The following is a 56,770-nucleotide window of genomic DNA, read 5'->3' as shown; positions in this document are numbered from 1 at the left end:
CTGCGGTCGGAGGTGGCGGCGGACGCGCGCTTCTTCGGGCTGGGCGGCCGGGCGGCGGGTCCGCGGCTGCGGGACGGCTCGTACCGGCTGTGGAACACCGATCCGGACGGCGCCTTCGTGCCGGGCGACGATCCGCTGTACATCACGATGCCGGTGCAGCTGGTGGTGGCGGACGCGGGCACGCACCTGGTGTTCCACGACGACTCGTGGGACGGGCGGGTGACGCTGGCGGAGGGCGAGGAGGGCGCGGGCTCGGGCCACGACCGGCCGGGCCGCTGCGAGGTGCGGATGGACGGGGGGCCGCTGCGCTACTGGGTGCTGGTGGGGACGCCGGCGCGGGTGCTGCACGGCTGGGCGTCCCTGACGGGAGCCGCTGCGCTGCCGCCCGCGTGGGCGCTCGGTCACCATCACGCGCGCTGGGGCTTCGGCAGCGAGCGCGAGGTGCGGCGGGTGGTGGAGGGGTACGCCGAGCGCGGGCTGCCGCTGTCGGCCCTGCACCTGGACATCGACCACTACCGGGGGCACCGCGTCTTCACGGTGGACCGGGAGCGGTTCCCCGATCTGCCGGGGCTGGCGGCGGAGCTGCGGGAGAGGGGGGTGCGGCTGGTGTCGATCGTGGACCCGGCGGTGAAGGCGGAGCCGGGCCAGTGGGTGTTCGACAGCGGGGCGGCGGCCGACGCGTTCGTGCGGGACGCGCGGGGGCGCCGGGTGCGGGGGGAGGTGTGGCCGGGCGAGTCGGTCTTCCCCGACTTCACCGATCCGCGGGTGCGCAAGTGGTGGGGCGGGCTGTACGGGGAGCGGCTGGCGCAGGGGTTCTCGGGTGTGTGGCACGACATGAACGAGCCGGTGTCGTTCGCGCCGTTCGGGGATCCGTCGCTGCCGCTGTCGGCGCGGCACTCGCTGGAGGGGCGCGGCGGCGACCACCGGGAGGCGCACAACGTGTACGGCCTGGCCATGGCCCGGGCCGGCTACGAGGCGCTGTGCGAGCTGCGGCCGGGCGAGCGCCCGTTCCTCTTCTCGCGCTCGGGCTGGGCGGGCATGCAGCGCTACGGCGGTACGTGGTCGGGCGACGTGGCCACGGGGTGGCCGGGGCTGCGGGCGTCGCTGTCGCTGGTGCTGGGCCTGGGGCTGTGCGGGGTCCCGTACTCGGGCCCGGACATCGGCGGTTTCTCCGGGTTCCCCTCGCCCGAGCTGTACGTGCGCTGGTTCCAGCTGGGCTCCTACCTGCCGCTGTTCCGCACGCATTCGGCGATCGACGCGGGGCCGCGGGAGCCGTGGGAGTTCGGCGGGGAGGCGCTGGAGCACGCGGGGGCGGCGCTGCGGGAGCGGATGCGGCTGCTGCCGTACTTCGTGACGCTCGCGCACCTGGCGCGGCGTACGGGGGCGCCCTACGTGCGTCCGGTGTGGTGGCGTTCGCCGGAGGACCGTGCGCTGCGGGACTGTGAGGACGCGTTCCTGCTGGGCGATTCGCTGCTGGTGGCGCCGGTGCTGGAGCAGGGGGCGGACCGGCGGGCGGTCCGGCTGCCGCGCGGGCTCTGGTACGACACGGCGACGGGCAAGGCCCACGAGGGGCCGGGGCAGGTGCTGCTGGACGCGCCGCTGTCGCGGATCCCGGTGCTGGCGCGGGCGGGTTCGGTGATTCCGGTGCAGAGGACCGCGGAGAGCGCTTCCGGGCCGGCCGGACCGTCGCCGGCCGGGCGGTCCGAACTCGCCGCACTCTCCGGGCCCTCCGGGCCTACCGCGTCTTCCGGGCCTTCCGGGCCTTCCGGGCCTTCCGGACCGGTGGAACTGGAGGTGTGGGCTCCGGCTCCGGGTCGCACCGGCGGCGGCGTGCTGGTCCCGGACGGCGGTGACGGATGGGAGCCGCAGGAGGCCGTGCGGTTCACCACGCGCCGGCGGGACGGTGCGGTGGTCGTGGAGCAGGAGGGTGCGGAGGAGGTGGGGTATCCGGTCCGCGTGCGGGGAGAGGGCGCGTGACGGAGCAGAGGGGAGCGCAGTGAAGTGAGAGGGCGGGCGCCCTTCCCCGGGAGCCCGTCCGGCTGCTATCCGGGTGGCATGAACAGACCCCGATTCCGGGCCGTCCTGCGGGCCTTCGTCCTGCCCGCCGCGGCCCTCCTGACGCTCCTGTCCCTCCCGGCCGCCGCGCCGCCGGCTCGGGCCGCCTCCGCGGAGCCGCGTCCGCCCCGCGGGTTCGTGGCCCTCGCCGACGTGGATCCGACGATCCTGCAGGAGATGCGGTACGTGACCGTGCACAACTTCACGGGCCACCGCGTGGACGGCTATCTGCGCCCCATGTGCGTCCTGACGCGGGAGGCCGCCGACGCCCTGCACCGGGCGCAGCGCTCGCTGCTGCGCCGGGGCTACGGGCTGAAGGTGTACGACTGCTACCGGCCGCAGCGGGCGGTGAACGACTTCGTGGAGTGGGCCAAAGACCTCGCGGACACCCGGATGAAGGCGGAGTTCTACCCGCGCGTGGAGAAGACCCGGCTGTTCGAGGACGGGTACATCGCGGCGAAGTCCGGGCACAGCCGCGGCAGCACGCTGGACGTGACGATAGTGAGGCTGCCGGCCTGGCCGACGCGGCCGTACGTGCCCGGGGAGCCGCTCGTGCCGTGCTACGCGCCGCGGGAGCAGCGCTTCCCCGACAACTCCGTGGACATGGGCACGGGCTTCGACTGCTTCGACACCCTCTCGCACACCCTGGACCCGCGGATCACGGGCGTGCAGCGGGCGAACCGGCTGCTGCTGAAGTCGGCGCTGGAGCGGGAGGGGTTCGTCAACCTGCCGGAGGAGTGGTGGCACTACACCTTCAAGCCGGAGCCGTTCCCCGACACGTACTTCGACTTCCCCGTGCTGCGCCGTCCCGCGCCGTGACGCTCCGAGTGCCTTGACGCTCCGTCACGGCGGGGGAACACTTCCCGTCCTGACAGGTCCGGACAGGTTCCGAGGTCAGGAGACGCCATGACGGGTCCGTACGTCGCCGCGATCGACCAGGGCACCACCTCCAGCCGCTGCATCGTCTTCGACCGGGACGGCCGGCCCGTCGGCGCGGACCAGCGCGAGCACCGGCAGATCTTCCCCAAGCCCGGCTGGGTGGAGCACGACGCCGCCGAGATCTGGGCGAAGGTGCAGGCGGTGGTGGCGGGTGCACTGGCCGCGGCGGGGCTGGAGGCCGGCGAGCTGAGCGGTCTGGGCATCACCAACCAGCGGGAGACGACGGTCCTGTGGGACCGCTCGACGGGCAAGCCGGTGCACAACGCGGTCGTCTGGCAGGACACGCGTACGGACGCGCTCTGCCGGGAGCTGGGCGGTGCGGACGGGCAGGACCGGTTCCGGGCGGCGACGGGGCTGCCGCTGGCGAGCTACTTCTCCGGGCCCAAGGTCGCCTGGCTGCTGGAGCACGTGCCCGGGCTGCGGCGGCGTGCCGAGAACGGCGAGATAGCGTTCGGCACGGTCGACTCCTGGCTCATCTGGAACCTGACGGGCGGCCCCGACGGCGGGGTGCACGTCACGGACGTGACGAACGCGTCGCGCACCCTGCTGATGGACCTCGGCACGCTCCAGTGGGACGCCGGGATCCTGTCCGCGATGGGCGTCCCCGAGGCGGTGCTGCCGGAGATCCGGTCCTCCTGCGAGGTGTACGGCAGGGCCGTGGGGCCGCTGGCCGGGGTGCCGGTGGCGGCGGCCCTCGGCGACCAGCAGGCGGCGGTGTTCGGGCAGACCTGCTACGGGGTGGGCGAGGCCAAGAACACCTACGGCACGGGCAGCTTCCTGCTGCTGAACACCGGGACGCGGCCCGTGCCGTCCAAGAGCGGCCTGCTGACGACGGTGGGCTACCGGCTGGGCGGCGAGCCGGCCGTCTACTGCCTGGAGGGGTCGATCGCCGTCACGGGCGCGCTCGTGCAGTGGTTCCGCGACCGGCTGGGGCTGATCCGCTCGGCCGACGAGATCGAGGCGCTGGCGGCGAGCGTCCCCGACAACGGCGGCGCGTACATCGTGCCCGCCTTCTCCGGCCTGTACGCGCCCTACTGGCGCTCGGACGCCCGGGGCGTGATCACCGGGCTGACCGGCTACGTCACGCGGGCGCACCTGGCGCGGGCGGTGCTGGAGGCCACGAGCTGGCAGACGCGGGAGGTGGTGGACGCGATGTTCCAGGACTCCGGCGTGCGGATCAGCTCGCTGAAGGTGGACGGCGGGATGACGGCCAACGGGCTGCTGATGCAGCACCAGGCCGACGTGCTGGGCGTGCCGGTGATCCGGCCGGTGGTCACCGAGACCACCAGCCTGGGCGCGGCCTACGCGGCGGGTCTCGCGACCGGCGTGTGGCGCGATCCGGACGAGCTGCGGGCGCACTGGCGGCGGGACGCGGAGTGGACGCCCCGGCGGGCGCCGGAGGCGCGGGAGGCCGAGTACCGGGTGTGGCGCCGGGCGGTGGAGCGCAGCTTCGGCTGGGTGCAGGCGCCCGAGCAGGGCGGGCCGGCCTGACCGGTCCGGCAGGCCCGGCCGGCCCGGCTGGCCCGGCTGGTCCGGCCGGACTAGCCGGCCTGCTGGGCGAGCGCGGTGAACCGCTGCTGCACCACGGACACCAGCACCCCCTTCACCGACTCCTTCTCCCGTGCGTCGCACAGGATCACCGGCACGCCCGGGTCGAGGTCGAGGGCGTCGCGGACGTCCTCCTCGGGGTAGCGCTCGGCGCCGTCGAAGCAGTTGACGGCGAGGGTGAAGGGGATGCCGCGGCGCTCGAAGTAGTCGACGGCGGCGAAGCAGTCCTGCAGCCGCCGGGTGTCGGCGAGGACGACGGCGCCGAGCGCGCCGCGGGCCAGCTCGTCCCACAGGAACCAGAAGCGGTCCTGGCCGGGGGTGCCGAAGAGGTAGAGGACCAGGTCGTCGCGGAGGGTGATGCGGCCGAAGTCCATGGCCACGGTGGTGGTGCGCTTGCCCTCCACGCCGGAGGTGTCGTCGACGGGCCTGCCCGCCTCGGTGAGCAGCTCCTCCGTGCGCAGCGGCCGGATCTCGCTGACCGCGCCGACGAGGGTGGTCTTGCCGGCCCCGAAGCCCCCGGCGACCAGGAGCTTGAGGGCCACCGGGGCCGTCGCCGGGCGCGTGCGGCCGCGGTCGGGGAGCAGGGACCTCATGGTTGTTCGTCCTCCGGTCGTGGGGGCGTTCGCGGTGTCCCGCTCCCCCGGTGGAAGGTGATCGTTCCGTAGAGACCGTGCTCACGACAAGTCTCTTCCGGTGTGCGGTGCGCGGGCTCCGGGCCCGGCGCCCGCGCACCGCGTCTCAGAGGGCCCGCAGCCCGTCGATCACCTCGCGCAGAATGCTTTCGTCGGGCAGTTCCGCCGGGGGCACCGGCCGGGTGACCCGGACGAGCCCGGCGTCGAGCAGGTCGCCGACGAGCACCCGCACCACGCCGACGGGCAGGTCGAGGCCCGCCGCCAGCTCCGCGACCGAGCGCGGCATGTCCCGGGTGAGCTCCGCTATGTCGAGGTGTTCCGGGGACAGCGTCTGGTCGGCGAGGGCGTGGGCGGCTCCGGGGTGGTCCGCCGGGTCCTCGGCGACGACGACCGCGATGAGGTCGAGGCCGGCCCCGTCCGCGCTGCGGGTGCGCCCGCGGGTCATGGCGTACGGGCGGACCACCGGACCCGCCGCGTCGTCGTACCAGCGCACGTCCCCGTCGCCGGAGCCGTCCCCGGTCAGGCCGGCGGTCACCCGTCGGCGGCTACGCCGGTGCGCGGAGCGGTGGCCAGGTGCGCGCCCACCCGCTTGACGAGCAGCGTCATCTCGTAGGCGACCTGGCCGATGTCGGAGTCGGCGTCGGCGAGCACGGCCAGACAGCTGCCGTCGCCGGCGGCCGTGACGAAGAGGAAGGCCTCGTCCAGCTCGACGACGGTCTGGCGGACCTTGCCCGCGTCGAAGTGGCGTCCTACGCCCTTGGCGAGGCTGTGGAAGCCGGAGGCCACGGCCGCCAGGTGCTCGCCGTCCTCGCGCGAGAGGTCCTTGGAGGTCCCGGTCGCCAGCCCGTCGCCGGAGAGCACGAGCGCCTTGCGGATGCTGCCGACGCGCTCGACGAGTTCGTCGAGGAGCCAGTTCAGTTCGCCCGTGCCGGCCGGTGCGCCGTTCGCTGCGGTGGTTGTCCCGTTGTCGGCCTTCGGTGCGGTCATCGACCGTCCCCCTCAGATGTGGTTCCTGGTGCGGTTTTTCTCGGTGGTCTGTTCGGTGCGTCCGCCTCATTGTGCTCCCGGCCGCGCTGCCAGCCGCGCTGGAGGGCGGCCATCCTGGCCCGCACCTCGTCGGCGTCGCGCTCGGGTTCCGGACCGGCGGAGTCCGGGCCGGCCGGCCCGCCGTGGGTGCGGGTGGCCGTCACGTCCTTCCCCAAGGACGGGTCCTTCTTCAGCTGGGGGGCGAGGCTCGCCTGGCGTACGCGCCGGGGCAGCCCGCCGGGGGGCGTCCGCTCGGCCCCGGGCCTCTCCGGGCGGTCCGCCGGGGAGGAGGCCGGCGCGGTCGCCGGGGCGGAGGGCCTGCGGCGCGGCAGCGGCAGCGGTCCGTCGCCCGCCTGGTGGTGCTCCTCGCCCTCGTCCGGGCGCGGTTCGAACGGGCAGAGCAGGTCATCGGCCGGCGCGGCGGCGGGCGCGGGGAGCCGGTCGCGGGAGCGCGCGGTCCGCGCCGGCGGCACCGGGGCCCGGCCCTTGGCGAGCGCCTGCTCGCCCGTGTCCTCGTCCCCGGACCGGGCGTCGGTCTCGGTGAGCAGGTCCAGGGGGATGAGGACGACGGCGGTGGTGCCGCCGTACGGGGAGGTCTGGAGCGAGACGCGCACGTCGTGGCGGCGGGCGAGCCGGCTGACGACGAACAGGCCGAGCCGGTCGGTGTCGGAGAGCTCGAACTCGGGGGTCTCGGCGAGCCGGAGGTTGGCCTCCAGCAGGGCGTCCGGGGACATGCCGAGGCCGCGGTCGTGGATCTCCAGGGTGAAGCCGTTGGCGACGCGCTGGCCGTGCACCTGCACGGCGGTGTGCGGCGGGGAGAAGACGGTGGCGTTCTCCAGGAGTTCGGCGACGAGGTGGGTGAGGTCGCCGACGGCGGGGCCGCGCACGGCCAGCCGGGGCAGGCGGCGCACCTCGATCCGCTCGTAGTCCTCGACCTCGGCGACGGCTCCGCGGACGACGTCCATGAGGCGGACGGGCTTGCGCCACTGCCGGGCGGGGGCGGCGCCGGAGAGGATCACCAGGCCCTCGGCGTGACGGCGCATGCGGGTGGTGAGGTGGTCGAGGCGGAAGAGGTCGGCGAGCTCCTCGGTGTCCTCGGTGCGGCGCTCCATGGCGTCGAGGAGGGTGAGCTGACGGTGCAGCAGGACCTGGCTGCGGCGGGCGAGGTTGACGAAGACGTCGGCGACGCCGCGGCGCATGTCGGCCTGTTTGACGGCGGCCTCGACGGCGGCCCGCTGCAGGGTGTCGAGGGCCTTGCCGACCTGGCCGATCTCGTCGGGCCCGAACTCCCGCGGCGGGGCCTCGGCGGCGAGGTCGATCCGCTGGCCCGCGGCCAGGCGGCGCATGACGGCGGGCAGCCGGATGCCGGAGGCCTCGTGGGCCTCCTTGCGCAGCCGGCGCAGGTCGCGCACCAGGCCGCGGCCGATGCGCAGGGAGATGACGAGGGAGCAGACGAGCGCGGCGGCGCCCAGGACGCCGGCGACGGCGGCCTTGGTCAGGACGCGGACGGCGATCGGCTCGACGCGGTCCGCGTAGCGGGCGGTGGCCTCGGTGTTCATCCGGGCGAGCTCGTCGAGCACGACGCCCGCGGCCCGCTCCCAGCGCATCGGGTCGATGGTCTGCGGGGCGCGGGAGGAGCCGGCGAGGATGGCGGTGTCCTCGGCGGCGCGCAGGGCGTGGGGGCCCGAGCCGCGCCAGTACTCCTCGAAGATCTTCTGGTCGCCGGCGGGCAGCACGGAGAGGCTGGTGCTGAAGAGGATCTGCCGCTCGGCGACGCGGTCGGAGACGGCCCGCAGGTCCTGGCGGCTCATGGTGCCGGTGGTGAGGGCGGCGGCGAGGAGGGCGTCCTCGCGGGAGAGCGCCTCGCGGGCGCGGGCCACGCCGATGAGGGCGCGGGCCTGCTTGTCCATCTCGGCGTCCTCGAAGGCGCCGAGGCTGCCGAGGAAGGCGTAGTAGGGCTCCACCAGGTCGTTGTAGGCCTGGAAGGCGCCGTAGCGGCTGATGGCGCCGGCCCCGACCTTGCCGCGCAGGCCCTCGAGGTCGCCCAGGGCCTTCTCGATGCGCCGGTAGCGGACGTCGGTGGCGGGGCTCATGTCGTCGCGGACCTTGCCGGCGCCGCGGCGGAAGCCGGCGGCCGTCTTGTCGGTGGCGTCCTGCTGCTCGCGCAGGACGGCGAGGTTGTCGGCGCGGCGCGGGTCGGCGAGGTGGACGAGGGTCTGGCGGCGCTCCTTCTGCAACGCGCGGACGAGCTCCTCGGCGGGCAGGCCCGCGGTGCGGATGGCCTCGGCGGCGGAGAGCAGCCGGGCGGCCTCCGTGCCGGTGATGACGGTGGCGAAGACCCACAGGCCCGTGAGGGACACCAGCGGCACCAGCAGCAGCGCCACGATCTTCCGGCGGATCGATTTCCCGCGAAAGCGCATGGCCTCCCCAACGTCAACCCCGCTCTGATGGGGTGGTGTTCCGACAACAATGCGGCGTGAGCCTACTACTGCGGGGTACGGGACTCGAAGGCCAGTACGGCGATCGGACCGTCGTGGCGGCCACCCGTATGGCGGTAATTCCCTGCCCATGGGAACTATCGGGCACCGTCCATCGCTCTTGTGGAGGGAGCCGGACCGGCCGCGGCCGGGCTCGGCACGGGAGGCGGCCGGGCCGCCGACGAGGGGGTGAGCCGTCGTGGAGCGGGATCATGACGAGCCGTCGCGCCGGGCGCGACCGCCGCTGTGGGTGGAGCAGCCCGCGCGCCGGCGCCGGATGCCGGATCCGGTGCGCACCGCCGCGGTGCGCGCGGTCCTCTTCGTCGCCGTGACGCTGGTGCAGGCGATGGTCGCGGCGCTGTTCGCGTTCGCCGGTTCGTGGCTGGCCCTGCCGGCGCTGCTGTGCACCCTGGCGAGCGTCGTGGCGACGACCTGGGCGGTGCTGGACGTGTGGGTCACGCGGCAGGTGTGGCGGCAGAGACACGGAGTGGTGTCCGTGCCCAGCAGTTCGGCGCGCGCCGGCAGACGGGCCCGGCGTCCCGGCTTCCCCTGATCGTCAAGGGCCGGGTAGGTTCGGCGGTTGACGGTGTCGTACACCGGGCACGGGCGGGCGGACGGGCCATGGGGGGATGTACGGATGGCTGAGCGGGATCAGGCGGTGCATCGCATTCCGGAAGTGCTCCGGGATGCCGGCTGGACGGTGTGTCTGGTCGGCGAGGAGCAGTCGGGCAAGCTGGCCCAGGTGACCGCGGGGTTACGGCGCGGCCCGGATCCCTCGGGCTCGGGAAAGCTGATCACCTCCGGCTTCTCCTACTGGGGCCTGGAGTCCACCGTGGCCTGGGCCCACGCCTGCAACGACCTGTACTACCCCGTGATGCGCGAGAGCATCGCCTCCTTCAGCCGCCGCTGGCGGGGCCTGAGCGAGAGACTCCCGGACGGGCCGCTGCACTACGTGAGCCTCGGCCCCGGCACTGGGCAGAAGGACCAGGCCCTGCTGCGCTCCCTGGACAGCCGCGGCCGCTGCGGCTGTTACATACCGGTGGACGTGAGCGCCGAGATGCTGCGCCTCGCGCAGCGCGAGGCCCTGCAGCACCTGCACGTGCCCGCGGCGGACGTGCTCCCCGTCCAGCTGGACTTCTCGATGCCCGCCAACCTCGACCGGTTGGGCACCCTCATCCGCCGCACGGTCGGCAGCGAGCCCGTCGTGTACTCCCTGCTGGGCAACACCCTCGCCAACTTCGACAGCGACACCCAGCTGCTGGCACTGCTGGCCGAGAAGCTGCTGCGGCCGCAGGACCGCTTCCTGCTGGAGGTGGCCGGTACGGCCGGACAGGACGAGGCGGCGGCCCGCGCCGCCGCGCAGGAGTACGAGAACAGCCCGCGCTTCCGGGAGTTCGTCACCAGCGCCCTGCTGCAGTACACGGACCTGCAGATCGACATGAACAGCCTCACCTGCGAGGGCCTGGTCGAGGACGACCGGGCCCTGAAGATCAAGGTGATCTACCGCAACCGCACGGGGTCCGAGCTGCAGCTCACCCTGCCCGACCGCAGCACCGTCCGCTTCCCCGACCAGGACACCATCCGCCTCCTCCTCAGCCGCAAGTACACCCGTACCGGGCTGGAGAAGATGCTGGTGGACGCGCGGGTCACCACGGTCGGCGAGACCCACGAAGCCGGGCACACGGCCTTCGACGGGCCCGCGTTCGGGATGACGCTGCTGCTCCTCGCCCCCGGCGACGGCACCCGGCCCGCCGGCCCCAACCCGTTCGACTGACGGCCCGGGCGCCGTGGGACTCCTCGGCCGGCTCAGCCGGCAGTTCTTCGCCGCCGCCACCGTCGCCTGCCTGCTGGCCGCCCTCGGCATCTGCGTGTGGTGGCTGACCGTCGCCCGGGGGCGCGACGAGCACTTCGAGCCCGCGGCCTCCGGGCTCGCGCTCGTCGCCGCCATCACCGGGGTCTACGCCGAGCGCCGGGCGGCGGCCCGCGAGCGGCGCGCCCAGGCGCTGTACGCCCTCGCCGACGAGCTGGTGAAGAACACCGAGCTCCTCGGCACGGGCTTCGCGCCCCTGGACCGGTTCGCGCCCCGGGCGCGCGTCTACCCCCGGCTCCTGCAGTCGGCGACGGACGCCGCGCTGGTGTCCGGGGTGTTCTCCGGACCCGGGCACGACGAGCTCGTCGCCCTGCTGCACCGCTGGCGCGACGCCGTGCACGACTTCAACCGGCGGCTGGACCTCACCGAGCTGCGCACGTACGTCTCGCGGGTGCCGCCGGAGGAGCTGCTGGCCATCGACGAGGCCATGCACCGGCCCGGCGGGCAGCTCGACGGGCTGCGGCGGCTGCGGAGCAGCGTGGAGGAGCTGCTGCGGGGGCGGTACGCCGAGCCGGGGGTCGTGGCGCGGCTGCAGCAGCTCGGTCCCTGAGGCCTACGAGCCCGCGCGCACCTGCTCTCCCGCTGCGATCTCCTCCTCCGGCGGGCGGCGGTACATCCGGGTGGCCGTGATCTGGCCGTGCACCTGCTCCTCGTCGGGATCCTGCTGCTGCGGCAGGCCCGGGCGCAGGTGCTCCTCCACGCTGATGTACTTCAGGCCCGCCCTCAGGTCGGCGTCGTTGCGCAGCCGGATGACCAGCGGGAACTCGGCCAGGGCCGTGGTGTCGAACAGGCCGGTGGTGTAGAGCAGCTGGACGCCGAGCGCGTCGGCGACGGCCCGCTGGAGCTCCAGCAGGTACGTGGCGTTGGCGCGGCCGATGGGGTTGTCGAGGAACAGGGTGCCCGCGTGGCGCTGCTTGTCGCGGCCGCGGTCGTTGCTGCGCAGCGCGGCCATGGTGCAGTACAGGGCGATGGCCGCGGTGAGCAGCTGGCCGCCGGAGAAGACGTCGCCCATCTGCCGGACCGGCACCCGCTCGGCGCGCAGCACCGCGTCGGGCTTGAGGATCTCGACGGCGACGCCGCGCGGCTGCAGGGCCGCCTGGACGCCGCGCAGGAGCAGGGACATGCCGTCGCGGCGCAGGTCGGAGTTCTTCTTGACCGCCGAGCGGGTCGCCTCGTCGATGACCTCGCCGAGGCGCTCGGTGAGGGTGCTCTGGTCGGGGTCGTCGAAGCGGATGCGCAGGAACTCCTGGCCCGACCACTCCCCCAGGCCCTCGGGCAGGCGCGAGAGGCGCTGGGCGGAGCGCAGGGTGGTCAGGGAGGACTCCACGAGGCCGCGCAGCCGGTCCACGATGCTGTCGCGGTTGCGCTCCAGCTGCTCCAGCTCGTCGGTCAGCACCCGCAGGCGGGGTGCGAACGCCTCGGCCCAGGCGGCGGCGTGCTCGGGCAGGGCCGCCGCGGGCAGCTCGCGGATCTGCTGGCGGGCGGGGGTGCGCACCTGCTCGTAGCGGGTGGAGTTGGCGTGCCGGACGAGGACGTCGCTCGCCTCGCGGACCGCGGCCTCGGCGGCCGACAGGTCGCCGGCGCAGCCGCGCAGGGAGCGGCGGGCCTCGGCCGCGGCCTGGCGGGCCTCCTCCAGGCCGCCGGTGTACGGCTCGGGCTGCTCGGCGTCGTCCTCGGGGGAGTTGTCGCGCAGGAGGTCGCGCAGGAGGGCCGCGGTGTCGTCGAAGCCGGTGGCGGCGTCCTCGGCGGAGCGGTGGGCGCGCAGCAGGTCGCTGTGGGCGGTGCGGGCGCGCTCCAGGGCGTCGGTGCGGGCGGCGAGTTCGCCGGTGGCGGTGCGCAGGAGCTCCTTGGCGCGGTCGGCGTCGCCGGGGACGAGCTCCTCGGGGAGCTCGGTGTGGGCGTCGCCGTCGGCGGGGGCGAGGCGCTCGGCCTCGCCGCGCAGCCGGCCCAGCTGCTCGCTGGCCGCGGAGGCGCGGCTCTCCAGCATCTGGACGAGCTCCTCGGCGCGGGCCGCGGCGGCCTGCCGGGAGGGGCCGTCGGCGCCTTCGGTGCCCTCCAGGAGCTGGGCGGCGCGGGTGCGCACCTTGTTGGTGAGACGGTCGAGCTCGTTGCGGGCGGAGCTCTCGTCGCTCTCGGCGCGGGCCTGCTCGGCGCGCAGGTCGGCGCCGACGCCGACCTTCTCGTAGACCTGGGAGGCGGTGCGGTAGGCCTCGCGCAGGGCGGGCAGGGAGGCGGTGGGGGGCTCGCTCGCCTCGGGGACCTCGTCGGGGGCGCCGGCGATCTCCGCGCGCTCGGCGCGCAGGGCGCGGGCGGTGCGGCGGGCGTCGTCGGCGCCGCGCTGGGCGGCGCGGCGGTCCTCGTCGGCGGCGCGGGCGCGGTCGACGCAGACGGCCGCCCGCTCCTCGGCCTCGGCGGCCTCCTCGGCGAGCTCGCGGGCGCGCGTCTGCCAGTTGGCGCGCTCGCGCAGGCGGTAGGCGAGCCCGGCGAGGGCGTCGGCGACGCGGCGGGCGCGCTGGGCGGTCTCCTGCCGCTCGTCGCGCACGCGGGCGGCCTCGGCGGCGGTCTCCTCCGCCTCGGCGCGGGCGGCGCGCAGGCCGGTCAGCTCCTCCTGGGCGGTGTCCGCGGCGGCGCGGGCGCGCGTGGCCTCGCCGGCCAGCTCGGCGAGGCGGCCGGCGGGGCAGCCGGCGCGCCAGGAGGCGAGGCGGGCGGCGAGGGTGCGGTCGCCGGCGAGGCGGGCCGCTATGGCGCGGATCTCCTCGTCGCGGGCGAGGGAGCGCTCGCGCAGGGTGTGCCGCTCCTCGTCGGCCGCGCGCTCGTCGTGCATGGCGGGGTTGGGGGCCACGAGGAAGACGCCGGTGTCCTGGCGGCCCGCCTCCGGTACGGGGGCGAGCAGGGCCTCGGACGTGCCGACGGCGAGGGCGGAGCGGGGCAGCAGGGAGGCCGCGTCCAGCACCTCGCGGGCCCGGGCGTGGGAGTCGGTGTCGGTGATGACGACGCCGTCGACGAGCTCGGGGCGGGCGGCGAGGACGGCGGCGTGCCGGGACGGGTCGACGGCCTGGGCGAGGTAGCGCCAGCCGGGCAGGGCGGGGATGCCGTGCTCGCCGAGGTACTCCACGGCCGCGAGGACGTCGGGGCGGGGCGGCAGCAGGCCGCCGTCGCCGAGGGCGCCGAGGATGCGGGAGTCGTCGGCGGCGGCGGTGCGCAGGTCGAACAGGTGCCGCTCGGAGGAGGCGACGCTGTCGTCGAGCAGCTCGCGCAGCGCGTCGGCGTTGCGGTCGAGCTCCTCGGCGGTCAGCGGGCCGGAGCCGGCGCGGCGGGGGGCGGGCGCCGGGTCGTCGGCGGCGCGGCGGGCGGCCGCCCGGACGGCCCCGGGGTAGTAGGGGGCGTCGCCGTCCGGCGCGTCCTCGGCGGAGCGGCGCGGGGCGGGCGGCCGGCCGTCGCCGTGGCCGGCCTCGGTGCGCGGGCCGGGCACCTGGCCGGAGGCCGGCTCGGGCAGGCCCAGCAGCTCGACGAGGCGCTGCTCGGCGCCGATGGACTCGGCGGCGCGGCTCTCGGCGTCGTAGGCGGCTTCGGCGGCGGTGGCGGCGTCCGCGGCGCGGGCGGCGGCCAGCTCGGCGCGGCTCTCGGCGGCGGCCGTCTCCTTGGCCCGGTCGGCGGCCTGACGGGCGGTCTCCCGCGCGGACTCGTACGCGGCGACGGCCGGCTTCTCGGCGTCGCTGGCGGCGAGGGCGGCGCGGGCCGGGTCGGCGTCGCCTGCCTCGTCGATCCAGCCGGCGCGGACGGCCTCGGCGGTCTCCTGCTCGACCTCGGCCAGGCGCTGGCGCAGGTGGCCGGATTCGCTGCGGGCGCGCTGGGCCTCGGTGGCGGCCGCGGTGGCGTCGCGGTGGGCGGCCTCGCTCGCCTCCTGGAGGGCGGCGGAGCGCTCCTCCTCCTCGTTGGCGCGCTGCTCGCCGGTCTCGGCGGCGGTGTTGAGGGCCCGTACGAGCTCGGTGGCGGCCTGGGCGCGGGCGGCCAGCGCCGGGGCGGCGTCGCGCTCGGCCTCGCGGATGGCGGCGGCGACGCGCGCGGAGCGGTCGGCGGCGGCGCGGTGGCGCAGGACGGTCTCGGCGGCCTGCCAGGCGGAGTGCAGGGTGCGGGCGTCGTTGAGCTCGCGGCGCTGGGCGGCGGCGGCCTTCTCGGCCGCGGCGAGGGCCAGGGAGGCGTGCCGGTAGGCGATCTCGGCGGCGACCAGGGAGCTGCGGCCGCGCCCGGTCTCGGCGTCGGTGACGGCGTGGGCCGCGGCGGCGACCTGTTCGGCCAGCTCGCCGGCCCGGCCGCGCTCCTCGAAGGCGCGGGCGGACAGGCGGCGGGCGAGGGCGCGGGTGCGGCGCTCGGAGCCGGCGTGCACGCCGCGGGCCTGCTCGCGCTTGACGGCCGCCTCGGCGATGCGGGAGAGCAGGTCGAGGGAGCCGGCGGTGAAGTCCCGCTCGGCGGTGAGCTCGGCGCGGCGGCCGAGCTTGTGGGCGAAGCCGTGCACGAGGTCGGCGAGGCCGTCGGTGTCGCGGGTGTCGGTGACCGCGCGCAGCAGCAGGTCGGTGAAGTCCGAGTCGTTCTTGACGGCGAAGAGGCCGGCGGCCTCGCCCTCGTCGGCGTTCATCTCTCGCTGGTAGCGGAAGAGTTCGGGGTCCAGGCCGAGCTCGCCCAGGTGCTCGTTCCAGCGCTCGTGGATCTCCTCCCAGACCACGTCCAGGTGGGGGTAGGCCTTGCCGGCCTCGGTGAGGGCGTCGCGGAAGCCCTTCATCGTGCGGCGCCGTCCCCGTGCGCCGGAGGCGCCGGACAGCACAGAGCCGGAGGCGCCGTCGGCGGTGGTGCGCATCGCGCTGGACTCGGCGACGGGCAGCGCGTCCAGGCTCAGGCCCGGGCCGGGGCGGAAGGAGTACCAGGCCTCGGCGAACTTGCGCGGGTCGTTGGAGACCTGGCGGCCGCGCCACTCGCTGACCTTGCCGACCACGATGGTCTCGCCCGTCAGGACGTGCTGCCACTCCAGGGCCACGTGCCCGCAGTCGTCCGCCAGCAGGAACTTGCGCAGCACGCCCGAGCTGGCGCCGCCCAGGGTGTTGCGGTGGCCGGGCAGCATGACCGAGAAGATGAGCTTGAGGAGGACGGACTTGCCGCCGCCGTTCTCCAGGAAGAGCACGCCGGCCGGCGCGGGGCGGCGCGGCGGGCCGACGGGCTCCTCCTCGAAGAACTCCGCCTGCGTCGGCGCGGGCGTGGGCACGGGCGCGCCCACGCCCCGGAGGTCCAGCACGGTGTCGGCGTAGCGCGCACCGGCGGGCCCGATGGAGTAGAGGCGGACCCGGGACAGCTCGTACATGGCGGACTCTCGTGTGTGGCGGGACGGTGGTCAGGCGGAGTGGCTGTGCTGGTTTTCGAAGAAGGGCAGGCCGGCGTCGGCGACCAGGTCGAGGGCGTCGGCCCCGTCCGGCGGGAGGAGGGTCGCGCTGCCGTCGCCCACGGTCACGACGCCGAGCTCCAGCAGCTCGGCCATGGCGGCGGTGCCGGCCATGTCGCGGACCTGGAGCTGGTAGCGGGCCGTGGTGCGGTAGGCGCCGCCGGCGTCGTCGCCGGTGCGCTGCAGGAAGCCGGAGTCGACGAGGAAGGCGACGGCCTTGGCGATGATGCCCGTGGTGGAGCCGGCCAGGCGGCGGGCGTCCTTGGTGGCGCCGGTCGCGCTGCGGCGCGCGTAGACCCGCCAGGCGGCCTCCAGGCCGGGGGCGTCCGTCGTCGGGTCGGTGTTCTCGCCCTGCTCGGCGGCGCGCTCCTCCAGGCGGCGGCACGCCTGCCGGACGAACGCGTCCACGCCGTTGACCGTGAGCCGGCCGATGTAGCCGTCGTCGGCCAGGTCCTCCGGGCGCGGGAAGGCCAGGGCGGCGACCGCGAGGTGGGCGAGGCCGTGCAGGAAGCGGTCGCCGGAGTCGACGGTGGCGCGGCGGGCGTAGTCGCCCATGCGGACGGCGAAGACGGAGTCCTCGGCGGCGGTCACCGCCATGCCGGCGCGCGTGGACACCTCCAGGACGATCAGGCCGAGACCGGCCGCGACGGCGTCGGCGAGGCGCGCGAACGCGGGGTCGTCGCGGTGGCGGCGGAGCAGCTCGGCGTACTCGGCGTCCCGTGCGGGCACGAGCTTGGGCTGCAGCCCGAACGCGACGAGGCGCGCGGCGTCCGCGGCGTCCGCCGGGGTCACGGTGCCGGTGCCGCCGGTGGCGGGTGCCTCACTGCTCTCGGGCGCGCCCGTGCCGGGCTCGTCGGCCGGGGCCTCGGCGTCGTACTCAGTCACGGTGTGCTTCTCCTGCGGAAGAGGTCGTGCGGTGGGTTCGGCACCGCCGGGACGCGCCGTCGCGGCCGGTCGCCGTCGCGGCGGAAGGGCGGGCCGGGCTTCCCGGGAACGCGTCGGCGGCCGTTGCGGCCGCGGGGTTCTCCGTGCCGGGACGTCTGCCGGCGCCTTCCTTCCCGCCGCAGCGGCGAGGAGACGTGCGGTGCAGGCCGGCGGTGCCGGGACGGCCGCAAGCCGTCGGCGTCGCCCGCGGGCGAGCCGCAATGCCGGGCCGGTCGCACCCGCGGACCGCACGCCACAGGCGCCCCGTCATGACGCCTCCGCGCGGTCCGCCGCCATTCCGGCCGCGTCCAGGAGGGCCGTGCCGACGATGAGGTCGGCGCCGCCGAATTCGGGGTCGTCGAGGACGGTGCCGTCGTCGACGGCGAAGAGCAGGGACTGCTCGCCCTGGCGGTAGGCCGTGCCGACCGCGGGGCTGGCGGCGTGGACGGCGAGGAGGGCGACGAGGTAGGGCAGTTCGGGGTCGCGGCGGCGGGCCTCGGCGAGGAGGCCGGAGAGGCGCCGCGGGGCGTCGGGCGGCAGGCTGAGCAGCTCCATGGCGCTCGCCAGCTGCTCCTCGCTGAAGCGGCTGTCGTCCGGCGTGGCGATGAGGTCCGGCTCGGGCATCTCCGCCCCGAGGTGCTCGCGCTCGGCGGGCGGGGTGAGCAGCATGTCGACGAGGTCGCCGACGCGGACGGAGACGGGCGTGCGCAGGCCGGTGCCGCGGGCGAAGAAGGCGTCGGTGACGCGCCCGGCCTGCTCCAGCGGCAGCGGCAGCACGGGGGCGAGGAGCTGCCCGTAGAGGTCGAGGCCGGCGCGGCCGGCGGAGGTGGCGAACGCCTGCCGGTCCTGCTCGGCGCGGAACAGCGGCCCGGCCTCCAGCAGGCGGGACTGCAGCTGGGTGTGGCGGCGGATGCAGTCCTTGACGATGTCGACGAGCTCGGCGGCGCGGCGCTTGTTCTCGGGCTCCTCGGCCTCGTCGCGCGCCTTGCGGATGTTGGTGAGGATCGCGTTCTCGTGGCGGTAGCGGTCGGCGACGTGGTCGAGCGCTTCGGCGATCATGTCGGGCACGGCGCGCAGCCAGTCGACGGCGCGGACGTTGCGCCGGGTGGCGTCGAGGGTCTTGCGGAGGGTCTCCGCATACTGCACGGTCCGGTAGCGGGCCTGCTCGGCGGCGAGCTGGGCGTCGGCGAGGCGGCCCCGGCTGATGAGGACCTCCAGCTTCACCTCGGCGGCGATCTGGGCGCTGGTGACGTCGGTGTCGAGGGCGCCGACCAGGACGTTGACGGCCTCGTCGGTGGTGCGGAGGAAGACGGTGCCCCCGGGCCCGGGGACCTCCTCGACGAGCTTGAAGTCGTAGTCGCGCCGGACGTAGACGCCGTCGGCCCCGAAGGTGCCGTAGACGGCGCGGAAGCCGCGGTCGACGCTGCCGACGTTGATGAGGTTCTCCAGCACCCAGCGGGCCACCCGCTCGTGCTCGGCCTGCGGACGCCCGGGCGCCTGTGCGGCGACGCGCGGCTGCAGGCGGGCCACTATCTGCTCGTGGTCGGCGCCGGTGTCGAAGTCCATGTTGAGCGTGACCAGGTCGATGGCGGCGAGCGCCACCTCCGCCATCGCGTAGACGCCGTACTCGCCCGCGAGGTTGGCCTTGCGCGCGTCCAGGTCGTGCAGCGGCGCGGTGCAGGCGAGCGCGCGCAGGCGGCGGGCCAGGCCCTCGTCGGCGGCCGGGCCCGGTGCCGGCCGCGACGGCCCGTTGAGCTGGGGCGGAGCGGCCGCCGGGGCTGGAGAAGTCACGTCGCACAGAGTAGGCGGTCGCACGGACAACGGACGAAACGGCACGGGCGGAATGTCCGCCGCGTCCCTAGTGTGTGGCTCCGCCTTCCGCACGGATGTCCGTGGTGCGCCCGGCGGCGGTGACGGCGATCACACAGAGTGCCTCCGCGGCGGCGGGGACGGGCAGGGAGGGCAGGGCCCGGTCGGTGACCTGTCCGGGGGCGTAGGGGACGTGGACGAATCCGCCCCGCAGCCCGGGGCGTTCGGTGGCGGCGAGGTGCATCAGGCCGTAGAAGACGTGGTTGCAGACGAAGGTGCCGGCGGTCTGGGAGACCGACGCGGGCAGGCCGGCGTCCCGGACGGCGGCGACGCACGCCTTGACGGGCAGGGTGGAGAAGTAGGCGGCGGGGCCGCCGGGGACGACGGGCTCGTCGACGGGCCGCGCGCCGGCGTTGTCGGGGATGCGGGCGTCGTCGATGTTGACGGCGATGCGCTCGACGGTGACGTCGGGGCGGCCGCCTGCCTGCCCCACGCACAGCACGACGTCGGGCGCGGTGCGCTCGACGGCCTCCCGCAGGGCGTCGAGGGAGGCGCCGAAGGCGCAGGGCAGCCGGGCGGTGGAGAGGACGAGCCCCTCGGGCGGGTGCGCCGCGGCCGCGCGCACGGCCTCCCAGGACGGGTTGAGGGCCTCTCCGTCGAAGGGCTCGAAGCCGGTGAGCAGGACGCGGGTCATGATGGTCGTTCCCTTCCCGGGGCCGTCAGACGGCGAAGAGGTACATGATGGCGATGTTGCAGCCGAGCAGGGCGACGGCCGTGGGAAGTTGCGCCTTGATGGGCCCGTACTGGTCCTTCAGTTCGAGCAGGGCCGCGGGGACGACGTTGAAGTTGGCGGCCATGGGCGTCACGAGCGTGCCGCAGAAGCCGGCGAGCATGCCGATGGCGAGGACGGCCGGGCCGTTGCCGTGCTCCTGGACGACGAGGACCGGCCAGCCGACGGCCGCGGTCATGACGGGGAAGGCGGCGAAGCCGTTGCCCATGACGACGGTGAACAGGAACATCCCGACGCAGTAGACGACGACGGCCAGGAAGAGGGAGCCGTCGGGCAGCACCGCGGTGGTCATCCTGCGGACCTGGTCGCCCACGCCGGCGACGGAGAAGATGGTGCCGAGGGTGGCGAGGAGCTGGGGCAGCAGCATGGCCCAGCCCATCGACTCCAGCATGGACCGCCCGGCGTGCACGGGCGTCGAGATCCGCTTCTCGCGCAGCATCACCATGCCCACCGCGAGGGCGACGACGGCGCCGATGCCGAGTCCGAGGATGGTCTCGCTGCCCTTCTGCAGGACGGGTTCGCCGCCCACGGAGAGCTTCTTGACGCCGACCGCGCAGACCAGGGCGACGACGGGGATGGTGAGCGCGGGGACGAAGAGGCGGCTGCCCCACTGCTCGGCCCGCGCCTCCCGCTGCGCGGGCGTCGCCGCGGTCCCCTTGCCGCGGCCGGTGAAGCCGAAGCCGGCGAGGCAGACCATGACGAGGACGGCCGCGCCCAGGGGCTCGGGCGGGGCCGACTTGTCGGCGACCCAGGTGCCGTAGACGAACCCGAGGCCGAGCAGGCCCCAGAAGGCGGCGGTGCCGACGCGCTTGGGGTTGGTGCGGTCGGTGAGCATCTGCGCGGCCATCACCAGGAAGATGCCGCCGACCAGCCAGTAGAACCATTCCGCCTTGATCACTTGACGTTCTCCCCGGGCTCGGCGTTGCGGCCGGGCCCGCCGGCCCCCGCGAGCAACTGGCGGTCGAGCCGCAGCAGCCGCCAGCCGTGGACGGCGAGGGCGCACAGGGCCGTGGGAATGGCCCACAGCGCGAGCTGCAGCGGTTCGAGGTGCGTGTGGTACGTGGTGTTGACGAAGCCGGTGATCAGCAGGATCGAGCCGACGGCCAGGAAGACGTCCTCGCCGAAGAAGAGCCCGACGTTGTCCGCGCTCGCGGCGAACGAGCGGACCTTCTCGCGGGCCTTCTCGCCCAGCGGCCCGTGGCGGCGCTCGGCGGCGCCCTCGGCCATGGGCGCGGCGAGCGGCCGCACGGTCTGGGCGTGCCCGAAGACGTTGTTGAGGCCGACGGCGGCCGCGATCTGGCGCAGCAGGAGGTAGAGCGCGAGGAAGCGGCCCGCGGTGAGCCCGGCGAAGCGGGTGATCAGGCGGCGGGCCTGTTCCTGGAGGCCGTGGTGTTCGAGCAGGCCGATGACGGGCAGCGTGATCACGAAGATCGTCACCGAGCGGCTGGAGGCGAACCCGGTGCCGAAGGCGGCCAGGACGCGCTGGGGGGAGAGGCCGCCGAGGAGGCCGGTGACGATGCCGGCGGCCCCGACCACCAGCAGGGGGTTGCGTCTCGTGGCGAAGCCGAGCACGACCACGAGGACGCCCAGGAGAACGATCATGCGCTCCGCCTTCCGGGATCCCGGACGGACCTCACTCGATCAGGTGAGGGGATTGGCGAGGAGGCTAAGATATTGTTCAACAATTCTCAATAGGTATTGGGGATGACGATGGCCCTGTCCACTGCGCAGCGCGTGGCCGACGCGCTCCGCGACCGCATCGAGGGCGGCGGCCTGCCGCCCGGCACCCGGCTCTCGGAAGAGGCCCTCGGCCGGGACCTCGGGGTCTCGCGCAACACGCTGCGCGAGGCGTTCCGCCTGCTCATCCACGAGAGCCTGGTCGTGCACCGGCTCAACCGCGGCGTCTTCGTCCGCGTCGTCGACGCCGCCGACGTCACCGACATCTACCGCGTGCGCGCCGCCCTGGAGCGCGCCGGCGTCCGGGCCGCCGCGGGGGCCGGGCGGCCGCTGCGCGAGGCCGTGACCGCGGCGGTGGACGAGGCCGAGCGCGCCGCCGCCGGGGGCGACTGGCAGGAGGTCGGCTCGGCCGACCTGCGCTTCCACCGCGCGCTGGCCGCCCTGTCCGGCAGCCCGCGCATCGACGCCGCGATGGACCGGCTGATGGCCGAACTACGCCTGGCCTTCCACGCGATGCCCTCGGCGCACCGCTTCCACGAGCCCTTCCTGGCGCGCAACCGCGCCCTCGCCACGCTCCTGGAGGACGGTGAGTACGGGCGCGCGGAGAGCGAGCTGACCACCTATCTGGACGACGCCCTGGAGCTCATCCTGGGCGCCCTGCGGGAGCGGGAAGGGGAGAACGCATGAACGCCCACGGCACCGCCGTGCTCGACCTCAACGCCGACCTCGGGGAGGGCTTCGGGCGCTGGCACCTGACCGACGACGAGGCCCTGCTGTCCGTGGTGACGAGCGCGAACGTCGCCTGCGGCTTCCACGCCGGCGACCCCTCCACGATGCGCCGGGTCTGCGAGCGGGCCGCCGAGCGGGACGTGCGCATCGGCGCGCAGGTCTCCTACCGCGACCTGGCCGGCTTCGGGCGCCGCGCCATGGACGTGCCCCCGGACGAGCTCGCCGACGAGATCACCTATCAGATCGGCGCCCTGCGCGCCTTCGCGCGCGCGGCCGGCTCGGACGTCGCCTACGTCAAGCCGCACGGGGCGCTCTACAACCGCACGGTCGCCGACGCCGAGCAGGCCGCGGCCGTCGTCGCCGGGGTGCTGCGCGCCGGCGGGGCCCTGCCCGTGCTGGGCCTGCCGGGCTCCCGGCTGCACGAGGCCGCCGCCGGGGCCGGCCTGCCGGTGGTCACCGAGGCGTTCGCCGACCGCGCCTACACGGCCGCCGGCACCCTGGTGCCGCGCCGGACCCCCGGCGCGGTCGTCCTCGACCCGGACGCCGTCGTCGCCCGCTCCGTGCGGATGGCCCGGGAGGCGGCCGTCACGTCGCTGACGGGCGAGGAGGTCACGGTCCGGGCCCGCTCCCTGTGCCTGCACGGCGACACTCCGGGCGCCGCGGACCTCGCCCGCCGGGTCCGCGCCGCGCTGGAGGCCGCGGACGTCCGTCTGGAGGCCTTCGCATGACCGCGCCCCGCGCGGACGCCCCGCCGCCCCGCCGCCCCCTGCGCGTCGGCCCGCACGCCCTGCTCGTCGAGGTGGCGGGCACCGAGGAGGCGCAGGCGCTGCACGCCGAGCTGCTGCGGCGCCGCGCCGGCGGGACCCTGCCGCCCGTGACCGAGATCGTGCCGGCCGCGCGGACCGTCCTCCTCGACGGACTGGCCGACCCGCAGGCCCTCGCCGCCGACATCGTGCACTGGGACGTGCCGCCGCTCGCGGCCGCCGGCAGCGAGCCCGTCGTCCTGCCGGTCCGCTACGACGGGGCCGACCTCGCGGAGGTCGCCGCCCTGTGGGGGGTCGCCGAGGACGAGGTCGCCCGCCTCCACTCAGGTCTCGAATTCCGCGTCGCGTTCTGCGGGTTCGCCCCCGGCTTCGGCTATCTGACCGGCCTGCCGGAGCGTCTGCACGTGCCCCGCCGGGCCACGCCCCGCACCTCCGTGCCCGCGGGCGCCGTCGGCCTGGCAGGCCCGTACACCGGCGTCTACCCCCGCTCCTCCCCCGGCGGATGGCAGCTCATCGGCCGTACGGACGCGGTTTTGTGGGACGCCGCGCGGGAACCGGCGGCGCTGCTGGCACCCGGCACCCGCGTACGGTTCGAGGTGACCATATGACCGGGACCGAAACGGACAGCCGAGTGCCCGGAACGGACGGAAGCACGCCCGGAACGGACAACCGCCCGGACGGCGGCGCGCCCGCCCTGACCGTCGTCCGGCCCGGCGCCCTGACGACCGTGCAGGACCTCGGCCGGCCCGGCCACGCGCACCTGGGCGTGGGCCGCTCCGGCGCCCTGGACCGGCCCGCGCACGCGCTCGCCAACCGCCTCGTCGGCAACCCGCCCGGCCGCGCCGCGCTGGAGACCACCGTCGACGGCTGCGCCGTGCGCACCGCGGCGGCGGTGACCGTCGCGGTGACCGGCGCCCCCTGCCCGGTGCGGGTCGACGGCCGCCCCGTGGCGTGGGGTGCCGCGGTGCGGGTCCCGGCGGGCGCGGTGCTCGACGTGGGCCGGGCCTCCTGGGGGCTGCGCAGCTACGTGGCGTTCGCGGGCGGCCTCGCCGTGCCGCCCGTCCTCGGCAGCCGCTCCCGCGACCTGCTGTCGGGGCTGGGGCCGGAGCCGTTGACCGCGGGCGCGCAGCTGCCGCTCGGCGCGCCCTGCGGGCCGTCCACGGGCGCCGACGCCGTCCCGTGGCCGGGCCCGCCGGTCGGTGCTCTGGTGCTGCCGGTCGTGCTCGGTCCGCGCGACGACTGGTTCACGCCCGCCGCGCTGCGCACCCTGGCCGGCGGCGGCTTCCGGGTGGCGGCCGCGAGCAACCGGATCGGCCTGCGCACGGAAGGCCCGGCCCTGGAGCGCGCCGCGGAGGGCGAGCTCCCGAGCGAGGGGATGGTCCTGGGCGCGGTCCAAGTGCCCCCGGACGGCCGCCCCGTCGTCTTCCTCGCCGACCACCCGACGACCGGCGGCTATCCCGTCGTCGGCGTGGTGCCCGAGGCGGAACTGGCCGCCGTGGCGCAGGCCGTGCCCGGCACGCCGGTGCGGTTCGTGCCCGTACGGGGCTGACGCCGCGGCGGCGGCCGCGCTCCCCGGGCCCGGCCGGTTCCGGTGCCCGGCAGTCCCGCCGCCCGGCCGCCGCCCGGGGCCCGCGCCCCGGGCCTGCGGCCCCCGCGTTCAGTCCAGGCCGCGGATGATGTGCGACTCCGCATCCGGGTCCTCGCCGGTGCGTTCCGGCGTCTCGCCCGGGACCGGACGGCGGGCCCGCGCGGTCTCCTCCCGGCTCTCGCCCCGGTGCTGCATCCGCTCGCCCTGTCCCTTGAGCTGCTCCACGGCCGCCTCCTCGCCTCGCCGAACCCCCGGAAACCGACTGGCCGGGTTCCCCCAGGGTGACGGCCCGAAACCGGCCCCCAACACAGGGGAAATCGCCAGATATGACGACCACCATTCAGGTGAAAATCCCTCCAATCAGGTTAAAATGCAGGCAGGTCCGACCTGACACGGAAAGAAGGTGGCTGACGTGACCGCTCCTACGTCGCCCCGGATAGAACAGCACCCGGACATCCTGGCGCTCCGCGCCCACTCCGAAGCGGCGACGAGCACGCCCGTCGCCCAGGCCGTCGAGGCACTCGCCCTTCTCTGCGGTGTCTATCTGGCCGCCTCTCCATGGATTGTGGGCTTCAGCGGCGCCTCCACTCTTGCCATCCATAACCTGATCGTGGGAGTCGCCTTTGCTTGCCTGGTCGGCGGTTTCGGCCCGGCCTACGAGCGCACGCACGCGATGAGCTGGGCCGCCCTGGGCCTCGGCGCCTGGACGATCATCTCCCCCTGGGTCGTCTCCGGGCACGCCTTCATCACGCACGCCGTCGTCAGCAACGTCATCACCGGCGCGGTGGCGTGCCTGCTGGCCCTCGCCCTGGCACGCATGGGGATGGCGAGGTCACGGCAGTAACCGCTGCACGGTCTGAAAAAGGCTGAATTTCGCCGTTCTCTCCGTTCGCGCCGTCACCTCTCGGCGGTCTTCCCCCTCCGGCCCCGCCGCCCGCACACCGGGCGGCGGGGCCGGAGCGCTTCCCGGGCGGCGAACGCCGGGCCGCAAACACCGGCCGCAAACACCGGGCGGCAACAACAACCGCCCGATTCACTCCGGGGGATGAAAACTCGGGTGATCTTCGTACCTGATGACTCCGCCGGACGGGAAGTGGCAATGCTCCCCCTCCCACTGATCACTCCAACCTCATGAGGTCCGACGCATGACGATCGAGGCGCTGCCCGAGGGGCCGCGCGACCGGGGGAAGGCCCAGGGATGAGTCACCTCTACAGCTACAGCGCGCCCGGGGTCGGCACGGGCCGGGGGACGGCACTGCCCGCCGCGTCCGCGGCGGAGAACCTCCGGCTCACCCTCGTCTACTTCCTCCCCAACTACCTCAAGGGCGTCTTCCGCTCCCGGCCCCGGATCGCCGCCCTCCTCGCCCGGGCGGACACCTCCCGGCACGGCCTGGAGGCCATGCGCCGCCTGCGCCGCCGGTACGGCCGCGGCCCGGTCATGGTGCGCGGCGCCGCCGGCCCCACGCTCCTCGTGCTGGACGCCGACGACGCCCGGCAGGTCCTCTCGGGGCCGGTGGGGGTGTACGCGGTCGACACCTGGGAGAAGGTGAGCGGGTTCGCGGCGGTCCAGCCCGAGACGCTGGTGGCCTCGCACGGCCGGCAGCGCATGGTGCGCCGGATGTTCAACGACGCGGTCCTGGACGCCGGCTGCCCGGTGCACCGGCTCGCCGACCGCTTCCTGCGGGTCGCCGGCGAGGAGGCCGCGGCCCTGCTGGGCCCCGAGGCGGTGGCCGGGCTGCGCCCGGAGACGCTGCGCGAGGGCTTCGAGCGCGTGGGGCGGCGCTGCTTCCTGGGCGAGGCCGCCGCCGACGACGAGGAGTTCTCCCGGCTCCTGGCCGGGCTGCTCGCCGAGGCCAACTGGATGGGTGCGCGCCGCTGGCGGGCCCGCCGCACCCGCCGGCTCCGCCGCAGGATGATGCAGCGTCAGGCCCGCTATCTGTACGAGGCCGATCCGCGCAGCCTGGCGGGGCTGTTCGCGGCGGCTCCCCGCGGCCCCGAGACCGCCCCGGAGTGCCAGGTCAGCCACTGGTTCATGGCGCTCGGCGCGCTGAGCGCCGTCGCCGCGCAGACGCTCGCCCTGCTCGCCACGCACCCGCGCCACCACGAGCGCGCGACGGAGGAGATCCGGGCGGCGGACCGCACCCACGGGCCGCGCACGGTCCCGGGCTTCCTCGGCATGCCCTACCTGCGCGCCTGTGTGCAGGAGGCGGCCCGGCTGTGGCCACCCGTGACCGGCCTCGCCCGCCGGACCACCGGCGAGACCCGCTGGCGGGACTCGGTCGCACCGGGCGGTGTCAACGTCCTCGTGCCCACCGCGTTCCACGCCCGCGACGGCGAACGGATCGGGTACGCGCACCGGTTCGCGCCCGAGAAGTGGCTGGACGGCACCGCCGAGCGCGACTGGGCGGTCAGCCCGTTCAGCCGGGGCGAGGCCCAGTGCAGCGGCATGGAGCTCGGACTGCAGCTGGCCACGGCGTTCGTCGCCGAGCTGCTGCGCGGCGGGGAGCTGGCCGTCGCCGGGGCCCGGCTCGGCCCCGGCCACCCGCTCCCGTACACCTTCGACACCTCGCGGCTGCGGATCGGGATCCGCGCCGCCCGTACACCGGAGGAGGGCGCATGACGGCCGAGGGCACGCCGGGTTCCCGGGACACGGGAGCCGGACCGAAGGACGCGGCGGCCGCCCGGCTCACCGCCGTGGCCCGCGAGCTGGGCGAGGCCGCGGAAGCCGTCCGGGCGGCCGGGCTCGCGGTCACGGCCGTCGCCGGCGACCCCGCGCTGCTCGCCTCGCTCGGCCGCTCGCCCCGCCGCGGGCTGCGGGCGGCGCAGGCCCTGGCCCACGTCCTCACCGACGCCGCGGGGCTCGGCTACGCCCCCGACGGGGGGCGGGCCGGCCGGATCGCCCGGCTGGCCGGCGCCGCCGCCGTCCGCAGGAGCCTCGCGGCCGATCTGGCGGCCACCGCGCTGCGGCTGCGGATCCGGCTGTGCGCGACGCGGCACGCGGAGTACGCCGCGCAGAGCCCGGTGCGGCGGCTGCTCGTCGCCGTCGAGGCCGGGCTGCCCGAGCTGGCCCTGCGCATCCTCCGCGAGCGCGTGCGCGTCCGGGGCGCCGGGCACACCCTGGCCGCGCTCGCCCCCGCGCTCGGCGACGTGAGCGCCTGGTGCGCGCTGACGGACGGCAATCCGTTCAACGACGCGGCGGCCTGGCACACGGTCACGGGCACCGCGGACGGGGCCGGTTCCGTGCCCGGCCCCCGCACCGGGGCCCGGCCCGGCCTCCTCCGGAGCCGGGAGAGGGCCGTCGCCGAGCCGCCGGACCCGGCGTTCCTCGACGGCCTGGACGACGACGGCGGCATCACCGCCCACCTGCGCAACCTGGCGGCCCTCGGGCCCGGCAGAATGCTCACCCGGCACGTCACCGGCCCGGACGGCGTCGCCCGCTGCCTGGTGCTGCTGCCCGGCCCGGGGTTCGTCCTGCCGCGCACGGCCTCCCCGCAGGAGCTGGTCGGAGCCGTCGCCGGGCTCAACCGCGGCGACTCCCCGTACACCCGGGCCGTCCGCGAGGCCCTGCTGCGCACGGTGCCCGAAGGGATGCCGGTCGCGCTCGTCGGGCACGGCCACGGCGGCGCGGCGGCCGGGCACCTGGCCCGTGCCCCGGAGGCGGGCACCCGCCTGCGGTTCACGCACGTCGTCGCCGTCGGCTCGCCGGCCGCACCCCGGCGCCCGTCCGACCCCCGCACCCGCCTCGTCGCCCTCGCCGAGGAGCACGACCTGACGCCCCGTCTCGGAGGCCACGGCCCCGTCCCGGCCCTCCCCCCGCCGCCCGGCCTGCTGGAGATCACCTGGGCGGACCCCTCGTACGACGTCCCGCAGTGCCACGGCGCGGAGGCCTACGCCCACAGCCTCGACAAGACCGCCCCCGAGACCCGCGACCGGGTGGACGAGCTGCTCGCCCCGTACCGGGGCCGGGCCGGGCGGTCCGTCGTCCACCGCCTCCCGGCCGGGTAGGCCGGCGCGCCCGAGTGTCCGAAGCACCTTCTGCAAACCTCACGGAGAACTGTCGATGACGCCGGTACCGCGACGCCGCGAGTGGCACTCCCTCCCCTTCCCCCTCGCGCTGCTGGAGCTCAGGAGACAGCGGCAAGCGCTGCGGGCGCACAACCTGCACGACACCTACGGGGCCGGCGGGGAGCGCCCCCGTACGCCCACCGCCGCGCTGCTGCCCCACCGCAGCTACGACGGCTCGGGGTACGACCCCGCCGATGCCGACATGGGCCGGGCGGGCACCCGGTTCGACCGCAACTGCGCCCTGCCGGAGACCTTCCCCGAGCCGGAGGACGACGGCCTGCTCTCGCCCAGCCCCCGGGAGGTCAGCCGGCAGCTGCTGCGCCGCTCCGGCTTCCGCCCGGCCACGGGGCTGAACCTGCTGGCGGCGGCCTGGATCCAGTTCCAGAACCACGGCTGGTTCAGCCACGGGGAGAACAAGACCGACGGCCCGCTGGACGTGCCGCTGGCCGCCGACGACGACTGGCCGCAGTGCCCGATGCTCGTCCGCCGCTCCCGCCCCGACCCGGCCCGACGTCCCGGCCCCACCGGCCCGGCGCACCCGCCCACGTACGAGAACACCGTCAGCCACTGGTGGGACGGCTCCCAGCTGTACGGTTCGAGCGAGGAGCGCTGCCGGGCCCTGCGCACGGGCGAGCGGGGCAAGCTCGCCCTGACGGACGGGCGGCTGCCCGACGAGACGGCGCCGGGGCTGTCCGGGATCGACCTCACGGGCTTCAACGACAACTACTGGGTCGGGCTGTCCCTGCTGCACACGCTCTTCGCCAAGGAGCACAACGCCATCTGCGACCGGATCGCCGCGGCCCACCCCACGTGGGGTGACGAGCGGCTCTTCCAGACGGCCCGGCTCGTCAACGCCGCCGTCATGGCGAAGATCCACACCGTGGAGTGGACCCCGGGGGTGGTCTCCCACCCCGTCACCCGGGCGGCCATGCACATGAACTGGTACGGCGTCCTGCCCGCCCGGGTGCGGCGCCGGGTCGGCCGGTTCGGCAGCGGGGAGTCGCTGTTCGGCATCCCCGGCTCCCCCACGGACCACCACACCGCGCCGTATTCGATGACCGAGGAGTTCGTCGCGGCCTACCGGATGCACCCCCTCATCCGCGACGAGTACGCGATCCACTCGCACCGCTCGGGCGCGCTGATCGAGCGCACGGGCTTCGACGAGCTGCAGGCTCTGGCCACCCGGCCGGCGGTGGACAGATACGGCCTCGCGGACCTGCTGTACTCCTTCGGCGTGATGAACCCCGGGGACATCACGCTGCACAACCACCCCGACTGCCTGCGCGACCTCGCGCGGATCTCCGGCGAGCACGTGGATGTCGGCGCGGTGGACATCCTGCGCGACCGGGAACGGGGCGTCCCGCGCTACACCGCGCTGCGGGCGGCGCTGCACCGCCCGCCGGTCTCCGGCTTCGAGGAGCTGACGGGGGGTGACGTGGGGCTCGCGGCCGAGCTGCGCGAGGTCTACGACGGACGGCTGGACCGCGTCGACACCATGGTCGGCATGTACGCCGAGCAGCGGCCGCGAGGGTTCGCGTTCAGCGACACGGCGTTCCGGGTGTTCGTCCTGATGGCGTCCCGGCGGCTGAAGAGCGACCGCTTCTTCACCCGGGACTACCGCCCGGAGGTCTACACCCCCGAGGGCATGGAGTGGATCGACCGCACCGGCATGACCGACGTGCTGATGCGCCATCACCCGGAGCTGGCCCCGGCGCTGCGGGGGGTGCGCAACGCGTTCGCGCCCTGGCGGATGCTGCGGCCCGGGGGGATCCGGTGATGGGCGCCGGCGCGGAGCAGGCGCCCTGGTCGCAGCCCGTCCGGGCGCAGGCCTGCTCGCTGCGGGAGCAGGCGGCCCGGCTGCGGTCGAGCGCCGAGGAGGTGGCCTCGCTCGGCGCGGAGGGCGCGGCCCTGCACAAACGGATGACCGCTCATGCGGACCGCGCGGAGACGGCCGCGCGCTCGCTGGAGCGCGCGGCCGATGCCCTGGCCCGGCACGAGGCGGTTCTGGCGGCCCTGGACCGCCGCTTGGAGGAGGGTGACTCCGGTCCGCTGCGGCCGCGGTGGCGGTAGCCCTGCCGGGCGGACAGGAGCGGGCGGACGGCAGCCGTAAGCGACCAGGCCGTCGTCCGGATTCCGCCGGACCCTCGCCGTCGCGGCGGAGTGAGAGAGCGCCCCGCGCCCTCCGCTCCGCCGCCGCGGCGAGCGACCACAAGCGTGGAGCCCGGCGGTGCCGACGCCGCGGCGGCCCGACGCGACCCTAACGGGCCGCCAGCGCGGCCGGGTCGCGGGCGTACCAGCGTTCGTCGCGGAGCTCGGCCAAGCCCTGGTCCACGAGGCCCTGGACGTGCTTCGTGACGGTACGCGGCTGATAGCCGGCGGCCGCGCACAGCTCTTCCAGGGAGGCTCCGGCAGCGCCGCACGTCCGCAGGCTCTCCCAGGTGCGCACGATGTGCCGGCCGAGCTCGGGGGCGGCGGGCGGGGCTGCGCGCTCCGCGGCGGCACGCTCCGGCACCGCGGCCGGCCGGGCCGCGGGCCGGGCCGCCGCCCGCTCCAGGGGCCGCTCCGGCGCCTTCTGCGCCACCGGCTGCCGGGCGGCGGACGGCGCGGCGGACTGCGCGGCCGTGTGCGCGACGGCCGGCTGCGGGGCCGCGGCCGGGGAACGGCGGCGGACGGCCGCGCCGACCGGGCGCGGAGTGCGGTTGACCCTGCGGTGCCTGCGGCCCTTCTGGCGTTTGCTCATGGATGTACCACTGCTCCGTCCTGTGGCGGGGTGCGTTGCTGCGTGCTCTCCCCCGGGTCAACCCGGCGGTCATCAGGCGGTTACGGCCATGTCTTCGAGTGTGCGGGACATCACGCGCGAGCCCGGCAGGGCACGCCGCAAGTGCTTCTGGTGGCATATGTGACGCTTGGGGCGTGCGCATTCTGATAGTCGAGGACGAGACGGGGCTGGCCGGTTCCCTGCGGCAGGGGCTGGCCGCCGAGGGCCATCTGGTGGACGCCGTCCACGACGGCCACCGCGGCCTGGAGGCGGCACTCACCGGCGTGTACGACGTGATCGTGCTCGACGTGATGCTGCCGGGCCCGAGCGGCTACGAGATCTGCCGGCGGCTGCGCGGGCTCGGCCAGTGGACGCCGGTGCTGATGCTGACCGCCAAGGACGGCGAGTACGACGAGGCGGAGGGGCTCGACGCGGGGGCCGACGACTACCTGTCGAAGCCGTTCTCCTTCGTGGTGCTGCTCGCCCGGCTGCGCGCGCTGGGCCGCCGCCGGGGCGGCGGTGGCACTCCCCCGCTGCGCGCCGGGGACCTGGTGCTGGACCCCGCGGCGCGCCGCTGCCTGCGCGGCGGCGTGGAGATCGAGCTGACCGCGCGCGAGCTGTCCGTCCTGCAGTACCTGATGGCGAACGCCGGGCAGGCGGTGGCCAAGCGCGACATCCTCGACGAGGTCTGGGACTTCCCCGGCGACACCGACCCGAACATCGTGGAGGTGTACGTCTCCTCGCTGCGCAGGAAGATCGACGCGCCGTTCGGCCGGCGCACGATCGTGACCGTGCACGGCACCGGCTACCGCATCGCCGCGGACGGCGGCGGCCCGTGACCGCCGCGCGCCGGCCACGGCTGCCGCGGACGCTGCGCGGCAGGTGCGCGGCCGCGGCGGCCCTGGCGATGGCGGTGGTGCTCGGCGTGGGCGGCACCTGGCTGTACACGGTGCTGCGCGCCAACCTGCTGGACACCACGACCGGCCGCACCGAGCTGGCCGCCCGCGAGGTGGCCGCGCAGGCGGACGCCGGGGAGCTGCCCGCGCTGCTGGCCTCGCCGCGTACGGGCGTGGACGTCGTGCTCGTCCTCGACGCGCACGGAGCGGTGGTCGCGACCACCCGGCCGTCGGCGGAGGCGCTCGCGCGGGAGGTCGCCCCGCTGCGCCCGGAGGCCGGGCACGACGCGGCCCACCGCATCCTGTCGGGCGGCCTTGCGGCGGGCGGTGACCGCGGCGACGTCGTGGTGGTGCGGGCCGCGGCGCCGCCGGGGCCGGGCGGGGAGCGGCAGGAGCGGTACGTCTACGCGCTGACGGTGCTCAACGACGTCGACGGCGCCACGCACGCGATCGCGGTCGGCCTCCTCGCGGGCGCCCCGCCGCTGATCGGCCTGGCCGCGGCCATCGCCTGGGCGGTGACGGGGGCGGCGCTGCGGCCGGTGACCACGATCCGTACCGAGCTGGCGGCCGTCACCGCGAGCGCGCTGGACCGGCGGGTGCCGGTGCCTGCGGCCGGTGACGAGGTGGCGCAGCTGGCCCGTACGGTCAACGCGACGCTGGACCGGCTGGAGCTGGCGGTGGGCCGGCAGCGGCAGTTCGTCGCCGACGCCTCGCACGAGCTGCGCAACCCCGTGGCCGCGGTGCGCTCCCGGCTGGAGGTGGCGCTGGCCGCGCCCGGCGGGCCGTCGCCCGAGGGCGTGCGGGCCGCGCTGGAGGACACCGTGCGGCTGCAGCACGTGGCGGCGGACCTGCTGCTCCTGGCCCGTTTCGACGCGCGGGCGCCGATGGCGGCCGGGGAGCCCGCGGACCTCGCTCTGCTGGCGGCCGAGGAGGCGGCCCGGCGCCCGGCGCCGCGGGTGCCGCTGACGGTGCGCGCCGCGGCTCCGGTGCCGCTGCGCGGCCGGACGGGGCAGCTGGAGCGCCTGCTGGCGAACCTGGTCGACAACGCCCTGCGGCACGCCGCCTCGCGCGTGGTGATCACGGCGTCGCTCGACGGGGCCGCGGGGCGGGCGGTGCTGGAGGTGGCCGACGACGGGCCGGGGATCCCCGAAGAGGAGCGCGAGCGGGTCTTCGAGCGGTTCGTCCGGCTGGACGCCGCGCGGGCCAGGGAGAGCGGCGGCAGCGGGCTGGGGCTGGCCATCGCCCGGGAGATCGCGCGCGCCCACGGCGGGGGCCTCGACGTGGCACCGGGCGGGACCGGGGCCCGCCTGGTGGCGTGGTTCCCGCTGTCCGGGGGCGCACCGCCCGAACAGTCCGGTTCCGAGGGCCTTGCTTACGGAACACGCGGTTCCTGAAGGTTCGCTCAGGAATCTCAGGATTCCTTCAGGCGGGGCCCACGATAGTGATCGTGTGACCGTGGATTCCGTGCACCTCGATGGCCGTGACGAGCACCGCGCGCAGGCGCGGGACCCGTCCGCCGCGGCGCGGCGCAACCAGGAGGCGCTGCTGCTCGGCCTGGCCGTCCTGATCAGCTGCTTCGGCTACGCGTACACCGGCCTCGCGACGACCGGCCGGATACCCGGCGGCTTCGCCGGGTTCGCGGGCGCGACGGCCTGCCTGGCGCTGGTGCCGCACCTGGCCGCGCGCCGCTGGGCCCCGTACGCCGATCCGCTGATCCTCCCCCTGGCCGTGCTGCTGTCCGGGACCGGCCTGGTGCTGCTGTACCGGCTGGACTTCTCCTACGGCGAGCGCTACTCCTCGGACCCGACGGCCGCCAACCAGCTGATGTGGACGGTCATCGGCGTGGGCCTGTGCGTGGGCGTGCTCGTCGCGCTGAAGGACCACCGCCGGCTCCAGCGCTACATCTACCTGACGATGGCCGTGGCGCTGGTGCTGCTGATGGCGCCGGCGTTCTTCCCCGACGACACCTACGGCGCCAAGCGCTGGATCTATCTCGGCTCGCTGTCGTTCCAGCCGGGCGAGTTCGTCAAGACCATGATCACGGTGTTCTTCGCGGGCTACCTGGTCATCCACCGCGACGCGCTGGCCCTGACCGGCCGCAAGGTGCTGGGCGTCCGGCTGCCGCCGGGCCGGCAGCTCGCGCCGATCCTGACGGTGTGGGTGCTGAGCCTGCTGGTCCTGGTCTTCGAGCGGGACCTGGGCACCTCTCTGATCTTCTTCGGGCTGTTCGTGGTGATGCTGTACGCGGCCACCGAGCGGTTCAGCTGGGTGCTGTGCGGCCTGCTGATGGCCTCGGCGGGCGCGGCCGTGGTCGGCTCGGTGGAGCCGCACGTCAAGGGCCGGATCGACGCCTGGCAGCATCCGTTCGAGGCGCTGCACAGCCAGCGGGCGGGATCGGACCAGCTCGCCAAGGCCCTGTTCGGCTTCGGCAGCGGCGGGATCACCGGCACCGGGCTCGGGCAGGGGCACCCCGAGCTGATCGGCTTCGCCGGCCGCAGCGACTTCATCCTCACCACCGTCGGCGAGGAGCTGGGCCTGGCCGGCACGATGGTCGTCCTCGTGCTCTACGCGCTGCTGGCCCAGCGCGGCCTGAGCACCGCGGTGGCCGCGCGCGACCCCTTCGGGAAGCTGCTGGCCGTCGGACTCGCGGCGGCCCTGGCCCTGCAGGTCTTCGTCGTGGCGGGCGGGGTGATGGGGCTGATCCCGCTGACCGGCAAGGCACTGCCGTTCCTCGCCAAGAGCGGCTCCTCGCTCGTCGCCAACTGGCTGATGGTGGCGCTGCTGATCCGCATCAGCGACAGCGCGGGCCGGGCCCGGGCGGCGCGGGGGCGGCCGGACTGAGCCCGGGCGGCGCGAGGGTGACGCCTTGTTGACTGAGGCACCCATCTCTGCCGACGCTTGCTGTACGCAGGGACACTCAGGAAAGAGGCGCGCGGATGTCCATCACCCACGACGAGCCCACTGCCTACCCCTTCAACGACCCCACCGGACTGGCCCTGTCCGGGAAGTACGCGCAGGCGCGCCGCGGCGAGGGGCTGCTGCGCGTCCGCCTGGAGTACGGCGAGCCCGCCTGGCTCGTCACCCGCTACGCCGACGCCCGGCTCGTCCTCGGCGACCGGCGCTTCAGCCGGGCCGAGAGCGTCCACCACGACGAGCCGCGCCGGGGCGACGGGCCGCGCGACACCGGTCTGCTGAGCATGGACCCGCCCGATCACACCCGGCTGCGGACCCTGGTGACGAAGGCGTTCACCACCCCGCGGGTCGAGAAGCTGCGCCCGGACGTGCGCGCGCTCGCCGAGAGCCTGGTGGACGCGATGGTCGCGGCGGGGCCGCCCGCCGACCTGGTGGAGGACTACGCGCTGCCGATCCCCGTCGCCGTGATCTGCCGGCTGCTCGGGGTGCCGGAGGAGGACCGCCCGCGCTTCCGCAAGTGGAGCGACGCCGCGCTGTCGACCAGTTCGCTGACCGCCGAGGAGAAGACGGTGAACCGGGACGAGCTGCGGGCCTACATGGCCGGGCTCGTCGAGGAGCACCGCGCCCGGCCCGCCGACGACCTGATGACCGCCCTGATCGAGGCGCGCGACGTGGGCGACCGGCTCTCCGAGAGCGAGCTGATCGAGCTGTGCGTGGGCATCCTCGTCGCCGGCCACGAGACCACCGCGACGCAGGTCCCCAACTTCGTGCTCACCCTCTTCGACCACCCCGGGGCGCTGGAGCGGCTGCACGCCGACCCGGCCCTCCTGCCGGGCGCCGTGGAGGAGCTGATGCGCTTCGTCCCGCTGGGCGCGGGGGCGTCGTTCGCCCGCTACGCGCTGGAGGACGTCGAGGTGGGCGGCACGCTGGTGCGCAAGGGCGACGCGGTCCTGGTGGCCGTCGGCGCGGCCAACCGGGACGCCCGGCGGTTCGCCGAGCCCGAGGTCCTCGACATCGGCCGGCAGGCCAACCAGCACCTGGGCTTCGGCCACGGCGTGCACCACTGCCTCGGTGCCCCGCTGGCCCGGCTGGAGCTCCAGGAGGCGCTGCGGGCGCTGATCCTGCGGCTGCCCGGGCTCCGTCCGGCCGGCGACATCGTCTGGAAGACGGGAATGCTGGTCCGCGGGCCGCGCTCGATGCCGGTGGGGTGGTGAGCCCGGTGACGGAGCCGGTGGCGGACCCGGCGGAGGCCGCGGCGGACGGCACGGCGGCGTGGCGGGTGACCGTGGACCGGGGCGCGTGCCTCGGCTCGGGTATCTGCGCGGCCCTGGCGCCGGGGCTGTTCGCGCTGGACGGCGAGCGCTCGCGGCCCTTGAGAGGGACGACGGAGCCCGACGAGACGGTGCTGGACGCGGCGGACTCCTGTCCCGCGGCGGCCATCACCGTCGCGGAGGGAACGGAGGTCGTCGGCCCACGGCCATGACGTGACGCCAGGTAAGGGCGGGCGGCGGAGATACCCCTGGTTCGGGATGGGTACTACCCGGGGTGCCCGGGCCCGACCGCGCGCCCACCTGCGGAAAGGACATACGCATGCAGCATGTCCGGCTCCCCCGTCGCCGGGGCGGGGCTCTCCTCGCCCTGCTCCTGGCCCTGATGTCCGTCACCTCCATCGCCTCGGCCGCACCACCGGGGCAGGAACCCGGCACGCCGGACCGGCCCGTCGTCGGCACGGACCACGGCCCGGTGCGCGGCAGAGCGCACGGCACGTACGCCACGTACGAGGGCATCCCCTTCGCGGCGCCGCCGACCGGCCCGCTGCGCTGGCGCGCTCCGCAGCCGGCCGAGCCCTGGAAGGGCGTGCGGGACGCGGGGAAGCCCGGCTCCCAGTGCCTGCAGACGCCGATCTTCGGCACCGGTCCCGCGACCGGCTCCGAGGACTGTCTGTACCTGAACGTCACCACGCCGACGGGCCGCTCGGCCGGCCACGGCAGGCCCGTCATGGTGTGGGTGCACGGCGGCGGGTTCGTCGGCGGCACCGGCAGCCAGTACGACGCCGGCCGCCTGGCCACGCGCGGCGACGCCGTCGTCGTCACGCTCAACTACCGGCTGGGCGCCTTCGGCTTCTTCGGCCACCCCGGGCTCGGGGACGCGCCCGCCTTCGGCCTCGCCGACCAGCAGGCGGCCCTGCGCTGGGTGCGGGCCAACGCCGCCCGCTTCGGCGGCGACCCGCACAACGTGACCCTGTTCGGCGAGTCGGCCGGGGCCATCAGCACCTGCGCCCAGCTCACCTCGCCCACCGCGGCCGGCCTCTTCCACAAGGCGGTCCTGCAGAGCGGGTCGTGCATGACGTCCTTCCCCCGCGGCGCCGTCGCTCCGGGCGTGCCCGGGTCGAAGTTCTTCGTGGCGCAGCGGACCCTCCAGGACGCGGGTGCCGCCGCGGCCGGGCGGCTCGGCTGCCCGCAGGGGCCCGGGGCGCTTGACTGCCTGCGCGGGCTGAGCGCGGACAAGCTGGCGACGCCGGAGCTGGCGCAGGCGTTCAGCAGGCCGGTCCACGGCAACGCCCTGCTGCCCGCCGAGCCGGAGAAGGCCCTCACCGCAGGCCGCTTCCACCGGGTGCCGGTGATCCAGGGCTCGAACCTCGACGAGATGCGGCTGTTCGTGGGCCTGACCCTGGAGCAGTTCCCCCTGCGGGACGAGCGCGACTACCGGGCGCGCCTGGCGGACTCCTTCGGCTCCGCCGCGGGCGCCGTCGAGGCGGAGTACCCGCTGTCGCACTACGCCTCGCCTGCGCTGGCCTGGTCCGCGGTGCTCACCGACACCACGTTCGTCTGCTCGGCGGTACGGGCCGACCGCGCCCTGGCCGGCCGGGTGCCGACGTACGCCTACGAGTTCGCCGACCGTGACGCGCCCGTCCTGGACGGCCTGCCGGTGGTGCCCGGCTTCCCCTACGGAGCCTCGCACGCCTTCGAACTGCCCTACCTGTTCACCGCCTTCCCGACCCAGCCGCCCCTGAACAGCGCGCAGCGCGTCCTGTCGGACCGGATGGTCGGCTACTGGACGCACTTCGCCCGCACGGGCGACCCGAACTCCTCCGGTGCCCCGCACTGGCCCGCCCTCCACGAGCGGGGGCTGACGCAGTCCCTCGCGCCGGGCGCGGACGGCATCCGGCAGATCCGCCTGAGCGAGGAGCACCACTGCGGGTTCTGGGACCGGCAGCGGGGCTGAGCCGGACTGCGTAACGGGCACGCCCGTTGCACGATGAGGGCATGCTCCTGGCCGATGTCGCCCGCGTGTCCGCCGAGGTGGCCGCGACCTCCGCGCGGTCGGCGAAGACCGCCCTGCTGGCCGGCCTCTTCCGCGGCGCGGACCCGCGGGAGGCGCCCGTCGCCCTGACCTACCTGTCGGGGCGGCTGCCGCAGGGCAGGGTGGGCATCGGCTGGAGTGTGCTGCGCTCCTCCCCGCCCCCGGCGGGCACGCCCGCGCTGACCGTCGCGGAGGTCGACCGGGCGGTCGACGGGATCGCCGCCGTGGCCGGCAAGGGCGCGCAGGCCGAACGCAAGCGCCGCGTGGACGCGCTGATGGGCGCGGCCACGGAACAGGAGCAGCACTTCCTGCGGGGGCTGCTCGGCGGGGAGCTGCGGCAGGGCGCCCTCGACGCGCTCGCGGCCGAAGGGCTCGCGGCCGCGGCCGGCGCGGACCCCGCGGAGGTGCGCCGCGCCGTGATGCTGGGCGGCTCCCTGGCGGCGGTCGCGCGCGAGCTGCTGGCCCGGGGCCCGGCGGCGCTGGCGGACTTCCGGCTGGAGGTGGGCCGGCCGGTGCTGCCGATGCTGGCGCACACCGCCAAGGACGTCGAGGAGGCGCTGGACCGGCTCGGGCCGTGCGCCGTCGAGGAGAAGCTCGACGGGATCCGGGTGCAGGTGCACCGCGCGGGCGACGAGGTGCGGATCTGGACGCGCAAGCTGGAGGAGATCACCGAGCGGCTCCCCGAGCTGTGCCGCGTGGCGCGGGAGCTGCCGGTGTCCTCGGCGGTGCTGGACGGCGAGGTGATCGCCCTGGACGCGCAGGGGCGGCCGCGCCCGTTCCAGGAGACGGCGGGCCGGGTGGGTTCGCGGCTGGACGTGGCCGGGGCCGCGGTGACGGTGCCCCTGTCCCCGGTCTTCTTCGACCTGCTGGCCGTGGACGACCGTGACCTGCTGGCGCTGCCGGTGGCGGAGCGCCACGCGGAGCTGGCACGGGTGGTGCCGGAGCCGATGCGGGTGCGGCGCCTGGTGGTCACGGACCCGGCGGCGGCCGCAGCGCGCGCCGCGGCGCGGGACTTCGCGGAGGCGGTGCTGCGGCGCGGGCACGAGGGCGTGGTCGTCAAGGCGCTGGCCTCCCCGTACACGGCGGGCCGCCGGGGCGCCGCGTGGCTGAAGGTGAAGCCGGTGCACACGCTGGACCTGGTGGTGCTGGCGGTGGAGTGGGGTCACGGGCGGCGCACGGGGAAGCTGTCGAACCTCCACCTGGGGGCGCGGCGGCCGGACGGCTCGTTCGCGATGCTGGGCAAGACGTTCAAGGGCATGACGGACGCGATGCTGGCGTGGCAGACGGAGCGGCTGCGGGGGCTGGCGGTCAGCGACGACGGCTTCGTGGTGACCGTGCGGCCGGAGCTGGTGGTGGAGGTCGCCTTCGACGGTCTCCAGCGGTCCTCCCGGTACCCGGCGGGGGTGACGCTGCGGTTCGCGCGCGTGGTGCGGTACCGGGAGGACAAGCGGGCGGAGGAGGCCGACATGCTGGAGACGGTGCTGGCGCTCGGCGGACCGTGACCGGGGCTCCGCCCCGGCCCCGGTCCTCAAGCTCCCCCGGCTACCGCTGGGAGGTGCCCCCGGACAGGCTTGTTCTTCAGCGGTTGACGTCCGCCGGACAGAGCCGTCGCGGCTTCTTGTCGCCCTTCAGCTTCGCGTCGACGCAGCCGCCGGGCAGGCCCTCGTAGGCCTTCGTGCCGAAGTTGGCGGTGACGGTGAGGGTGCCGTCGCCGAAGGCGGTGCGCTGGACGCTCCGGTCGCCGGTCAGGGTGCGGAAGTCCGTCATGGGTTCGGTGCCGGCCGCCTTGTGCAGGGGCGAGAAGTACTTCTGCAGGGCGGCGAGCTCGCTGCCCTGCTTCTCCAGGGAGTCGCCGCCGATGACGAAGTTGAGCGGGGTGTTGTAGAGCATCGCCAGCAGCGCGCGGGCGGTCTTCTGCTGCGGCAGCTTGTCGTAGGACAGCTCCCAGCGCTCGGCGTTGACGAGGGAGTCGTGCAGGGCCGTCTCGTACAGCGGGACGCGGTAGGCGGGGTCGTACATGGCCTTGGCGACGGCGGCCGGGAGCTCGGCGGGCTTGAAGAAGATGTCAGGCGCCTTGGCGGGGGTGTAGCCGCCCCACTTCGCCTTGTCGCGCTGGGCCTCCCACAGGCCGTCGTGGACGGGCGTGCCGGAGCCGTGGTCGTAGGAGAGGACCTCGTTGGCCCAGGCGCCGGCGGACTCGGAGCCGAGGGCGAGCTTGTCGCCGTCGGCGAGGCGCTTCATGCGGGTGAGGCGGTTGGCGCGGTCGCGGGCCTTGGTCTGGGGGTGGGCCGCGCTGTGGTCGCGGTAGAGCTCGCCGGCCGCGTCGACGTCGAGGAAGTAGCTGTCGGCGCCGTTGGCGGTCATCTTGCGGGTGCGGTCGGCGAGGTAGTGGCGGGTGGGCTCGGCCTTCTCGAACGCCTCGGTGCTCAGGTAGCAGCCGCGGTCGTGGAAGCCGGGCTCGGGCGAGCCGTCGGCCCGCCGGACGCAGAAGTCCGGGTAGACCTCGTCCGGCCAGACGGAGGTGGGCGCGTCGGACTTCTGCGGGTCCTGGCCGTTGGCGAAGGAGTCGTAGGGGCCGACGAGGTAGCCGGCGTCCTTGGCGGCCTTGACGGCGGCCGGGGTCATGGGCTGGTCGTCGGCGTCGTAGCCGAGCCACATGCGGTCCACGCCGAGCGCGCGCAGCTTGCGGACGCCGTCGGCGGTGCGGGCCGGGCCCCAGGTGTAGGCGTGGAAGGCGCCGAGCAGCTTCTCGTTCGCGGGGACGGCCGCGATCTTGCGCTTGAGGCTGCCGAGTTGCCCGTGCTCCTTGAGCCAGGCGCGGTAGTCGAGGGCGGGGGCGACCGGGGAGCCGTCGGTGAGGCTGAAGGCGACGGTGTAGTCGGTGGTGCCCTCGGCGCGGGAGAAGGAGTGGGCGGCGGTGGCGCGCAGCGCGCCCTGCTCGGAGGTCACGCCGAGCGTGGTGCCGATGTCGGTGGGGACGAGGTAGCTGACGCCGGTCCGGCCCGCGGACCAGCCCCACAGGGGCAGGGAGAGGCCGGAGTCCACGGCGATCTCGCTTCCGGCCAGCTTGGCCTCGGGAGAGTTCCAGAAGGCGTCCCGGGCGGGGATCGACAGGCCTTCGCCGCGCGGCAGCTGCAGGGCGGCGGAGGCGGAACCGGCGCCCGTGACGGGCCACTTCAGGGTGCGGTCGGCGGCGCCGGTGGAGCGGACGGTGACCAGGAGCCGGCCCTTGTCGGCGCGGGCGGTGACCTCCAGTCCGGTGCCGGGGTAGGTCCAGCGGGCGCCGTCCGCGGTGGCGGTGACGGCGCCGGGAGCGCCGGGGGCGGTCGCGGCCGGTGCGGAGAGCTCCACGGTGCCGCCCGCGGCCGTGCGGGCGGTGACGCGCAGGGTGGCGGTGTCGACGGTGGCGGTGCCGCCGCGGACGGGGAGGTCCACGGACTGGCCGTGCACGCGGACCGTCCGGTCGGGCGCGGCGGCGTGGGCGGGCGCGGCGAGGGTGATGCACGGGAGGGTGGCCGCGAGCACGACGGCGGCGGCGCGGGCGGTGCGGCAGGAGGTGAAGAGGTGCATGGGGAGTTGATAACGAACGGAGGTAAGAGGGTTTTAAGAACCCGTCGTTGCCGAGGCCGTCCGGGCCCGCGCCGCGTCACCGGTCCTGGGACAGTTTGTACAGCTCTGCGAAGAGTCCTCCCCCGACGGCGAGTTCCTCGAAGGTGCCCTCCTCCACGACGCGGCCCTCGGCGAGGACGACGATGCGGTCGGCGATGCGGGTGTTGGTCAGATTGTGCGTGACGAACACGGCGGCGCGTCCCGCGGCGAGCTCCTTGAAGCGGCTGATGACGGTGTGCTCGGCGCGCGGGTCCATCGCGGACGTGGGTTCGTCGAGGACGAGGACGGCGGCCTCGCGGTAGAAGGCGCGCGCCACGGCGAAGCGCTGCCACTGGCCGCCGGAGAGGTCGTGGCCGCCCCAGAACGACTTGGCGAGGAGGGCGTCCAGGCCGCCCGGAAGGCCGTGCAGGACACTGTCGGCGCCCGCGGCGCGGGCCGCGGCGTGCACCAGGTCGTCGCCGCCGCGCGGCTGGCCCAGGGTGATGTTCTCGCGGGCCGCCATCGGCCAGCGCGTGAAGTCCTGCGGGACCAGCCCGACGCGCGACCAGACGTCCTGGGGGTCGGTCTCGGCGAGGTCGGTGCCGTCCCAGGTGACCCGTCCGGCGGTGGGCAGGTACAGCCCCGTCAGCAGCCGGGAGAGGGTGGTCTTCCCGGAGCCGTTCTCCCCCACCAGCGCGACGAGTTCGCCCGAGCGCAGGGTGACGCTGACGCCGTCCAGGGCGGGCCTGCCGGGCGGGGCGCCGGGGTGGCGGTAGGAGACGTCGTGGGCGCGGATCTCCCGGGGGCCGCCGGCCCCGAGCCGCTGCGGGCCGCGTACGGCCCTCAACTCCTCCGCCAGGTCCAGGAACGCCTGCCAGTCCTGGAGGTAGAGCGAGGTGCGGAAGAGCCGGGCCCCCGCCATGACCAGGGAGGTCAGCGCGGCCGTGGAGGCCCGTACGGCGACGACCGCGGTGGCGGCGACCGCCAGGCCCATGGCGCCGCCGAGGACGAGCGCGCCGACCGTCAGCCAGGTGAGGGCGAGCATGGTGCCGGAGCCCGCCGCGCCGCAGAGCGTCACCAGCAGCACGCGGGGGGCGGCGGCGCGGTGCCGGGTGCGGATCCGGTCGGTGAGGTGGGCGTACCACTGGCGCAGGTACGGGGCCATGGTGCCGGCCCGGATCTCGGCGGCCGTGCGCGGCTCGGTGCTGAAGCGGCGCAGGAGGTAGCGCAGCCGGTTGTCGGCGAGGCTGGTGTGGGCGGCGCGGTGGGCGATGCGGGCCGCGGCGACGGCGGCGGCTCCCTTGGGCAGCACGGCGAGGCCCAGCAGGGGCAGCAGCAGGGGGTGCAGGGTGGTGAGCACGGCCGCCGCGGCGATCAGCTGGGCGACGGCGGAGAGCAGCACCTGGGCGTCGGTGATCAGGTCCTGGGTGGCCTGGGCTCCCGTGCCGGCTGCCTGCAGGGCGTCGTTGAAGTCGGGCCGGTCGTAGGCGGTCAGCTCGACCTCGGGGGTGTCGGCCAGGATGCGCTCGTCGGCCAGGGCGGTGACCTCGGGGGCCAGCCGCAGCGCGGCGTACTGGGCCGTGGCGTCCGCGCAGGCGCGCACGGCGGCGGCCGCGGCGGCGACGGTGAGCGCGGGCAGCGCCGCGTACAGGTGCCCGGCGGCCGTGCCGGGGCCGAAGAGCCCGGCCATGACGCGCGCGGTGGCGGCGAGCGCGAGCGCCGCGGCGGCCGCCGCCACGCACTGGGCGACCAGCATCTGCACCGTGGCCGCCCGGTCCGCCGCCCACCCCAGCCGGGCCGCCCGGCCGAGGACGGCCGGCAGCCGGGCCGCCATCTGCCGCAGGCTCGCGGAGGCCACGCGCTGGAAGTGCGGGTCGTCCCACCCGAGGTCGAGGTCCGGCTGCGCGGCGGGGGCGGGGATCCGCGGGGCGGTGGCGTTCGTCACCGGGTCATGGTGCCGTCACACCGGCCGCCGCGTGGCGGAACTCTCCGTCCTGTGGCCCCTTTAGGTGGTGCACGACCGCTTCAGCGCGGCAGGAGGTCCAGCGGATTCGTCCTGGTGTGCGGGAAGGGCACGGCCGGGGCCCGCCGGCCGAGGAAGGGAGCGAGCTTCTCCCAGCCCTCGCCACCGCAGACGTCGAGGACCAGCAGGTCGCCGGGGCGGCGGGCGAAGTACGCGCGGACGCGGGCGGCCTGCGCGTCGTACGCCCGGGCCAGCCGCTCCCGGTCGAAGCCGTGCCCGCCGCAGATGCGCTCCTGGAACAGCCGGCGGGCCTCGCGCTGCGCTTCCCGCTCCGCGGCGGGCGCTCCCGCGGGCCAGCCGGTGTCCCACAGCCGCTCGGCGGCGCGCAGCCAGCCCTCCTTGTCGCGCACGGTCAGCACGAACCGGGAACCGGGGTGGAGGGCGTCCAGTTCGGCGAGGTGCGGCAGGGCGAAGACGTCGGCCAGCCCGTCGTAGTGGCGCAGGGCCGGGAAGCGGCCGTCGCCGCGGCGCAGGGCGGCCGCGTCACCCGCGCCGAAGGGGAACGAGGCGAGGTCGACGCCCAGTTCGTGCAGTGCGGTGGTGAGGCTGCGCGTCCCCGTGCCGGGCAGGCCGAGCCCGAAGACCTTGACCCGCTCCTCGCGAGGGAGGACCGAGGCGGCCTCGTACACGTCCGCCATGGCCGGGGGTGGCAGCGGCGGCAGTCCGAGGGCCGCGGTCTCGCGCGCCGCGACGGCGGGCAGCTCTTCGATGCGGGCGGCGAGCTGATTGGGCGTCAGGCCGTGGGGCACGCGCGCGCGGCTGTGCCGGACCGCCGCCCGCGCGACCGTGAAGTCGGGGCCGTCGCCCCACTGCGCCATGGCGGCCTCCAGGCGCGCCCGGGAGCCCTCCTCGCGGCTGCGCAGCTCGCGCAGCGCGTACTTGGCGTAGATGTCGGCGTGGTCCTGGAAGTGGTCGTGGAGGATGCGGAACCCCTTGAGCTGGACGCCGGGCTGGAGCTCCCGGCGGGCGAGGTGGCGGCGGAAGGCCTCGGGGCGCAGCACGGGGCCCACCCAGTCGCGCGCGAACGCGCCGAGGTCCGCCCGGCGCATGCCCCGCACCAGGTCCGCCCGGGTGATGTGCACGCCGCAGTGGACCCGGCCGCGGAAGCGGTCGTGCACGAAGCAGTCGGTGTAGGCCAGTTCGTTCGCGTCCAGGAACGGCCGCATGTCCTCCAGGACCAGGCAGTCGGCGTCCAAGTGGACGACGTGCGAGGCCCCGCGGTGGTCGAGGGCGAGGATCCGGTCCACGGCCGCCGACAACGGCCGGATGTTTTCGGCGATGTGGACGCGGTTCGGGCGGATGTTTTTGACGGCGAGGCGCAGGGCGAGGTCGGTGGTGCGCTCCCCGACCGTCCGCAGGACCAGGTCGACGGGACGTCCGCCGGGCGGGGAGAAGTCCCCGGGGAGGGTCCGGATCCGGCCGGACGCGCTCACCGCGCGCCCCCGGTGGGCGCGGCGGGCCCGGCGGTGCCGTCGGCCACGGGGGCCTCGGGGGTTTCGGGGGTTTCGGGGGTTTCGGGGGCCTCGGCCGGGACCCTCGCGTAGGCGTTGGTGTGCGGGAAGGGCTCGTCGGGGACGGGGACGCCGAGGAAGGGCGCCAGCCGCTCGTAGCCCTGCCCGGCGGTGATGTCGAGGACCAGCAGGTCGCCGGGGCGGCCGGCGAAGTGGCGGAGCACCTCGGCGGTGTGGCGGCGGGCGACCGTGCGGAACCGCTCGGGGTCGAAGGCGTGGCTCGCGTAGACGGCGGCCCGCAGGAAGCGCTGCAGCTGCGGGTAGACCTCGCTCCGGCCGGCCTTGCCGTCGATCGCCGGCTTCCAGTGGGTGCGGCAGGAGGCCAACCAGGCCTCCTCCTCGCGGACGGTGAGGATGAACTTGGCGCCCGGCCAGGCCCGGTCCAGGTCCTGGTAGTACGGCACGACGGTGATGTCGGTGATGCCGTCGCGGTGGTCGAGCAGCGGGAAGCGGGCGGTGCCGGCGAGGAGCGCCGCGTAGGTGCCCGGGTCGGCCGGGTAGTGGGCGACGTCGAAGCCGAGCGTGCGCAGGGCGGCGGTCAGGGACCGGGTCCCGGTGCGGGACAGGCCGATGCCGAAGATCTTGGGCCGGGGGGCGGGGGCCGGCGGTCCGAGGCGGGGAACGGCCCCCGGGTGGCGGACGGCTCCGGTGCGGGGGAGGGATCCGGGGCGGACTGCGCGGTCGGGTGTCATGGCTTCGCGGCCTCCTCGCGGGGGTGGCGGGACGGTTCGGGGCCCGGCGGCCCGTGCGCCGACGCCACCGTGCCGGATCGCACGGAATTGTCAACGGCGCCCCGGGCGGCCGGAATTCGCTGCCGCGACGCCGGTTGCCCCGGGTGCCGTTGTGCCGGCGCCGCGCCTTTGGTCCAATCGAGGGCGATGACCACACCGCACCCGGACGCCCCGGGAGAGGCGCCGTCCCCGGACGGCTCCGGATGTGCGCAGCGCTGGCGGCCCGAGGTGTTCGCCCCGTTCGCCGAGGGTCCGGGCGTGGTCTTCGCGCGCACGGCCGCACGGTCGCCGGAGTTCGGCCGGACGAGCGCGAGCGGCGCGGCCCGGGTCCTCATCGGCGCCGCCGCCGGCGACGACCGCGCCGACGTCGCACTGCGCGCCCGGGGCGAGTTGCTGGAGCGCATGGGCAACGTGCTGGCCGGCCGGGCCGCCGAGAGCGCGGCGCGCTGGGTGGGCGACCACGACGGCTGGCGGCGGCGCGGCGTGCCCGCCCTGGACCCGGCGGAGCTCGGCGACGGCACGGGCGGGACGGGCGCGCGGGCCGTGCGCCAGCTGTGGGTTCCGGCCCGCTCCGCGCTCACCGGCGCCGAACTGCTCGTCCCCGCGGGCGAGGTGTTCCTCCAGCACCGCCCGCCGCCCGGCTGCGGCACGACCTCGGGGGCGGGATCGACGGGCCTGGGAGCCCGCCCGGACCGGGAGGCCGCGGCGGGGCACGCCGCCCTGGAGCTCCTCGAACGGGACGTGATCCGGCGCAGCTGGTACGGGCCCGGTGCGCCTCCGCCGCGCGCCGCCCCCGCGGACGACCTGCTGCCCGGGCCCCTGCGGCTCCTCCTCACCGCCCTGGACCTGCGGGCCGCGCTGCTGACGCTGCCCGCACCGGCCGGCACGGAGTGCGCCGTCGTCTGCGTCCACGGCGGGCCGCCGCCCGGCCGCCCCGGCCAGAGCTTCGGCGCCCGCTGCGCGCGGGCGGGTGACCGCGCGGCGACGGTGGCCAGGGCCGCCTACGAGGCCCTGATGGTGCGCTGGAGCATGACCAGCCCGGTGGCCCTGCGCACGTGGGAGGGCTGGGGCGGCCGCACCCCGCCCCGCACGGCCCTGGAACACGCCCTGTGGGCCTTCCACGGGCAGGACGCGCTGGGGCGCTGGACGGGACGGGTGGGGCGGGGGACGCGACCGGGCGACCCCGTGGACGGGCCCGGGGGCGCGGTGCGAGCCCCGTACGAGCAGGGCGCCGGCGACCGGCGGCCGGCCGGACCGCACGGCGGGCTTGCCGCGCTCGCCGCGCACACCGGCGGCGACGTGCTGCTCGTCGACACCGACACCCCCGGCATCCGTGCGGAAGGCGTCCGCGTGGTGCGGGTGATCGCTCCCGGCGCCCGGCCCCTGCCCGCCGACGACAGCCGGATGCCCGGCGCGCTCCCCCATCCCTTCGGCTGACCGCACCCGGCCGGCCGACCGCGAGAAAGGGCCCGACCATGACCTCATCCGGTTCGCCGGACTACACCGCCTTCGCCGCCCGCTACGACTCCTGGTTCGCCGCGTCCGGCACCACCGAGGCGACCGTGGCGGCCCTCGCCGGGCTCGCCGGGGCGGCCGGGCCGGGGCCGGCCCTGGAGCTGGGCATCGGCACCGGCCGGATCGCGGTGCCGCTCGCGGCACGCGGCGTGGAGGTCCACGGCATCGACGCCTCCCCGGCCATGGTGGAGCAGCTGCGGGCCAAGCCCGGCGGCGAGCGCATACCGGTGACGATGGGGGACTTCGGCACGGCCGGGGCGGCGGCGGCCGGGCCCGGTGCCGAAGCCGGACCCGATAGCGGTGCCGGTGCCGGCCTCCCGGGGACATACGCGCTCGTCTACGTCGTCAGCGGCACGTTCGCCGAACTGACCAGCCAGGACGCCCAGGTGGACTGCTTCGCGGGCGCGGCCCGGCGGCTGCGCCGCGGCGGCCTGTTCGTCCTGGACGCGCACGTGCCCGAGGCCCTCGCGGACGACCGGTCCGCGGGCGGCCAGGTGCTGCCCACCGGCAGCGGCGAGGTCGTCCTGCGGTTCCGAGAGACCGACCGGGCGGCGCAGCGCTACCGCTCCCACTACATCGTCCTCGACCAGGGCGCGGACGGCCTCGGCATGCACCGTACGACGGTGTCGTTCCGGTACGCGGCGCCGGGCGAGCTGGACCTGATGGCGCGCCTCGCGGGGCTGCGGCTGCGCGAGCGCTGGGGGGACTGGACGGGCGCGCCGTTCACGTCGTCCAGCGCGTACCACGTCTCCGTCTACGAACGCCCGGAGTGACCCGGGGGAAGGGAGGGCGGCCATGGACCCCGAGGCGTACATGGCGGAGAACCGGCGGCAGTGGGAGGCGTGGACGCCCCTGAAGGCCGCCTCCGCCTTCTACGGCCTGGACGACTTCCGCCGCGGCGGCATGCGGATCCGCCGGCTGGAGGTCGAGGAGGTGGGCGACGTGTCGGGCCTGTCCCTGCTGCACCTGCAGAGCCACGTCGGGCTGGACACGCTCTCCTGGGCCCGGCTCGGGGCGCGCGTGACCGGCGTCGACTTCTCCGCCGAGGGGACGGCGACCGCGCGCTCCCTGGCCCGCGACGTCGCCCCCTCGGCCCGGTTCCTCTGCGCCAACGTCTACGACCTGCCGCGGCACCTGGACGAGACCTTCGACCTCGTCTACACCTCGCACGGGGTGCTCGGCTGGCTGCCGGACCTGCGCCGGTGGGCGGCGGTCGTCGCGCGGTTCACGGCGCCGGGCGGCCGGTTCTACCTCTTCGAGTCCCACCCGACGGCCTGGCTCTTCGACAACCGCACGGACAGCCGGGAACTCGCCGTCCGCTACCCGTACTTCGGCTCCGGCGAGCCGCTGCGCTGGCGCTACCGCAGTCCGCTGGCGGCGCCGGAGGCCGAGGCGGACGGATGGGAGTTCTCCTGGGGACACGCCCTGGGGGACATAGTGAACGCGCTGCTGGAGGCGGGGCTGGTCATCGAGTTCCTGCACGAGTGGCCGTTCGTGGCCTGGCCGATGTTCCCGTTCCTGGAGGAGCGCGACGACGGGTGGTGGCACCTGCCCGCCGGCGTCCCCGCCGTGCCGCTCTCGTTCTCGCTGCTGGCCCGCAAGCCCGCGCCGCGCCCGGGCCGCGGCGCCGGGAGGGACGTCCTTTGAGCCACGGCGGCCGCGGACGGGCGGAATCCGCTGGCCGGCGGGCGGCTGCGGGCAACTCGGAACGGCCCGTTCCACCATGGCGATCACGGTGTCCCGCGGGCACCATGTCAGCCGGGTGCGCCGGTGTTCCGACGCCTCGTCGAACGCAAGACCCCTCACCGCCGAAGGAGCGGAAATGCCCCAGGACGTCGCAGAAGTCCAGGAAGTCCCGGCCGAGGAGCTCCCCGAGCTCGCCCTCATGGTCGACATACCGTTCGAGGAGTAGCCCGGCCGCGCAGCGCAGGCCGCACTCCGGCGGCCGACCGGGCAGGGGTCCGGTCGGCCGCTCCGTGCGACCGGGTTGGGGACGGGTGGGGCCGGGGTGGTTGCGGGGACGAGGCGGGAGGACTGCGTGGACGTCGAACCGGACCTCGCGGCGGCGCACGCCGACCAGCAGGCGCTACAGCGGCTACTGACGGCGGTGGCGGAGGGCGCGGGGCTGCCGCCGCTCCCCCTGCACCCGGCCGCCGTGGAGGCCGCGCACCGGGCGCAGGGCGCGGCGCGGCGCGGGGGCACGGACGGGGCCGGGGCTCCGGTGAACGGGTGGGCCGGGCCGCCCGCCCCCGCCGCGACCGGGCCCGCCGCGTGGCCGGTCGAGCTCGCCGGCCCCGCGGACCACCCCCACCTGCTGCGCAGCCTGCGGCGCGCCCTGGCCCAGCTGCCGTCCCGGGCCGGGGCCGACGGGCAGCCGGTCACGGCCGCGCTCGGTCCATGGCGGACGGCGGACCGGGAGGCCCTGGAGGCGGCGGTGCGACTGCTTCAGGACGTGTGGCCCGCAATGCTGGACGAACTCCGCACCGTGGTCCGCCAGGTGGCGCTCCTGGACGGCATGGCGATCGACGGGTTCACCGACTTCACCGTCCACGGCGCGGTCCTGATCAACCGCAGGCGGCTCTCGGCGGCCCGCTCCGGGCTTCCGGGCCCGGCCCGGCTGGCCGAGGCACTGGTCCACGAGGGCACGCACAACCGCTGCAACGTCGCGGGAGTCCGGGCACCGTTCCTGCGCCCCGCAGCCGACGACGCGGCGGGCCCGCTGACGACGCCCCTGCGCTCCGACCCGCGCCCGCTCAGCGGCCTGTTCCAGCAGACGGTGGTCCTGGCCCGCTGCGTCCTCCTCCACCGCCGAACGGCGGACGGGGCCGGGCTCCCTGCCGCCGAGCGGGCGGCGGTACGGGCCCGCCACGACCGCCTGCTGACAGACCTGAGAACGGCGGTGACGTCCCTCACCGCGCACCGCGCAGGCCTGACGGAACACGGGGCGGGGCTGCTGCGGCAGTGCGCGACGACCGCGCGGGACGGCGGGTAGGCCCGGCAGCGCCGGACTGCTCGTGTTCGCGTCTCGCCGTCGCGGCGCGCACAGATGCCCACGGCATCAGGACGGTCCCGGCCGCACGCCCGTACGCGCCCGGCCGGCACCCCGGACCTGCCGCTGGTCCACCCCCGCCGCAGCGGCGATCAACCCCCGAGCGCCGGACCGGCGGTGCCCAACCGCCCCCGCGCGTCCGCCGGGTTAACCCCTCCGTCCCGTCCTCAGCGCATCCCTCACACCCCCCGTCGTCAGGCGTGACCGCCACGTCGCCCAGCGTTCCCACCGCGTCCCCCACAACCGCGGGTCCTCGTACGGGACCCAGCCCGTCGCCGCCGACGGGTATCGCGGTACGCCTACGCACAGCCGCTTCGTGATGACGAAGCGGGTCTCGGCCGTGGTGTTGGGCCGGGAGGCGTGGAGGTGGTCGCCGGCGAAGAGGAGGATGTCGCCGGGGGCGAGTTCGATGTCGACCGGGGTGCCGATCGGCTGGCCGGGGAGCAGGGTGTGGCCGTCGTGGCGGAGGGGGCGGCGGTAGGCCTCGGGATAGAACAGCAGGCCGTTGCCGCTGCGGACGGGGCCGACGGCCATCCAGAGGTTGACGGAGTTGACGGCGGTGTTGAACCAGGAGTCGACGTGGGCGCCACGCGGCGTCAGGAAGCCTTCGAGCCCGGCCGGTTCCTCTCCCCCGGCTACGACGGTGCGCTGCGGCGGCATGATGCGGATCCCGAGGTGCCCGCTGAGGTAGAGCCGGGTTCCTTGCGGCTCCAGGGCCCTGGCCACGTCGTGCAGGACGGTGCGGGAGAAGGGCCGCAGCCGGGTCTCCAGGTCGGTTCGGACGGCCGCGATCTGCGCGGTGTCCGCGTGGCGGTGCACGTTTTCGAGCGCTCCGGAGACCTGGGCCGCATCGGCCGCAGGGAGGGCGGCGGCCACGGCGCGGGCCGCCTCCCGCCGGATCGTCCCCAGCGCGCCGATGTGGCGCAGTCCGCCCTTGACGGCCACGAGGGCGCCGTCGAGGACGTGCCGCAGCGAGACGGGGATGCCGTACGGGCCGGGTTCGACGGTGTGCAGGGCGGCGGGCCCGGCCGCCACGGGCCGGGGGGCCGCACCGGCGGCCGACCCGGAGGCCGCACCGGGGACCGGCCCGGCGTCCGGCCCCGTCACGGCGCCCCGTCCCGGTGCTCCCGGCCGCCCGCCATGGCCGCGATCCCGTCGTGCAGCGCCGTCCGCGGGCGGAAGCCGAAGGCGCGGGCGGCGACGGTGATGTCGGCTCCGGTGTGCCGGGCGTCGCCCGGCCCGGGCGGCCGCGGGACCACGGCGACGGGGCCGGCGACGCTTTCCACGGCGGCGACGGCCTGTTTCATGGACACCGGCGAGCCGCCGCCGATGTTGGCCACCCCGGTGAAGCCGGACCGGGCCGCGTCCCGCATGCCGGTGACGACGTCCTGGACGTAGGTGAAGTCGCGGGTCTGCTCGCCGTCGCCGTAGAGCGGGAACGGCGGGCCGCCCCGCGCCGCGGCCAGGAGGCGCGCGAAGGCCATGTCGGGCCGCTGCCGGGGCCCGTAGACGGTGAACAGCCGCAGGACGGCGACGGGCACCCCGTAAGCCGTGCGGTACAGCTCGCACAGGTGCTCGGCGGCGAGCTTGGTCACCCCGTAGGGCGAGACGGGCCGGGGGCAGGCCGTCTCGGCCGTCGGGAAGGCGCGGGCGTCGCCGTAGACGGAGGAGCTGGACGCGTAGACGAACTTGGCCAGCGGGCGGCCCCGGACGGCTTCGAGGAGCACCTGGGTGGCCAGGACGTTCCGGTCGGCGTAGAGGGCGAACTCGCGCCCCCAGGACGGCCGGATGCCGGGCTGGGCGGCGAGGTGGTAGACGACGTCCGCGCCGTCGAGCACCGGGTCGAGCGCGGCGTCCAGCAGGTCGGCGCGGTGGAAGGTGAAGGCCGGGCAGCTCATCGGGCCGCGCAGGTTGCGCTCTTTGAGGGCGGGGTCGTAGGAGTCGGTGAGCGCGTCGATGCCGGCGACGCTGTCGCCGGCGGCCAGGAGGTGCGCACAGAGGTGGGAGCCTATGAAGCCGGCCGCGCCGGTGACGACGGCGCGCACTAGGGGCGCCCTTCCCCGGGCAGGTCCGCGCGTTCCCCGGGTTTCCCGGGCTCTACGGCCATCCCGGGTTCTACAGGTTCCACGGGTCCCACGGGTTCCACGGGCCCCCGCGGCGCCGTCCGGACGCCGGGCGGCAGGACGCGGTCGGCGCGCGCCCGCCACGTGTGACGCTCCAGCAGCTGCCGCCGGGCCGCGTCCCCGAGGGCCCGGCGCCGGGCGGGGTCGGCGGCCAGGACCATGACGGCGTCCGCCCACGCCGCGACATCGCCGGGCGGGCACATCAGGCAGGTGCGCCCGCCGGCCATGACCTCCCGGAGGACCGGCAGGTCGGAGACGACGATCGCCTTGCCGTACGCCATGTACTCGAAGAGCTTCATCGGGGAGACCCAGCGGGCGATGTCCCCGATGCCCCCGGCGCAGGCCACGCGCTGCTGGTACGGGGCGAGGACGATGTCGAAGGCCCGGTGGTACGGGGGCAGGGCGGCGGGCGGCAGGTGGCCGTGGAAGTAGACGTTGGTGCGCGTGTTGCGGCCCTGCCAGTGGGCCAGGTCCTGCTCGGTGCCGCCGACGAGGTGGAAGTCGACGTCGGGCAGGCGGCCGGCGAGGGCGAGGATGACGTCGGTGCCGCGCCCGGGGTAGAGGTGGCCGACGTAGCCGGCCTTCACGGCTCCCGGCCTGCCGGGCAGTTCCGCCACGGGCCCGCCCGCGGGCACCGGGTCGGCGCAGTCGTGGGCGGTGACGAGGTCGGTGCCGGGCCGGGCCCCCAGCCGGGCGCCGAGGCGGGGGAAGGCGGCGCGGTAGTCGTCGGCGAGCGCCTGGGAGACGAAGACGACGCGGGCGAGGCCGGGGCTGCGGAAGAGCATCCGTTCGGCCGCGCGGACGGCCTTGCTGTGCCACAGGAGGTGCGTCTCGTAGACGAGCGGCGCGAGCCCGGAGGCGGCGACGAGGCCGTGCAGGTCGCGCCCGTAGAGCAGGTCGGGGACGCCGTGGCGCCGGATCTCGGCGCGCAGGCGGCGGGCCCGGAGCCAGACGCCGACCCCCGGTACCGAGGGCAGGGGGAGCGTGCGAATGGGGAAGCGGTTGCGGGTGCCGTAGTAGGCGTGGACGTCCTCCGCGGGGGCCGTGCCGGGCAGGGCGTACAGCTCGGTGTCGTGCCCGGCGTCGGTGAACGCGTCGCACATCCGCATCACGTGCACTCCGTTGGCATAGACGGAGGGAATGCTTCCAGAGTGCAGGTAGGCGATCCGCATGACTGGGCGACCTCCGGAGCGGGCTTGGCGGCCGCCGGCGCGGGCCACCGGCCTCTCATTGCGCTCCGGGGCGCGCCGCTGCGGAAGACCGCGAACGAGCCAGCCTCGTCATCGAGCCACGCGAGCCACGCGAGCCGGGCGCGCCGGGCGCCCGGCCCCGCGTGCGTGCGGGCGGCCCGGGATCACTCGCCCCGGAAGAGCTCCAGCAGGTCCTGCCGGCCGAACACGCCCGCCGCCTCGATGGCCGAGGGCGCCCCGGCGGCCGGGTCGGCGCCGTGCGCCAGCAGCGTGCGGACGACCTCGTCCTCGCCCTTGAAGACCGCGCCCGCGAGGGGCGTCTGACCGCGGTCGTTGGCCCGGTTCGGGTCCGCGCCGCGCTCCAGGAGGGCGGTGACGGCGTCGAGGTGGCCGTGATAGGCGGCCAGCATGACCAGGGAGTCGCCGCGGTCGTTGGTGAGGTTGGCCGGCACGCCCGCGTCCACGTAGGCGGCGAGGGTGTCGGTGTCGCCGTGGCGGGCCAGGTCGAAGACCTTGGCCGCGAGCTGGAGCACCTCGGGGTCGTGGGCGGGCTCGGTCTCGGGGGTCTGCTCGGTCATGGTCTGCGGTCCTCCGGTTGGGCGCCTGGACAGCACGCGATGTCGGTGTACTTCCCACCCTATGTACGGTCGCGGCGCGGTGTCCGGCAGGCACGGACGCGCCCGTTCGGGTGAATCGGGAATGGCTCGCTCAGGAGCCGGCGCGGTCGGCCGGTTTCGCGCCCCCGAGGCGCGGCCCGGAGCCGCGGTCAGGCGGTTTGCCCCTCGTCGCCCCTCCGCGGACGAAGATCCGCTCCTTGCCGATCAAGACTTCCGGACGGTGATCGAACTGCGCTGTCCTTTTGTCGCATTAATACTTTCTGTGAGTCTTGAGGAGCTCATGGTGAACCCCTCGACCACTCAGGAGAACGTCATGATTCTGTCCATCTCCGGTGTCGTGCTGTTCGGCATCATCGTCTTCCTGTTCTTCCGCAAGGACAGCCTGAAGGCCAGCCACGCCATCGTCTGCGCCCTCTTCGGCTTCTACCTCTCCAGCACCGCCATCGCCCCGAGCATCAGAGCGGGCAGCGCGAGCCTCGCCGGGCTCCTGGGCGGCCTCAAGTTCTGACCCGCCCCGCCCCCGCCCGCCGCCCTGCCCGCAGGAGGAGACCGACGTGGACCCACGACAGCTCCCCCGCGGCCTGACCGGCGGCCGGCGGATCGCCCGCGGGCAGGACCTCGCGCGCTCGGCGGCCGACAGCGCGGCCGACATATTCCACCCGCTGATCGTCATCGCGCGCGGACTGCGCGCCCTGGCGGCCGGCGCGTGGCGCAAGTGGGCGCAGACACCGGGCGACCGGCGCGGGCCCACCCTGCTGCTGGTGGGGTCCTGCATCGCCATCGTGGCCCTCGTGCCGTACGGGCCCGCGCTCGCCGGCATCGCCCTGATGACGCTGGCGGCCTGGGCCGGGCGCGACCGCGGCTCCGCGCACGAGACGGTGTCCCGCGAGGGCGAGGGCGAACGGCTCCAGGCGCTCTACGAGGCCCTGGTGCCCTACCTCTCCGTCCCGGAGGACCCGGCCCCGCTCTACGCGTACGACGGCGACCGCGAGGAGGCGTTCACCTCCCACGCCTTCGACCACGGCGGCCGGCTGACCTCCCTGGAGCTGCGCTACCCGGCCTACTTCACCGACGGCGAACCGGAATCCCGGGCCAGGATCGAGCAGTTGCTGCAGATGAAGGCCGGCCGCGGGCGGGAGTACCGCTTCGACTGGGACGAGGAGGCCAACCGCCTCCACCTGTACGTCCTGCCGCCGCTGCCGGCCGACATCTCCGCCCAGCGGTTCGTGACCGCGCCCGGCGAGAGCGTCCTGGGCTTCACCGACCCCGGCGCCGTGCACCGCACCCTGCCCGTCCTCCTCGACGGCGCGGACCGCAGCGACGAGCCGCCGGTGCTGTGGCGCACCGGCCAGCGCTCCACCGAGCCGCACCTGCTGGTCCTCGGCCGGCCCGCCGCCGGCACGAGCACGCTGCTGCGCTCGCTCGCGCTGCAGGCCCTGGAGCAGGGCGACGTCCTGGCCGTCGACGGCAGCGGATCCGGCGAATTCGCCTTCCTCCGCGGGCGGGACGGCGTCCTCGCCGTCGAGTCCACGCCCTCCGGAGCCCTCGCCGCCCTGGAATGGGCCACCCACGAGACCGAACGGCGCCTCCTCACGGCCAACCACGCCCGCCGGCAGGGCCACCAGACCCCCGAGGACGTCCGCCGCCCCCTGTGGATCCTCGTCGACCGGCCCACCGCGCTCAGCCACCTGGCCGCGGGCGAGGGGCGGAGGGACCCCCAGGAACTGCTGCAGGTGCCGCTGCGGCACGGACGGATCGCCAACGTCACCGTCGTGGTGGGCGATCACCTGGACGACGCGGCGAACACGTCCCTGCTCTCCGAGCCGGTGCTCGCGCACACGCGCGCCCGCGTGGTCCTCGGCGCGGTCACCGCCGGCCAGGTGCGCTCCGTGCTCGGCGCCCCGCCGCAGAGCACGCCCCCGCCGGAGGCCCCGGCCGGACGCGGCTACGCCCGCCTCGGCTCGGGCCCGGTCCACCGGCTGCAGGTCCCCTCGACGCCCGACCCGTACGACGAGGACACGTCCGAACGCGAACGCCAGGCGATCCTGTCCCTCCTGCCGCCCCCGTCCGGCGCGCTCCCCACGCACGATCCGGGGCCGGCCACGGAAACCGGATACGCCGAGGGGTCCTACGCCGGGAACGGCCACCCGGACGCCGACCCCGGCCCCCTGTCGGTCCAGCCCACGTAGCGGGGAACGGCGCCCGGCCCCCGCGGCCGGCCCGGCCCGG

General features: G+C 75.7%; 47 protein-coding genes and 1 pseudogene (1 of these 48 only partly in view). 28 read left to right on the top strand and 20 right to left on the bottom strand.

The genetic code is table 11. The features are described 5' to 3' along the window. The 3 genes from NQU55_RS27100 to glpK all read left to right on the top strand — a co-directional run. Positions 1 to 1,977: the 3' portion of a glycoside hydrolase family 31 protein gene (locus NQU55_RS27100; RefSeq protein WP_240976351.1), read on the top strand. Its footprint begins 510 nt before the window's first position; the window shows 1,977 of its 2,487 coding nt (coding positions 511-2,487); the start codon falls outside the window, past its left edge; it ends in the stop codon at positions 1,975 to 1,977. Positions 1,978 to 2,055: 78 nt separating this feature from the next. Next, complete coding sequence (locus NQU55_RS27095) at positions 2,056 to 2,874, top strand: M15 family metallopeptidase (RefSeq protein WP_168092852.1); 819 nt, start codon at positions 2,056 to 2,058, stop codon at positions 2,872 to 2,874. Between the two features lie 87 nt (positions 2,875 to 2,961). Further along, on the top strand, positions 2,962 to 4,485 hold the full coding sequence (gene glpK, locus NQU55_RS27090) for a glycerol kinase GlpK (RefSeq protein ID WP_168092851.1): 1,524 nt from the start codon (positions 2,962 to 2,964) through the stop codon (positions 4,483 to 4,485). 50 nt (positions 4,486 to 4,535) lie between these two features. Here the strand turns inward: glpK and NQU55_RS27085 are convergent, their stop codons facing one another. The 4 genes from NQU55_RS27085 to NQU55_RS27070 form a co-directional block, all read right to left on the bottom strand. Continuing rightward, positions 4,536 to 5,135, bottom strand: a complete 600-nt coding sequence (locus NQU55_RS27085; RefSeq protein WP_168092850.1) for a GTP-binding protein — start codon at positions 5,133 to 5,135, stop codon at positions 4,536 to 4,538. 145 nt (positions 5,136 to 5,280) lie between these two features. Then, positions 5,281 to 5,709, bottom strand: a complete 429-nt coding sequence (locus NQU55_RS27080; protein WP_256791336.1) for a DUF742 domain-containing protein — start codon at positions 5,707 to 5,709, stop codon at positions 5,281 to 5,283. Then, positions 5,706 to 6,161 carry a roadblock/LC7 domain-containing protein gene (locus NQU55_RS27075; RefSeq protein ID WP_168092849.1) on the bottom strand — a complete coding sequence of 152 codons (456 nt, stop codon included), beginning with the start codon at positions 6,159 to 6,161 and terminating at the stop codon, positions 5,706 to 5,708. The genes NQU55_RS27080 and NQU55_RS27075 overlap by 4 nt, the downstream gene beginning before the upstream one ends. Further along, entirely contained in the window at positions 6,158 to 8,620 is a 2,463-nt protein-coding gene (locus NQU55_RS27070) for a sensor histidine kinase (RefSeq protein ID WP_256791335.1), read from the bottom strand. Before NQU55_RS27070 ends, NQU55_RS27075 begins: the two co-directional genes overlap by 4 nt. Positions 8,621 to 8,876: 256 nt before the next feature. Between NQU55_RS27070 and NQU55_RS27065 the strand changes: the two are divergent. The 3 genes and pseudogenes from NQU55_RS27065 to NQU55_RS27055 all read left to right on the top strand — a co-directional run. Next, a pseudogene (locus NQU55_RS27065) lies at positions 8,877 to 9,215 on the top strand (hypothetical protein); the annotation flags it as partial. Positions 9,216 to 9,314: 99 nt separating this feature from the next. Continuing rightward, positions 9,315 to 10,451 (top strand): L-histidine N(alpha)-methyltransferase, encoded by a 1,137-nt coding sequence (locus tag NQU55_RS27060; protein ID WP_168095144.1) that lies wholly within the window; start codon positions 9,315 to 9,317, stop codon positions 10,449 to 10,451. Between the two features lie 13 nt (positions 10,452 to 10,464). Continuing rightward, positions 10,465 to 11,097, top strand: coding sequence for a hypothetical protein (locus tag NQU55_RS27055; RefSeq protein WP_168095145.1), 633 nt, complete (start codon positions 10,465 to 10,467; stop codon positions 11,095 to 11,097). Between the two features lie 3 nt (positions 11,098 to 11,100). Here the strand turns inward: NQU55_RS27055 and NQU55_RS27050 are convergent, their stop codons facing one another. From NQU55_RS27050 to NQU55_RS27025, 6 genes are all read right to left on the bottom strand, one after another. After that, positions 11,101 to 15,900 carry a hypothetical protein gene (locus tag NQU55_RS27050; RefSeq protein WP_256791334.1) on the bottom strand — a complete coding sequence of 1,600 codons (4,800 nt, stop codon included), beginning with the start codon at positions 15,898 to 15,900 and terminating at the stop codon, positions 11,101 to 11,103. Between the two features lie 30 nt (positions 15,901 to 15,930). Then, on the bottom strand, positions 15,931 to 16,863 hold the full coding sequence (locus NQU55_RS27045; RefSeq protein WP_505017604.1) for a hypothetical protein: 933 nt from the start codon (positions 16,861 to 16,863) through the stop codon (positions 15,931 to 15,933). Positions 16,864 to 17,169: 306 nt separating this feature from the next. After that, positions 17,170 to 18,693, bottom strand: coding sequence for a hypothetical protein (locus NQU55_RS27040; RefSeq protein WP_168096853.1), 1,524 nt, complete (start codon positions 18,691 to 18,693; stop codon positions 17,170 to 17,172). Between the two features lie 67 nt (positions 18,694 to 18,760). Continuing rightward, positions 18,761 to 19,405: a pyroglutamyl-peptidase I gene (gene pcp / locus NQU55_RS27035; protein WP_256791332.1), complete on the bottom strand. Its 645-nt coding sequence runs from the start codon at positions 19,403 to 19,405 to the stop codon at positions 18,761 to 18,763. Positions 19,406 to 19,430: 25 nt separating this feature from the next. Beyond that, positions 19,431 to 20,399 (bottom strand): DUF979 domain-containing protein, encoded by a 969-nt coding sequence (locus NQU55_RS27030; RefSeq protein WP_168092685.1) that lies wholly within the window; start codon positions 20,397 to 20,399, stop codon positions 19,431 to 19,433. Beyond that, a complete protein-coding gene (locus tag NQU55_RS27025; protein ID WP_168092684.1) occupies positions 20,396 to 21,103 on the bottom strand; it encodes a DUF969 domain-containing protein in 708 nt (235 codons plus the stop codon). Before NQU55_RS27025 ends, NQU55_RS27030 begins: the two co-directional genes overlap by 4 nt. A 108-nt stretch (positions 21,104 to 21,211) precedes the next feature. On the opposite strand from NQU55_RS27025, the gene NQU55_RS27020 reads away from it, so the two are divergent. The 4 genes from NQU55_RS27020 to NQU55_RS27005 are packed head-to-tail and all read left to right on the top strand — an operon-like array spanning position 21,212 to position 24,220. Continuing rightward, on the top strand, positions 21,212 to 21,865 hold the full coding sequence (locus NQU55_RS27020; protein WP_168092690.1) for a GntR family transcriptional regulator: 654 nt from the start codon (positions 21,212 to 21,214) through the stop codon (positions 21,863 to 21,865). Next, positions 21,862 to 22,635, top strand: a complete 774-nt coding sequence (locus NQU55_RS27015; protein WP_168092683.1) for a LamB/YcsF family protein — start codon at positions 21,862 to 21,864, stop codon at positions 22,633 to 22,635. Before NQU55_RS27020 ends, NQU55_RS27015 begins: the two co-directional genes overlap by 4 nt. Beyond that, complete coding sequence (gene pxpB / locus NQU55_RS27010; protein WP_168092682.1) at positions 22,632 to 23,279, top strand: 5-oxoprolinase subunit PxpB; 648 nt, start codon at positions 22,632 to 22,634, stop codon at positions 23,277 to 23,279. Before NQU55_RS27015 ends, pxpB begins: the two co-directional genes overlap by 4 nt. After that, the gene (locus NQU55_RS27005) at positions 23,276 to 24,220 is read left to right on the top strand and encodes a 5-oxoprolinase subunit C family protein (protein ID WP_168092681.1); all 945 of its coding nucleotides are present in this window, start codon (positions 23,276 to 23,278) and stop codon (positions 24,218 to 24,220) included. Before pxpB ends, NQU55_RS27005 begins: the two co-directional genes overlap by 4 nt. 108 nt (positions 24,221 to 24,328) lie before the next feature. Here the strand turns inward: NQU55_RS27005 and NQU55_RS27000 are convergent, their stop codons facing one another. After that, positions 24,329 to 24,484, bottom strand: a complete 156-nt coding sequence (locus NQU55_RS27000; RefSeq protein ID WP_168092680.1) for a hypothetical protein — start codon at positions 24,482 to 24,484, stop codon at positions 24,329 to 24,331. 187 nt (positions 24,485 to 24,671) lie between these two features. On the opposite strand from NQU55_RS27000, the gene NQU55_RS26995 reads away from it, so the two are divergent. The 5 genes from NQU55_RS26995 (at position 24,672) to NQU55_RS26975 (ending at position 30,394) form a co-directional block, all read left to right on the top strand. After that, positions 24,672 to 25,103 carry an SPW repeat domain-containing protein gene (locus NQU55_RS26995; protein ID WP_168092679.1) on the top strand — a complete coding sequence of 144 codons (432 nt, stop codon included), beginning with the start codon at positions 24,672 to 24,674 and terminating at the stop codon, positions 25,101 to 25,103. A gap of 354 nt (positions 25,104 to 25,457) precedes the next feature. Beyond that, positions 25,458 to 26,879 (top strand): cytochrome P450, encoded by a 1,422-nt coding sequence (locus NQU55_RS26990; protein WP_168092678.1) that lies wholly within the window; start codon positions 25,458 to 25,460, stop codon positions 26,877 to 26,879. Further along, entirely contained in the window at positions 26,876 to 28,264 is a 1,389-nt protein-coding gene (locus NQU55_RS26985) for a hypothetical protein (protein ID WP_168092677.1), read from the top strand. Before NQU55_RS26990 ends, NQU55_RS26985 begins: the two co-directional genes overlap by 4 nt. Positions 28,265 to 28,319: 55 nt before the next feature. Further along, entirely contained in the window at positions 28,320 to 30,101 is a 1,782-nt protein-coding gene (locus NQU55_RS26980) for a peroxidase family protein (RefSeq protein WP_168092676.1), read from the top strand. Then, positions 30,101 to 30,394, top strand: coding sequence for a hypothetical protein (locus tag NQU55_RS26975; protein WP_168092675.1), 294 nt, complete (start codon positions 30,101 to 30,103; stop codon positions 30,392 to 30,394). Before NQU55_RS26980 ends, NQU55_RS26975 begins: the two co-directional genes overlap by 1 nt. A gap of 187 nt (positions 30,395 to 30,581) precedes the next feature. Here the strand turns inward: NQU55_RS26975 and NQU55_RS26970 are convergent, their stop codons facing one another. After that, positions 30,582 to 31,064: a hypothetical protein gene (locus NQU55_RS26970; RefSeq protein ID WP_168092674.1), complete on the bottom strand. Its 483-nt coding sequence runs from the start codon at positions 31,062 to 31,064 to the stop codon at positions 30,582 to 30,584. 173 nt (positions 31,065 to 31,237) lie between these two features. Between NQU55_RS26970 and NQU55_RS26965 the strand changes: the two genes are divergently transcribed. The 7 genes from NQU55_RS26965 (at position 31,238) to NQU55_RS26935 (ending at position 39,696) form a co-directional block, all read left to right on the top strand. Continuing rightward, positions 31,238 to 31,921, top strand: a complete 684-nt coding sequence (locus tag NQU55_RS26965; RefSeq protein WP_168092673.1) for a response regulator transcription factor — start codon at positions 31,238 to 31,240, stop codon at positions 31,919 to 31,921. Further along, positions 31,918 to 33,372, top strand: a complete 1,455-nt coding sequence (locus NQU55_RS26960) for a sensor histidine kinase (protein WP_256791329.1) — start codon at positions 31,918 to 31,920, stop codon at positions 33,370 to 33,372. Before NQU55_RS26965 ends, NQU55_RS26960 begins: the two co-directional genes overlap by 4 nt. A 61-nt stretch (positions 33,373 to 33,433) precedes the next feature. Continuing rightward, positions 33,434 to 34,819, top strand: coding sequence for an FtsW/RodA/SpoVE family cell cycle protein (locus tag NQU55_RS26955; protein WP_372504817.1), 1,386 nt, complete (start codon positions 33,434 to 33,436; stop codon positions 34,817 to 34,819). 95 nt (positions 34,820 to 34,914) lie between these two features. Then, the gene (locus NQU55_RS26950) at positions 34,915 to 36,105 is read left to right on the top strand and encodes a cytochrome P450 (protein ID WP_168092672.1); all 1,191 of its coding nucleotides are present in this window, start codon (positions 34,915 to 34,917) and stop codon (positions 36,103 to 36,105) included. A 5-nt stretch (positions 36,106 to 36,110) separates the two neighbouring features. Next, positions 36,111 to 36,374: a ferredoxin gene (locus NQU55_RS26945; RefSeq protein WP_256791328.1), complete on the top strand. Its 264-nt coding sequence runs from the start codon at positions 36,111 to 36,113 to the stop codon at positions 36,372 to 36,374. A gap of 107 nt (positions 36,375 to 36,481) precedes the next feature. After that, positions 36,482 to 38,116, top strand: a complete 1,635-nt coding sequence (locus NQU55_RS26940; RefSeq protein WP_240976326.1) for a carboxylesterase/lipase family protein — start codon at positions 36,482 to 36,484, stop codon at positions 38,114 to 38,116. 41 nt (positions 38,117 to 38,157) lie between these two features. Next, a complete protein-coding gene (locus NQU55_RS26935; protein ID WP_256791327.1) occupies positions 38,158 to 39,696 on the top strand; it encodes an ATP-dependent DNA ligase in 1,539 nt (512 codons plus the stop codon). A 76-nt stretch (positions 39,697 to 39,772) separates the two neighbouring features. On the opposite strand, the gene NQU55_RS26930 is transcribed toward NQU55_RS26935, so the two are convergent. The 4 genes from NQU55_RS26930 to NQU55_RS26915 all read right to left on the bottom strand — a co-directional run bounded on the left by NQU55_RS26930 (position 39,773) and on the right by NQU55_RS26915 (position 46,008). After that, complete coding sequence (locus NQU55_RS26930) at positions 39,773 to 41,764, bottom strand: glycoside hydrolase (protein WP_168095338.1); 1,992 nt, start codon at positions 41,762 to 41,764, stop codon at positions 39,773 to 39,775. A gap of 76 nt (positions 41,765 to 41,840) precedes the next feature. Next, positions 41,841 to 43,727 (bottom strand): ATP-binding cassette domain-containing protein, encoded by a 1,887-nt coding sequence (locus NQU55_RS26925; RefSeq protein ID WP_256791326.1) that lies wholly within the window; start codon positions 43,725 to 43,727, stop codon positions 41,841 to 41,843. An 80-nt stretch (positions 43,728 to 43,807) separates the two neighbouring features. Continuing rightward, positions 43,808 to 45,238: a sulfotransferase family protein gene (locus NQU55_RS36920; protein ID WP_256791325.1), complete on the bottom strand. Its 1,431-nt coding sequence runs from the start codon at positions 45,236 to 45,238 to the stop codon at positions 43,808 to 43,810. After that, a complete protein-coding gene (locus tag NQU55_RS26915) occupies positions 45,235 to 46,008 on the bottom strand; it encodes a sulfotransferase family protein (RefSeq protein ID WP_168093838.1) in 774 nt (257 codons plus the stop codon). The genes NQU55_RS36920 and NQU55_RS26915 overlap by 4 nt, the downstream gene beginning before the upstream one ends. Before the next feature lie 186 nt (positions 46,009 to 46,194). Here NQU55_RS26915 and NQU55_RS26910 point away from each other — a divergent pair, with 186 nt between their 5' ends. From NQU55_RS26910 to NQU55_RS26895, 4 genes are all read left to right on the top strand, one after another. After that, a complete protein-coding gene (locus tag NQU55_RS26910) occupies positions 46,195 to 47,484 on the top strand; it encodes a YcaO-like family protein (protein ID WP_168093839.1) in 1,290 nt (429 codons plus the stop codon). A gap of 38 nt (positions 47,485 to 47,522) precedes the next feature. Further along, positions 47,523 to 48,335: a methyltransferase domain-containing protein gene (locus NQU55_RS26905; protein WP_168093840.1), complete on the top strand. Its 813-nt coding sequence runs from the start codon at positions 47,523 to 47,525 to the stop codon at positions 48,333 to 48,335. Positions 48,336 to 48,357: 22 nt separating this feature from the next. Then, the gene (locus tag NQU55_RS26900; RefSeq protein WP_168093841.1) at positions 48,358 to 49,209 is read left to right on the top strand and encodes a class I SAM-dependent methyltransferase; all 852 of its coding nucleotides are present in this window, start codon (positions 48,358 to 48,360) and stop codon (positions 49,207 to 49,209) included. 391 nt (positions 49,210 to 49,600) lie between these two features. After that, positions 49,601 to 50,554, top strand: a complete 954-nt coding sequence (locus NQU55_RS26895; protein ID WP_168093842.1) for an aKG-HExxH-type peptide beta-hydroxylase — start codon at positions 49,601 to 49,603, stop codon at positions 50,552 to 50,554. Between the two features lie 204 nt (positions 50,555 to 50,758). Here NQU55_RS26895 and NQU55_RS36915 read toward each other — a convergent pair whose 3' ends face one another. From NQU55_RS36915 to NQU55_RS26875, 4 genes are all read right to left on the bottom strand, one after another. Then, positions 50,759 to 51,718 (bottom strand): phytanoyl-CoA dioxygenase family protein, encoded by a 960-nt coding sequence (locus NQU55_RS36915; protein ID WP_168093843.1) that lies wholly within the window; start codon positions 51,716 to 51,718, stop codon positions 50,759 to 50,761. Then, a complete protein-coding gene (locus NQU55_RS26885) occupies positions 51,715 to 52,656 on the bottom strand; it encodes an NAD-dependent epimerase/dehydratase family protein (protein WP_168093844.1) in 942 nt (313 codons plus the stop codon). The genes NQU55_RS36915 and NQU55_RS26885 overlap by 4 nt, the downstream gene beginning before the upstream one ends. Next, the gene (locus NQU55_RS26880) at positions 52,656 to 53,906 is read right to left on the bottom strand and encodes a glycosyltransferase family 4 protein (RefSeq protein ID WP_168093845.1); all 1,251 of its coding nucleotides are present in this window, start codon (positions 53,904 to 53,906) and stop codon (positions 52,656 to 52,658) included. The genes NQU55_RS26885 and NQU55_RS26880 overlap by 1 nt, the downstream gene beginning before the upstream one ends. A 182-nt stretch (positions 53,907 to 54,088) precedes the next feature. Next, a complete protein-coding gene (locus NQU55_RS26875) occupies positions 54,089 to 54,502 on the bottom strand; it encodes an ankyrin repeat domain-containing protein (protein WP_168093846.1) in 414 nt (137 codons plus the stop codon). 352 nt (positions 54,503 to 54,854) lie between these two features. On the opposite strand from NQU55_RS26875, the gene NQU55_RS26870 reads away from it, so the two are divergent. Both NQU55_RS26870 and NQU55_RS26865 read left to right on the top strand, forming a co-directional pair. Next, a complete protein-coding gene (locus NQU55_RS26870; protein WP_058047788.1) occupies positions 54,855 to 55,049 on the top strand; it encodes a hypothetical protein in 195 nt (64 codons plus the stop codon). Positions 55,050 to 55,095: 46 nt separating this feature from the next. Further along, on the top strand, positions 55,096 to 56,730 hold the full coding sequence (locus tag NQU55_RS26865) for a hypothetical protein (protein WP_168093847.1): 1,635 nt from the start codon (positions 55,096 to 55,098) through the stop codon (positions 56,728 to 56,730). The last annotated feature ends 40 nt before the right edge of the window (positions 56,731 to 56,770 follow it).

This window comes from Streptomyces telluris, from assembly GCF_024519335.1.
In the GTDB taxonomy this organism is placed as follows: domain Bacteria; phylum Actinomycetota; class Actinomycetes; order Streptomycetales; family Streptomycetaceae; genus Streptomyces; species Streptomyces telluris.
Note: the sequence above shows the minus strand (reverse complement) of the source record. Positions and strands in the feature narration are given on the sequence as shown.

What these genes read in the sequence shown, in the direction of transcription:
- NQU55_RS27095 (WP_168092852.1), top strand. Translation starts at nt 2,056, where the DNA reads ATGAACAGACCCCGATTCCGGGCCGTCCTGCGGGCCTTCGTCCTGCCC.
- glpK (WP_168092851.1), top strand. Translation starts at nt 2,962, where the DNA reads ATGACGGGTCCGTACGTCGCCGCGATCGACCAGGGCACCACCTCCAGC.
- NQU55_RS27085 (WP_168092850.1), bottom strand. Translation starts at nt 5,135, where the DNA reads ATGAGGTCCCTGCTCCCCGACCGCGGCCGCACGCGCCCGGCGACGGCC.
- NQU55_RS27075 (WP_168092849.1), bottom strand. Translation starts at nt 6,161, where the DNA reads ATGACCGCACCGAAGGCCGACAACGGGACAACCACCGCAGCGAACGGC.
- NQU55_RS27070 (WP_256791335.1), bottom strand. Translation starts at nt 8,620, where the DNA reads ATGCGCTTTCGCGGGAAATCGATCCGCCGGAAGATCGTGGCGCTGCTG.
- NQU55_RS27060 (WP_168095144.1), top strand. Translation starts at nt 9,315, where the DNA reads ATGGCTGAGCGGGATCAGGCGGTGCATCGCATTCCGGAAGTGCTCCGG.
- NQU55_RS27050 (WP_256791334.1), bottom strand. Translation starts at nt 15,900, where the DNA reads ATGTACGAGCTGTCCCGGGTCCGCCTCTACTCCATCGGGCCCGCCGGT.
- pcp (WP_256791332.1), bottom strand. Translation starts at nt 19,405, where the DNA reads ATGACCCGCGTCCTGCTCACCGGCTTCGAGCCCTTCGACGGAGAGGCC.
- NQU55_RS27025 (WP_168092684.1), bottom strand. Translation starts at nt 21,103, where the DNA reads ATGATCGTTCTCCTGGGCGTCCTCGTGGTCGTGCTCGGCTTCGCCACG.
- NQU55_RS27020 (WP_168092690.1), top strand. Translation starts at nt 21,212, where the DNA reads ATGGCCCTGTCCACTGCGCAGCGCGTGGCCGACGCGCTCCGCGACCGC.
- NQU55_RS27015 (WP_168092683.1), top strand. Translation starts at nt 21,862, where the DNA reads ATGAACGCCCACGGCACCGCCGTGCTCGACCTCAACGCCGACCTCGGG.
- pxpB (WP_168092682.1), top strand. Translation starts at nt 22,632, where the DNA reads ATGACCGCGCCCCGCGCGGACGCCCCGCCGCCCCGCCGCCCCCTGCGC.
- NQU55_RS27005 (WP_168092681.1), top strand. Translation starts at nt 23,276, where the DNA reads ATGACCGGGACCGAAACGGACAGCCGAGTGCCCGGAACGGACGGAAGC.
- NQU55_RS26990 (WP_168092678.1), top strand. Translation starts at nt 25,458, where the DNA reads ATGAGTCACCTCTACAGCTACAGCGCGCCCGGGGTCGGCACGGGCCGG.
- NQU55_RS26985 (WP_168092677.1), top strand. Translation starts at nt 26,876, where the DNA reads ATGACGGCCGAGGGCACGCCGGGTTCCCGGGACACGGGAGCCGGACCG.
- NQU55_RS26980 (WP_168092676.1), top strand. Translation starts at nt 28,320, where the DNA reads ATGACGCCGGTACCGCGACGCCGCGAGTGGCACTCCCTCCCCTTCCCC.
- NQU55_RS26975 (WP_168092675.1), top strand. Translation starts at nt 30,101, where the DNA reads ATGGGCGCCGGCGCGGAGCAGGCGCCCTGGTCGCAGCCCGTCCGGGCG.
- NQU55_RS26970 (WP_168092674.1), bottom strand. Translation starts at nt 31,064, where the DNA reads ATGAGCAAACGCCAGAAGGGCCGCAGGCACCGCAGGGTCAACCGCACT.
- NQU55_RS26950 (WP_168092672.1), top strand. Translation starts at nt 34,915, where the DNA reads ATGTCCATCACCCACGACGAGCCCACTGCCTACCCCTTCAACGACCCC.
- NQU55_RS26940 (WP_240976326.1), top strand. Translation starts at nt 36,482, where the DNA reads ATGCAGCATGTCCGGCTCCCCCGTCGCCGGGGCGGGGCTCTCCTCGCC.
- NQU55_RS26935 (WP_256791327.1), top strand. Translation starts at nt 38,158, where the DNA reads ATGCTCCTGGCCGATGTCGCCCGCGTGTCCGCCGAGGTGGCCGCGACC.
- NQU55_RS26930 (WP_168095338.1), bottom strand. Translation starts at nt 41,764, where the DNA reads ATGCACCTCTTCACCTCCTGCCGCACCGCCCGCGCCGCCGCCGTCGTG.
- NQU55_RS26915 (WP_168093838.1), bottom strand. Translation starts at nt 46,008, where the DNA reads ATGACACCCGACCGCGCAGTCCGCCCCGGATCCCTCCCCCGCACCGGA.
- NQU55_RS26910 (WP_168093839.1), top strand. Translation starts at nt 46,195, where the DNA reads ATGACCACACCGCACCCGGACGCCCCGGGAGAGGCGCCGTCCCCGGAC.
- NQU55_RS26905 (WP_168093840.1), top strand. Translation starts at nt 47,523, where the DNA reads ATGACCTCATCCGGTTCGCCGGACTACACCGCCTTCGCCGCCCGCTAC.
- NQU55_RS26900 (WP_168093841.1), top strand. Translation starts at nt 48,358, where the DNA reads ATGGACCCCGAGGCGTACATGGCGGAGAACCGGCGGCAGTGGGAGGCG.
- NQU55_RS26880 (WP_168093845.1), bottom strand. Translation starts at nt 53,906, where the DNA reads ATGCGGATCGCCTACCTGCACTCTGGAAGCATTCCCTCCGTCTATGCC.
- NQU55_RS26875 (WP_168093846.1), bottom strand. Translation starts at nt 54,502, where the DNA reads ATGACCGAGCAGACCCCCGAGACCGAGCCCGCCCACGACCCCGAGGTG.
- NQU55_RS26870 (WP_058047788.1), top strand. Translation starts at nt 54,855, where the DNA reads ATGATTCTGTCCATCTCCGGTGTCGTGCTGTTCGGCATCATCGTCTTC.